Origin of the sequence: Variovorax sp. VaC1 (genome assembly GCF_043658315.1) — a bacterium.
In the GTDB taxonomy this organism is placed as follows: Bacteria; Pseudomonadota; Gammaproteobacteria; order Burkholderiales; family Burkholderiaceae_C; genus Variovorax.
Window position 1 is genome coordinate 506,045 of sequence record NZ_JBIGLT010000006.1, and the last position, 55,299, is coordinate 561,343.

Consider the following 55,299-nt stretch of genomic DNA (forward strand, 5'->3'; position numbering starts at 1 on the left):
GACTGGGTGCTGTGCGACCCCACGGGGCTGCACCTGAAGCTCACCACCAACGAGCGCGCCCTGCTGTCGTCGCTGATGGGCGCAGGCGGCCGGGTGCTGAGCCGCGACGACCTGCTGCTCGGCATGGGCGGCAACCCGCGCGATGCCGACCCGAAGCGGCTCGACGTGATCGTGAGCCGGCTGCGCCGCAAGGCACGGCAGGCCGGCATGCGCCTGCCCCTGCATGCGGTGCGCGGCACGGGGTATCAGTTCGCCCCCTGAGCCCGCGCCCGCGACAAGAGCCTCGGCGGTGCAACTTATTGCAACCCACTGAAAGAAAGTGGCGTTGACCCCGGCACGCCGATCTTTGACAGTCTCACCCGCGCGTCGAACTGCCACTTTTGTTTCTCGACGCAGCATCTTTTGAATGTTCCGAGGAGACGGATCAGTGAGCAGGTTCTATCGAACAACGTGGCGCGTCGCGCCCGATGTGCCCAGCGCGCCCGGTACGCGGGTGGCCCAGTGAAGCCCCCGCCCCATGACGACGATCTGCAGGTCGCGGATCGCCCCGCCATGGCCGACACCGATTTCCAGTCGAGGCAGCCGTACGTCGTGCGCCTCGAAGGCGAGGCGCTGACGCTGAGAGACCGCATGGTGGTGAGCCAGGCCTTTCTCGTTCTTCTGGAAGAAAGCCTCGGCGGCCCTGCGCGGGTGATCGCCTGTTTTCGCGCATGGTCGAGGCAACTCGAACCGGACTTCCAGTGGATGAACGAGACCGAACAGACGGATGCGCGCGCCTGGCAAAGGGCATTCGAGCGCGCGAGCGATGCGGCACAACGCATGCTGTCGCGGCCGGGGAGCGGGACTTTCTCTTTCGAGCTGGCCTGAAGGGCTGCGCGCAGCGCCCGAGCTCCACTCAGGACTTCAGCGCCCCGCCGTCGAAAGCATCGCTGTAGGCCTTCCAGTCTTTACCGACCTGCGCGGCGCATTGGTGCGCGGCGTCCAGCAGGTCGGCGCGCCACGACTTGGCCGAGCTTCCGAAATCGATCAGCGCATCGGCGATGGCCGAGCCCTGGCGCCCTGCGCTGCGCAGTTGCGCCCAGGCCATCAGCTGCCCCATCTCATCGATCACGCCGCGGATCTGGTCGAGCCCCGTGTGCTGCACGTCGAGCGTCACGCGGTCTTCGCTGGGCTGCAGGCCGCGCAGCACGTACGAGACCTTGGCCTCAGCAATGGGATGCAGGAACGCCATCGACACGGCCTGCATGCGGCGCTGCAGCCCCACCACGCGGTGCGCCTGCGAGGGCCAGTCGGGCTGCTTGAGCTTCAGGTGCGGCGCCAGGGACGACGGCAGCGCCTGCTTCAGGTCGAGCAGGTAGTTGCCGTCGGGCGAGCCCTTGCCTTCGACCAGCACGATGTAGCGCTCGACGCCGAGGCTGCCGGTGCCGGCGATGCGCCGCGCCACGTCGCGCACCTTGAAGAAGCCCGGCTTGTCCTGCGAGGCCGCGAAGGTGTCGACCAGCTTCGTCACCCGGTCGCGCGCGGCGTCGTCGACCTTCAGCGCGTGCTTGCCGTCGCAGCGAATGACGCGGCCGTGGCCCTTGCTGTCGGTGCGACGGTCGAGAAAGGCGGGCCGGGTGCGCGCCTTGAGCGTGTCCAGCAACTCGCCGATGAGCCCGTCGGCGGTGTCGCGCTCGACCCAGCGGGCCTTGCCCAGCGACAGCGCGCTGGCATAGGCATCGAGGAAGACCTTGCACAGCGCGGTCGCGTCGTCGGCGCTCGCGCACAGGCTGTCGCCGGCCACCAGGATGCTGGTGAGAAAGCGCACCAGCTCCCACGTCACCGGCGCCAGCGCGGCTTCGTCGAAATCGTTGAGGTCGAAGTACACGAGCCGGTTGTCGCCCTTGTAGCTGCCGAAGTTCTCAAGGTGCGCGTCGCCGCACAGCCAGCCCGCGGGCGCCTTCGCGAACAGCGGGTCGGCCGGCAGGCGGTCGTAGAACAGGTGGCAAGTGCCGCGCAGGAAGACGAAGGGGTTGGTGCGCAGGTTGGCGTACTTCATCGCCAGGCGCTCCGGATCGCGGCCCGCGTTGTAGTTGCGGATGGTTTCGACGACGTTGACGTTCACCATGGGTTTCCCTGTTTTTCATGCACGCCGCATGAGCACTGGATTCTCGGCCAACGCCCGATGGTGCGCACGCTTGCGGGGAGAAATCGGAGTGGACGTTTGCGCTCCACTTCCTCAGCCCGGGAGGCTGCGGGCTCGAATGCTCAGGCTCAGAGCAGACCGATCATCTTCCCCGCTGCGGCCTTCAACGCATCGATGCGCTTCAACGCGTCTTCCATCGACATCCGCGCCGTCGGCGCATGCACTGCCAGCGCCGCACGCACGGCGCCCGCGGCATCGCGCACCGGCACGGCCACCGCCACCAGCCCGGCGATGAACTCCTCGCGGTCGCACGAGTAGCCGCCCTTGGCGATGTCGTCGCACTCGGCGTGCAGCGCGGCGGCCGTGGTCAACGTGTTGGCGGTCATGCGCGCGAGCGGCAGCCGGTCGATCAGTGCGTCGCGCTCCTTCTTCGGCATCGAGGCCAGGAACAGCTTGCCGCTGGCGGTGCAATGCAGCGGCACGTGCGAGCCCACGTCGAGCGTCAGCCGCAGCGGCCATTGCGCTTCGACGCGATCCAGATAAAGCACCTGCGCGCCGTCGAGCGTGGTGAGGTTGCAGGTCTCGCCGACCTGGCGCACGAGTTCGGACAGCACCTCGTGCCGCAGCCCGCGCACCACGCCGTGGTTGAGCGTGTCGAAGGCCAGCTTGCGCAGCGCGGGGCCGACGCTGAATGAGCGCTCGTCCACGTCGCGCGCAAGGAACCCCGTCGCCAGCAGCTGCGTGCAGATGCGGTGCGCGGTGCCCTTGGGCAGGCCCAGTTGCGCGGCCAGCTCGGCAAGCGTGAGCGCGCGGCCCTCGTTGGCCAGCAACGCCAGCAGGCGCAGGCTGCGTTCGGCCGAGGAACCGGAGCCGGGTTCGTCGGCCACGGCCGGTGCTGGCGAAGGGGCTGCAATGGCGCCGGCAGGCGTGCGCGCGGAACGGGGCATGCGGGTAAACCTTAAAAATGGAACATTGCGTTCCGAAAATCAATGGCCTACGATGCGGCCGAGCCCAGCGATTGTTCCACTCCCGGACCCCTTGCATGCCTGACCCAGAGTTCGACTACATCGTCGTCGGTGCCGGTTCCGCCGGCTGCGTGCTGGCTGGCCGCTTGAGCGAAGACCCGGCCACGCGCGTGCTGCTGCTCGAGGCCGGCCCGCCCGACAGGTCGCTCTGGATTCACCTGCCCATCGGCTACGGCAAGACGATGTGGAGCCCCACCTACAACTGGCGCTTCGAGACCGCACCCGATCCGAACATGAACGGCCGGCGCATCTACTGGCCGCGCGGCAAGACGCTGGGCGGCTCGAGCGCGATCAACGGCCTGATCTACATCCGCGGCCAGCGCGAGGACTACGACCACTGGGCCGCGCTCGGCAACACAGGCTGGGGCTACGACGACGTGCTGCCCTACTTCATCAAGTCCGAGGGCAACCAGCGCGGCGCCGATACCTTCCATGGCAGCAATGGCCCGCTGAAGGTCTCGAACATCGCGGCCAGGCACGAGCTGATCGAAGCCTTCATCGACGGCGCGCAGCAGACCGGCGTGCCGCGCACCGAAGACTTCAACGGCGCCCTGCAGGAAGGCGCGGGCTACTACCAGCTGACCACGCACAAGGGCTGGCGCTGCAGCACGGCCAAGGCCTACCTGGCGCCGGCGAAGCACCGGCCCAACCTGCGCATCGAGACCGATGCCATGGCCAGCCAGTTGCTGTTCGAGGGGCGCCGCGCGGTCGGCATCGCCTACCGGCAAGGCGGCGAGCTGAAGACCGCGCGCTGCCGCGCCGAGGTGCTGCTGTCGGCGGGCTCGATCCAGTCGCCGCAGTTGCTGCAGCTCTCGGGCATCGGGCCGCGCGCACTGCTGGAGCGCTTCGGCATTCCGCTGGTGCACGAGTTGCCCGGCGTGGGCGAGAACCTGCAAGACCATCTGCAGATCCGCCTGGGCTACGAGTGCACGAAGCCCATCACCACCAACGACCAGCTCAACTCATGGACCGGCCAGATCGGCATGGGCCTCGAATGGCTGCTGCACCGCACCGGCCCGCTGGCGGTGGGCATCAACCAGGGCGGCTGCTTCATGCGCGCGCTGAAGGATGCGAGCGGCCGGCCGGTGGCAGCCACGCCCGACATCCAGTTCCACGTTGCCACGCTCTCGGCCGACATGGCGGGCGGCAAGGTGCATCCGTATTCGGGCTTCACGATGTCGGTGTGCCAGCTGCGGCCCGAATCGCGCGGGCACGTCCGCATCCGCTCGCGCGACGTGGCCGAGCCGCCCGAGATGCAGCCCAACTACCTGGCCACCGAACTCGACCGAGCCACCACCGTGGCCGGCGTGAAGGCGGCGCGCGCCATCGCCGATGCGCCCGCGATGCGGCCTTATGTGAAGCGCGAAGTGAAGCCCGGCCCCGACGCAGCGAGCGACGCCGAGCTGCTCGAGTTCTGCCGCAACAACGGCGCCACCATCTTTCACCCCACCGGCACCTGCCGCATGGGCACCGACACGCTGGCGGTGGTCGATGCGCGCCTGCGCGTGCACGGCATCGCGGGGCTGCGCGTCGTCGACTGCTCGGCCATGCCCACGCTGGTGTCGGGCAACACCAACGCACCCGCCGTGATGATGGCCGAGAAGGCCGTCGACCTGATCAGAGAGGACGCCGAAGCGGCCCGGGCCGCACGCTGAGTTTTTTCCGCAATGCCCAAAGGCCCGCAGAGGCCGCCACGACAAACCTCATTGGAGACAAACATGAGTGCAAGCGACGAGAAAGCGATTCGCAGGGTGGTGGCTTCGGCCCTGGTGGGCGCCACCATCGAGTGGTACGACTTCTTCCTGTACGGCGTGGTGGCCGGCATCGTGTTCAACAAGCTCTACTTCCCGGGCAGCGACCCGGTGGTGTCGACCTTGCTGGCGTACACGACCTTTGCCGTGGGCTTCGTCACACGGCCGCTGGGCGGCGTGATCTTCGGCCACTTCGGCGACAAGATCGGCCGCAAGAGCATGCTCATCATCACGCTGATGATCATGGGCGTGGCCACCTTCCTGATTGGCCTGGTGCCCACCTACGCGCAGATCGGCATCGCGGCGCCGCTGCTGTTGCTGCTGCTTCGCATCGCGCAGGGCATCGGCCTGGGCGGCGAATGGGGCGGCGCGGTGCTGATGGCGTATGAGTACGCACCGAAGGAAAAGCGCGGCTTCTACGCCTCGCTGCCGCAGATCGGGCTGGCCATCGGCCTGTGCCTGGCCTCGGGCGTGGTGGCGCTGCTGTCGTCGCTGCTCACCGACGAGCAGTTCCTGGCTTGGGGCTGGCGCATCGCCTTCCTGATCTCGGGCGCGATGGTGGCGGTGGGCATGTACATCCGCCTGCACGTGCAGGAAACACCCGAGTTCGCGGCCGTGAAGGCACGCAACGCCGAGCTGCGCATTCCCTTCATGGACATGCTGCGCCGCTACCCCGGCAACGTGCTCAAGGGCATGGGTGCGCGCTACATCGACGGCGTGTTCTTCAACATCTTCGGCGTGTTCTCGATCAACTACCTCACGGGAACGCTCAAGATCAGCCGCACCGAGGCGCTGCTCGGTGTGATGGCGGCGGCGGTGGTGATGATCTTCTTCATTCCCTTCTTCGGCCGCATGTCCGACCGGCTGGGGCGGCCCCGCGTCTACATGTGGGGCTCGCTCATCACGGCGGTGTCGGCCTTTCCGGGCTTCTGGCTGATGACGCACAGCGGCGGCAACGTGCTGCTGGTGTGGCTCGCGATCATCGTGCCCTTCGGCATTCTTTATGCGTCGGTGTACGGGCCCGAGGCCGCGCTGTTCTGCGACCTGTTCGATGCCAAGGTGCGCTACACGGGCATCAGTTTCGTCTACCAGTTCTCGGGCATCTTCGCCTCGGGCATCACGCCGATCATCGCGACCGCGCTGCTCAAGTCGGGCGGCGGCGAGCCGTGGCAGATCTGCCTGTACGTGCTGTTCGCGGGCGTGGTGTCGGCGGTATGCGCATGGATGATCGGGCGCAGCGCGTCGCCGGCCGATGCGCCGGTGGCGGTGCCCTCGCGCTGAGCCGGCCAGTCGCTTAGCGGCTGGCGGCGGCGTCGGGAACGAAGGTCACGTCGTACGCGCTGCATTCGAACTCGTCCGGCGCCTCCCACAGGGCGCTGGCCATGTCGAAGACGTGGTCGGGCACGACCATCGAGAACGTCGGGCCCTTTTCGGCATTGCGGCGCCGCACGCGTTCGCGGCGGACTTCAAGCGGCGCGTCCAGCACATGGACCGTGAACGCATGCCCCTCGGCCTGCATCCGCTCGCAGAACTCGGTCCGGCCCTGCCGCTGGATCAGGCCCAGCTCGAGGATGGCGTCCGTGCCCGACGCCAGCACACGGCCGGCATGGCGCCAGATAAGGTCGAGCAGCCGCGCCTTCCTGTCGATGTACCAGGGCACGAAGTCGCCGGCGGGCCGGTCGGGGCTGAACAGCGTGGCGAACCATTCATCGAGCGCGATGTGCACGCCCCCGGTCTGGCGCGCCAGGGCGGCCGCGTAGGTTGATTTGCCCGCACCGACGGGGCCTTCGATCAGATGGATTCTTGGCATGGAAGCTGAAGCGATTGATGCTGTCGCGATGTGACGATGGATGTGTGAATGTTCGATGGCGGCGACGTTCAGCGTTGCGGCACATCGGTGCGCACGCCGGCCAGCACGCTCACCCCGGGTTCGGAGAGCCGGTAGCTGAGCCTGTCGACAACGCGTGCCGCGCCAAGGCTTTCGTAAAAGGCAATGCCCCGCGTGTTCGACGCCTTGACCGGCCAGTCGATGCGGCGGCAGCCATTCTCGAAGGCGTACCGGGCCATCCAGGCCATGAGCGCCCGGCCGGCCCCGTGGCTTCTGTCGGACGACCGCACGTACAGCTCCTTAAGCTGGCAGTGCCTGCGGCTGTCGGGGTCGAATTCGACCAGCGAATAGACCAGCGAGAAGGCGGCCAGCCCGCGCACCGCGCCGTCATCGCCCACCGCCACGGCCAGGCGCTGCGCCGAACCGGGCGCCAGGAGATTCTGGAGAAGGTGTTCCCGCACCGCCTCCCGCGACGCCACGGCGCCTTCGTTGTAGAAGGCATGCAACTCGCACAGCAGGTCGATCAGCGATTCGTGGCGGGCTTCGGAAACCAGTTCGACGTGCATGCGGTGTCCTTGGGAATGAAGGTGTGGCACAGGAGCGGGCGCGGGCCGCAGCCGCGCGGCCATGAGCAGTCTCGACGCCCCTCAATGCGGGATATAGCCAAGCGGCAGCGTCGTCGTCTGCTTCAGCTCCTGCATGGCGAAGCTGGAGCTGACGTCATGCAGGTTCGTGCCTTCGGTCAGGCGCTTGTACACGGCGTCGTAGGCGGCAATGTCGGGCACCACCACGCGCAGGAGGTAATCGACGTCGCCGCTCATCCGGTAGAACTCGACCACTTCCGGAATGGCATGGACCGTGGCCGTGAAGCGCTCGAACCATTCGCGCGTGTGCGTGCTGGTGCGCACCGACACGAACACCGTCACCGCGACGTTGACCTTCTGCGGATCGAGCAGGACCACCGAGCCCTTGATGACACCCGCCTCTTTCAGGCGCTGGATGCGCCGCCAGCACGGCGTGGCCGAGAGCCCGACCTGCTCGGCGATATGGGCCACCTGCTGCTCGGCGTTCCGCTGCAGGATATCGAGAATCTTGATATCGACGGAATCCAGTTTCATGAATCATCCAAAAATTAGCATGCCATTCTAATTTCAGAGAATCAAGGCATTCAAAAAGCACACGGCTGCCAGGCCTCGATCGGCAGACTCGTTCAGATGCGCGGCGCCCGCACGGGCCCGCCCCTTCTTTCGCGGAAAACACCTGAATGGACATCTACCTCGACACCAACGCCACGACACCCGTGCTGCCTTGCGCGCGTTCCGCCGCGCTTGCGGCCATGGCCGACGATTTCGGCAACCCCAGCAGCATCCACAGCACCGGCCTGCGGGCGCGCGCGCTGATGGACGCGGTGCGGGCCCGTGCCCGCCGCCTGCTGGGCGCGCCCACGGGGCAGCTGCTCTTTCTCAGCGGCGCCACCGAAGGCATCCAGACGGCGGTGCTCTCGGCACTGCGTTCGCTGCGCGGCCGGCAGGATGTGGACTGCCTGCTGTACGGCGCAACGGAGCACAAGGCGGTGCCCGAGGCGATCCGGCACTGGAACGAATTGCTGGGCCTGAACCTGCGCGTGCTGGCGATCCCCGTTGGCCCCGATGGCCGCCATGACCTGCAATGGCTGCGCGCGCACGCGGGCCGCGCCGGGCTGGTCTGCACCATGGCCGCGAACAACGAAACCGGCGTTGTCAGCGATCTCGACGGCATTGCGCAAGCGCTGGATGCCAGCCCCGCGCTGTGGATGGTCGACAGCGTGCAGGCGCTGGGCAAGCTCGCGCTGCAACTGGAGACGCAACGCATCGACTACGCGCCCTTCTCCGGGCACAAGCTCTATGCGCCCAAGGGCATCGGCCTGCTGTACGTTCGCGAAGGCGCCCCGTTCACGCCGCTGATGGCGGGCGGCGGCCAGGAGGGCGCGCTGCGCTCGGGCACCGAGAACATGTCGGGCATCGCCGCCCTCGGCGCGGTGCTGGAGGCGCTCGAAGACGGCCACACCTTCAGGGACGCGCGGACGCTGGCAGGCTACCGCGACCGCATCGCCGCCGCGCTGAAGAGCGCGTTCCCCGGCATCGTGTTCAACGCGCCGTTCGCGTCGTGCCTGCCGACCACCCTCAACTTCTCCGTGCCCGGCCTGAGTTCGAGGCTCCTGCAAGACCTGTTCGATGCAGCCGACGTGCGGGTGAGCGGCGGTTCGGCCTGCAGCGCATCGAAGGCGATGCCGAGCCACGTGCTGGAAGCCATGAAGCTGCCCGCATGGCAGGCGGCCTCGGCCGTGCGGCTGTCGTTCGGTCCGGCCAGCGACGCGGTCTTCATCGACGAGGCCTGCACGCGGATCGAAGCCTGCGGTGCCTCGCTGCGCGCCAGTTGCCTCAACACGCCCGCCGACGCAATGCCTTCGGGCGACGTGCTCGACGGCCTGAAGCGCTTCGTGGTGAACGGCGCGTGTTGCTACCTGCTGGCCGACGCGGGCAGCCGGCGGTGCGTGGTCATCGATCCGTTGCCCGGGTTGACCGGGCGCATCGCGGAACTCCTGCGCTGCCAGGACTACGCGCTGGCCGCGGTGCTCCAGACGCACGGTCACGGCGATCACGTGGCTTCGGGCGCCGAACTGCGCGCCGCCCTGCCAGCGCGGCTGCAGCCATCGGAAGAAGTCGATGCGCTCGGCTGGCCTGCGGATGCCGATGCAATCCGCCTCGGTACGCAGACGATGACCCGGCGGCCGATTCCCGGCCACACCATGGATTTGACCGCCTACCTGCTGCACGACGCGCAGATGAACGTCCGACTGGCGTTCGTCGGCGATACCTTGATGCCCGACGCATGCGAGCAAAACGATCTTGCGCAAGCTGCATCGCAGACGCCTAGTTCATCGATGAATGAACCTCGCACGCTGCTGCTTCCCGCGCACGATCACGACAACCGTTTCGCAAGCACCCTGGCCGCACAGCCACTGCTGGCGCAGGTTCTGCTCGGCCGCATGGACGCCGAGCGGCTCGCCGCAACGAAGGCCGAGCTTGAAAAGGATCTCACGCTCACCGAGTACCAGTCGCTGGCATCCAGGACGCCTCTCGACAGCGGCGACGACGGCCCGGGCCACGAGATGAGCGCCATCGAAGCGCGCCGTCTGCTGCGCGAGCATCCCGACCTGGTGCTGGTGGACGTGCGCGAGCCGTACGAGCAGCGGCTGAGCGAAGCGCCGCCGCTGGGTGCCGCCGCGCACCGCAAGGCGGTGCCGCTGTCGGGGCTGCTCGATGCGCTGCCCGCCTGGCTCGCCTTGCCGGCCACGACCCCGATACTGTTCTATTGCCGAAGCGGCAACCGCAGCGCCCAGGCGGCCAAGGTCTTGCGTCGCCTCGGGCACGTGCAGGCGTGGAGCCTGACGGGCGGCCTCGCGCTCTGGCCCGCCGCGAGCGCAGCCGCAAAATCGAACGCCCCCGCGACCGCGATGGCAACTGCAACCGAACACCTCGCCCATTCATCTTGATCGACACCGCCATGACATTCGCCCGCCGCCCCTTTCTTCTCGCCGGTTGCGCGCTCGCCATGTTCGCGTCCGCAGGCGCTTCGCACGCCCAGGCCGGCAACAAGAATCCGCTCGAAGGGCGCTTCCAGAAAATCGAGGGCTTCGCCTTCGACAAGCTGCCCCTGAACGACGCGATCAAGACCGTCCATGGCAACGGCAAGTACAGGCTGGCGGTTTTCTCCGACCCGAACTGCGGCCACTGCAAGCGCATCGACAAGGACCTGAAGGCGATCGGCAACGTCACGGTCTATGTGTTTCTCTACCCGGTGCTGGGTGCGGACTCGCTCGCCAAGGCGCGTGCCATCTGGTGCAGCGGCAACCGGCAGAAGGCCTGGTCCGACTGGATCGACACCGGCACAGCGCCCGCTGACGCGGCAACGACCTGCAGCACGGACGGATTGCAGCGCGGCATCGACCTGGGCCGCCAGTACAAGGTCGAAGGCACGCCGACGCTGGTCTTCAGCGACGGCACACGCGTGCCCGGCGCGATCCCGCCGCCATGGATATCGACGCTGCTCGAGGCCTCCGTGAAATGACGGCCCGCTGCCGCTGCCCTCACACCGCAAGCGACGCGGCCGCACGGCCACGGGGGAGACGATGACCATTGCCCAACGCATGAACATCGAAGGCTTCCTCGACGCGTCCACGAGCACGATGAGCTATCTGCTCATCGACAGCCCGACGGGCCACTGCGCCATCATCGACAGCGTGCTCGAGTTCGACATGCGGTCGGGGCGCACCCACACCGCAGGCGCGGACCGCCTGATTGCGCGCGTGCGCGAACTGCGCCTGACGGTGGACTGGCTCCTCGAGAGCCACGTGCACGCCGACCACCTCTCCGCGGCGCCCTACCTCCAGCAGCACCTCGGGGGCAAGGTGGCCATCGGCGCCGGCATCCGCAAGGTGCAGGGCGTGTTCGGCGCGCTCTTCAACGCAGGCGCCGAATTTGCGCCCGACGGCAGCCAGTTCGACAAGCTGCTCGCCGATGGCGAAGCATTCAGCATCGGCGGCCTGTCGGCGCGGGCCATTCACACGCCGGGCCACACGCCGGCCTGCATGACCTACCTCGTCACCGATGGCACCGAAGCAGCCGCCTTCGTGGGCGACACGCTGTTCATGCCCGACTACGGAACCGCGCGATGCGACTTTCCGGGCGGCGATGCGCGCACGCTGTTCCGCTCGATCGCGAAGCTCCTGGCCCTGCCGCCGAACACCCGCCTCTACATGTGCCACGACTACCAGCCGGGTGGCCGCGAGTTCCAGTACATCAGCACCGTCGCCGAGCAGCGCGCAACGAACATCCACGTGCGGGACGGCATCGGCGAAGACGAGTTCGTCGCGATGCGCACGGCGCGCGATGCCACCCTGCCGATGCCCGCGCTGATGCTGCCCTCGGTGCAGGTCAACATGCGCGCCGGCCACCTGCCCGAGCCCGAAGACAACGGCATCCGCTATCTGAAGATTCCGCTGAACGCGATCTGAGCGCCTGCGCCAGGGACGCAGGCGAGACAGAGGGAGAATCGACGCCCTGAAGCGGCGAACCGGATCGGTGCCGCTTCAGGGCGCGCAAGCGCGCAGAAACCAATCAGAAAACCAACAGGGCATCTCGCCCTGAGAGCCGGACAGCGCCCGGCGGGCCCAAAACCCGCAGCGCCTCATCCGGCCAGTGCATAGGGAACATCCAATGGCTCGAACCATCCGCATCCCGGCAGAAGTCACGCTACCGGAACTCACGTTCCGTGGCGTGCTGCTGGGCGCCTTGATCACCGTCATCTTCACGGCCTCCAACGTCTTCCTCGGGCTGAAAGTAGGACTGACGTTCTCATCGGCCATTCCGGCGGCGGTGATCTCCATGTCCGTGCTGCGCCTCTTCAAGAGCGCCAACATCCTCGAAAACAACATGGTGCAGACGCAGGCCTCTGCGGCGGGCACGCTGTCTTCGATCATCTTCGTGCTGCCCGCCCTGGTCGTGATGGGGCATTGGCAGGGCTTTCCGTTCTGGCAGACCTTCGGCATATGCGCCGCCGGCGGCATGCTCGGCGTGCTGTTCACGATCCCGTTGCGCAACGTGATGGTGGTGCAGAGCGACCTGCCCTACCCCGAAGGCGTGGCCGCGGCCGAGATCCTTCGGGTGGGCAGCGCCGAGCGCACCCAGGACGCGGGCGACAAGGCCACGTCGGCACCGGCCGCGGCCAGCGGCATGGGCGACATCGTGAGCGGCGGCCTCATCGCGGCCGTGGTGAGCTTCTCTGCCAGCGGCCTGCGCGTGCTCGGCGAGGGCGTCAGCGGCTGGTTCAGCGTGGGCAGCGCGGTGTTCCGCCTGCCGATGGGCTTCTCGCTGGCGCTCCTGGGCGCGGGCTACCTGATCGGCATCGTGGCCGGGCTGGCCATGCTGACGGGGCTGGTCATTTCATGGGGCATCGCCGTGCCCATCCTCACATCGATGGGCCAGATGCCCGCCGGCCAATCGCTGGCGCAGTACGCCTCGGGCCTGTGGTCTTCGCAGGTGCGCTTCATTGGCGCGGGCGTGATCGCGGTGGGCGCGATCTGGACCCTGGCCACGCTGCTCGGGCCCCTGGCCAGCGGCCTCAAGGCTTCTTTTTCCGCGCTGACCCAATCGGGCGCAGCCCGCAACGGCAACATTCCACGCACGGAACGCGACCTGTCGGCGGCGTGGATCTCGATCGTGACGCTGGTGCTCGTGGCGATCCTGGTGTTCACGTTCCAGACCTTCCTGTCCGGCGCCGCATTGTCCGCACCCGCCATCTGGAAGCTGGTGGCCTATGCGGTGCTGTTCGCCTTCATCTTCGGCTTTCTGGTGGCTGCGGCTTGCGGCTACATGGCGGGCCTGGTGGGCTCTTCGACCAGCCCGATCTCGGGCGTGGGCATCGTGGCCATCGTGCTGGTCTCGCTGCTGATGCTGGTGCTGGGCGAGGAACTGCTGGAAGCGCAGAACGGCGTGCAGATGACGATCGCGCTGGCGATCTTCACCACTTCGGCGGTGGTGGCCGTGGCCTCGATCTCGAACGACAACCTGCAGGACCTGAAGACCGGCTGGCTGGTCGGTGCAACGCCCTGGCGCCAGCAGGTGGCGCTGCTCATCGGCTGCGTGGTGGGCGCCGCCGTGATCTCGCCGGTGCTGGAGCTGCTGTACAACGCCTACGGCTTCGGCGACGCGATGCCCCGCGCGGGCATGGACCCAGCCCAGACCCTGTCGGCGCCCCAGGCCACGCTGATGCTGGCCATCTCCCGCGGCATCTTCACCCATCAGTTGAACTGGACCATGATCCTGATCGGCATGGCGACGGGCATCGGCCTGATCGTGGTCGATGCCATCATGAAGCGCACCTGCCGCGTGGCCCGCATCCCGGTGCTGGCCGTGGGCATCGGCATCTACCTGCCGCCGACCGTGGCCGCGCCCATCGTGGTGGGCGCGCTGCTGGCCTGGGTGCTCGAGCGCGCGCTGCGCCGCCGCGCCGCGGCCGTCGGCCAGCCCTACGAAGCGTTCTCGGACGTGCCCAACCGCCGCGGCGTGCTGATCGCATCGGGCTTGATCGTGGGCGAAAGCCTCGTGGGCGTCCTGATGGCGGCGATCATCGGCGCCGCCGGTTCCGACGCCCCGCTGGCGCTCGTGAGCGAAGGCTTCACGCGCACGGCATCGTTCCTGGGCCTTGCGGTCTTCGTGATGGTGGCGGTGTTCTTCTGGCGCCGCGTGATGCGCCTGGCCGATCCTCTTTCAGAGTCCAACCAGGCAAGTCGGTAAGGAGCGTTGCTGTTGCGGGCAACGCGGCCAACGCCCTGTCCGTCATGACGCCTAGCGCTTGCGCACCGGCCCCGGCAGGAAGGCGTTGGTGCGTGCGATGTATTCACGGTAGGCGGGTCGGCGCTCGCCGATGTCGCCTTCGAGCATCGCGACGCCCGAGACCTTCAGCAGCAGCCATGTCATGAGCAGCGGCGACACCACGCTCCACGCACCGCCCCGGCCCGCACCGCTCATGGCGACAAGCCACAGCCCCCACCAGACACAGGCTTCGCCGAAGTAGTTGGGGTGCCGCGTGTAGCGCCAGAGGCCACGGTCCATCACCTGCCCCTTGTTCGCGGGGTCGGCCCTGAAGCGGGCCATCTGCGCATCGCCGATCGCCTCGAAGAAGATGCCGAACAGCGCCAGCACCGCGCCGAGCGCATCGAGTGCGCCCAACGGCCGCGCCGCCGCCATCCCCGCAAGGAACGGCGCAGAGACGACCCACGCCAGCACCGCCTGCAATGCGAACACGAGGTACAGGCTCCTGAAGCCGAAGTTCGGCTGGTTGCGCGCGCGGATCGCCTGGTAGCGGCGGTCTTCGCCGTGCCCCCAGTTGCGCCAGGTGATGTACAGGCACAGCCGTACCGCCCACGCGGTGCCGAGCACAGCCATCCACAGGCCGCGCACCGTCTGCACCGGCAACAGCACGAAATAGACGAGGCCGGCACCCACAATGCAGACGGGCCACATGCGATCGATCAGGCTGGCGTCGTGGCGCACGAGGCTGGCGATCCAGGTCAGGAACGCCAGCGATGCGGTCAATGCCAGGCCTGCCAATGCCACATCCATCAAGCCACTCATGCGCGACGCTCGAAAAGGTAATGGCTGACCCACCAGCGTTGCCCGCCATCGAAACCGAACAGCTCCGCCACCGACATGAAGAACAGGCGCCAACGCGTCCACCACACCTGGGCCTCGGCACCGTAGGTGGCCTGGAACAGCGGGCGCAACGCGGCGCGGCGTTCGTCCATGTTGCGCAGCCAGGCCTCGGCCGTGCGCTGGTAGTGGCGGCCTTCCCAACGCCAGCGACGCAGCAGGCGCAGGTCGTCCTGGCAGTACAGCGCGAGATCGTCGCTGGGCATCATCCCGCCCGAGAAGAAATACTTGCTCATCCAGTCGCTCGCATCGCGCACCTCGAAGGGGTACGGCGCCTCGCGATGCGCGAACACGTGCATGAAGAAGCGCCCGCCGGGCTCGAGCCAGCGCGCCACGTTCGCAAAGGCCTGCGGCCAGTTGCGCAGGTGCTCGAACATTTCGACGGACACGACGCGGTCGAAGCGTCCGTCGGTGTCGAACACGTTGATGTCGCGGGTCAGCACCCGCACATTGCCCAGCCCGCGCTGTGCCGCCTGTGCCTCGATGTACGCGCGCTGCGAATTCGAGTTGGACAGCGCGGTGATGCGGCTGCCCGGGTACTTCTCGGCCATCCAGAGCGTCAGCGAGCCCCAGCCGCAACCCAGCTCCAGCACGTCCTGCCCGTTGGACAGGCCGGCGCGCTCGCAGGTGGCGGCCAGCGCGGCGGCCTCGGCCTCTTCGAGCGTCCGCGTGCCTTCGGGCCAGTAGCAACTGCTGTACTTGCGGTGGTTGCCCAGCACCTCGCCGAAGAAGTCGGCAGGAACCTCGTAGTGCTGCTCGTTGGCCTTCTCCGGCAGCGGCGCCACGTGGGCCGCGCCCATGCTGGCGACGAAGTCCTGCGTCAGCTCGGCCACTGCCAGGGCGTTACCGGCGTGCAATTCGGCGAGCCGCTCCTTGAGCAACCGGCGGATGCCCTGGCGGACCACGGCGTCCGGCACCAGCCCTTTCTCGACCCAGCGAATGGCGAATGCGATGTCCTGCGGCATGACTGTTCCTCGGGCAAGGGCACGCCGGAGTGCGTGCCGTAGGCACTTGTACGCAGCGGGACGGGCTTTGGATGCGCCCGCCTGTCGATTTCCATGCCGGCCAGCCCGCTCGGACGGTGCGCCCGGCAGCCTGTGGGCAGCAGCGCCCCGCCGGCGCACGGCCGCAGCTTACTTGCGCGCAACCACTTCAGGCATGGCCGACGAGTGATGGTGCGCGATCAGCCATTGGCCGTTCACCCACTCGTAGATGTACGTGTAGCGGGCATGCACGCTCTTGCCATCCTTGAATTTGAAGGTGTACGTACCGACGTCCTGTGCCACGTTGCAACCGATCTTGATGATGCGCTGGTCGATCGTGCCCTGCGGCGCGCCCTTCAGGAACTTGACGAAGTAGTCGTGGATTTCCGTCGGGTTCGTGCGCGGCTTGTTCGACACGGTCGGCAGCAGCACGCCGTCCACCGCGTAGTTGGCAACGACCTTGTCGGGGTCCAGCGTGCGCAGCGAATCGTTCCAGCGGTCGAACAGCGCCGCGATCTGCGGTTCGGTGGCGGGTGCGCAGATCCCTGCGGCCGGTGCCTGGGCGAAGGCGGACGTGGAGATGGCGAGGGCCGCCGCCGTCGTGGCGGACAGGGAAAGCGTACGGAGCACGTTCATGGAGTTTTCCTTTTGCAATGAGAGGTCGATCACCGGCTTTTTTCCGGTGCTGCGCCCGTTGAAGAGGCAGGACTTCATTGTTCGATTGCGCCATGAACACCACCGGTTGCCCGCCATGAAGCGGGCATGACGCGGGCATGAACAACAGATGAACCGCGGCGCCTCAGGCGGGCGCCGCGTCCAGCCGATAGCCCAGGCCGCGCACCGTCTTGAGCAATGGCACCGGATGGCCGTCGTCGATCTTGGCGCGCAGCCGGCGCACGTAGACATCGACGATGTTCGTCAGCGGGTCTTCGTTGGTGCCCCAGACGTTCGACAGGATGCGCTCGCGGCTGTAGACGCGGCCCGGTGCGGCCATCAACAGTTCAAGGAACGCCAGCTCCTTGGCCGTGAGCGGCACGGGCTTGCCGGCGCGCGTGACCTCCATCCGCTCCCGGTCGAGAACGAGGTCCGCCACCTGCAGCGAGGCGGCCCTGGGCCGCTGCTCCCGGCCACGGCGAAGCAAGGCCTCGATGCGCGCCAGCAATTCCTCGAATGCGAAAGGCTTGGTGAGGTAGTCGTCGGCGCCCAGGCGCAGGCCGCTGACCTTGTCCTCGGTGTTGCTCAGCGCGGTGAGCATCAGCACAGGCACCTGCCGGCCCTCGGCGCGCAGTGTCTGGCAAAGCTCCAGGCCGCTGAGGCCGGGGAGCATCAGGTCGAGCAGCAGCAATGACAGATCACTGTCGCGGGCAAGGGCCAGGCCCTCGGGCCCGGTGCGCGCAAGTTGGACGCGGTAGCCCTCGGCGCTCAGGCCGCGCAGCAGAAAGTCGGCGACACGGGCATCGTCTTCCACCACCAGGATGTTCATGTTTTCAATTCAGGATGCGAGGGTTGGACCATGGCTGCAAGGCAGTTCGATGCGAACCGTGGTGCCTTGCAACGGGATGCTGTCGATGTCGATGCGGCCGTTGTGGGCCCGCACGATGGCCTGCGCGATCGACAGCCCGATGCCTGTGCCGTCGGCCCGATGCACACGTGCGCGGCGGCCGCGAACGAAGCGCTCGAACACCTTCGGCAGCTCATCCGCATCGATACCGATGCCCTCGTCGGCCACGATCACCTGCACGCGATGGTCTTGCAGATGCCAACTCATCCGCACCGTCGTGTCGTTGCGCGAATAGCGCACCGCGTTGTCGAGCACGATCACCAAGGCTTGCCGCAAACGATCGGCATCGGCTTCGAGCATGACCGTGGGCAAGCCGACGCCCGGGCTTTCGAGCCGGACACGAACGTTCTGCCGCGCCCCCAGCGTATCGGCCATTTCGGCGGCTTCGCCCAGCAGCTCCGACAGATCGACCGCGCCGAACCGCATCGCAAGTTGATCGGCCTCGGCCTTGGCGACCAGAAGAAGGTCGTCGATCACGCCGGCGAGTTGCTTCACGCCGCCCACGATGCGCGTCAGCGTCTCCCGGTATTCGGCCGGCGGCCTGTCGGCACCGCGCAGGGCGATCTCTGCCTCTCCGCGAATCGCGGTGGCGGGCGTGCGGAGTTCGTGGCTGAGATCGGCGAGAAGCTGTCGGCGGCGCAGGTCGACCTGCTGCAGCGTCTCGTGCGCGGCACTCAGTTCGCTGGTGCGCTCCAGGACGGCATCTTCGAGCCGCCGGCGCGCGGCATCGGCGTCGAGCCGGTGCCGCTGCAGTTCGGCGGCCATGGCATTGAAGTGCTCGGCAACGCGGTCGAACTCGTCGCGCGAACCCAGCGCGATCCGGTGGCCAAGTGCGCCGGCACGCAGCGCCTGCGTGCCTTCGAGCAGGCGGTCCAATGGCCGCTGCAGCCGCCGGTTCAGGTACAGCGCCAGCACGACGGCAGCAGCCAGCGTCAGCACGGCCAGGCCGATGGTCTGCAGGCGCAACTGGTCCAGGCCGCGTTCGGTCGCGGCACGGGCCACCGGCATCGCATTGCGCTGCCGTTCGATGGCGCCGTTGATCAGCTCACGCAGATCGCGGCCGCGCGCCTTGTCGAACACCCCGTTCAGCTCCTGCCAGACGCTGGCGAATTCGGCGCCGCGCTCCAGCGGGACCAGCTTCAGCAAGCGCGCGCGAACCGCAGCGATGTTGTCGTTGAGCAGGTCGCTGACGGCCACGAGCTGATCGACCTCTGGCGGTATCGGAACGCCTTCGCGGTGGGCAATGCTTTCCCACAAGGAACGATCGCGGCGCGCGAGCTGCCTGAGCGTCTCCGTGCTCGCCTGCATGCGCGCCAGTTGGCTGTCGCGCACATCGGACGAGGCGTTGGCGTCCATCAGCTGCTGCGATGCCCAGACACGCAGCCTTTGCTTGCTGGCGGAAAGCTCCAGCAGCTCCGCCAGGATGTCGCTGGCCAGCCGGCTGTGCTGGGCGTAGTCGTTGACCCGGTTCGACCCCCAATAGACAAAGCCGGCCTGCATGCAAACGAGTGCGACAAGGACGGCGAATGCGAGTGACAGGCGCAGGCGGAACATGAGAAGGCACTGTAGCGGGGCAACGCGGGCCGACGCATGAACAACAGATTAAAAGCGGACCAAGGATCAGGCCCCGCCCCAGCCCGGCATCAGACCGGCGCGTAAGTGCCCGTGCCTCCCGGCCAACGCGTCAGCACCTCGTACCCCTCGGGCGTGACGGCCACCATGTGCTCCCACTGGGCAGACAGCGACCTGTCCTTCGTCACGACCGTCCACCCGTCGGCCAACTGTCTCGTTTCGCGTGAACCTGCATTGAGCATCGGCTCGATGGTGAAGACCATTCCCGCCTCCAGCGTGAGCCCTTCCCCGCGCCGCCCGTAGTGCAGGACATTCGGCTCATCGTGGTAGATCTGGCCGATGCCATGGCCGCAGTATTCGCGCACCACGCTGAAACGCTCGCGCTGCGCCACCGACTGGATCGCATGGCCGATATCGCCCAGGGTCGCTCCAGGCTTGACCTGGTGGATGCCGGCCAGCAGCGCCTCGTACGTCGTCTCCACCAGCCGCCGGGCCAGCACACTGGGGGCGCCGACGAAGTACATGCGACTGGTGTCGCCGAACCAGCCGTCCTTGATGACGGCGACATCGATGTTGACGATGTCGCCCTTCTTCAGGATCTTGTCGGGCGAAGGAATGCCGTGGCACACCACCTGGTTGACCGACGTGAGGATGGTCTTCGGATACCCCTGGTACCCCACGTTCGCAGGAATGGCGCCCTGCACATTCACGATGTGGTCGTGGCAGATGCGGTCGAGCATCTCCGTGCTCGCCCCCGGCACGACGTAGGGCGCGACCATGTCGAGAACCTCCGCGGCAAGCCCGCCGGCACGCCGCGCCATCTCGATGTCTTCCGCGGACTTGATGGAGACGCTGCGAGCCATCAGCTTTTTCCGGCTGAAGATGCGCGGGCCCTGCCGGAAGGTTGGGCCGTGGCGGCCGCCGCGATGTCCAGCCCTCCCGACAGTTCAGCCTGTATCAGCAGCTGGCAGATTTCCCGGTGATCCAGCTCTGGATGCATTTCGGTCAGCATGCCGACCCGCATCCAGTGCTCTGCCTGTGCATTGATCGACCTGCTGAGCGCATTCCCCGCCACGCGCAGGTTCTCGTGCATCAGGTCTGAAATTTTGACGATACCCATCGGGGCGACTCCACATGAAACATATACGAATTATATGTATATCGTATGGCGTTGCAATGTGGGGTGGATGGGCTCACAAAGCACTGAAGATCGCCTTGCAGACAGTGCGCCTCTCACTCAACCGGCTGCAGCAGGCCCTTTCTCAGGCATCAACGCCTCCAACACGAAACGTGTCGGACCACTGGCGCCCCGGTCGCTGACCGCAAGACCCAGCTGTCGCCACAGCGCAGGACTGAGCGGGCGGACGGCGATGCGCGGATCGCGCGCGGGCTCGTGCGACTCCTCCGGCAGCAAGGCCGCTCCGTAGCCGGCGGCAACCAGCGTCCTGATCGCGTCGTTGTAGTTCAGCTCCATGCGCGGCCGGCAATGGACGCCCGCCGCCGAGAACCATTCCGCGGTCAACCGGTAAAGGCGAGTCGAAGCGTCGTTCATGATCAGCGGCTGCTGGGCCAGCCATTGCGGCGTCAATCGCTTGGGCGTCTTCCAGGCGGCCGGCAGGAAGGCGACGACGGCCTCGCGCCGCAAGGGCGTGACATGCACGCCGCGCACGGGTGCTTGCGGCAGCGCCACGATCGCCAGGTCCAGGCTGCCTGCGGCGAGCCGGGCCATGCTGTCGTTGGAGGTCAGCACCTGCGCGTTCACGTCGATGCCCGGGTGGTTTCGCGCCAGGCGTTCGAGCGCGGGCGGCAGCAGGTGCGCGATGACGCCCGTCGAGGCACCCACGCGCACGCGGCCCGTTTGGCCGGCGAGTTGGCGTCGAACGTCTTCCACCGCGTCGTCCGCATCTGCCAGCAGCCTGCGGGCACGCGCGATGAAGCGCTCTCCCAAGGCCGTCGCTTGCGCAGGCCCTCGCCCACGCACGAGCAACTGGCCACCCAAGCGCGACTCCAGTTCCGCGATCTGGACGGTGACGGTGGGTGCCGCCAGGTGAAGGGCGCGCGCGGCATTGGCCAGGGAGCCGAGGTCGGCGATGGCGACGAGGGTGCGCAGATGGTCAAGGCTCAGTTCTCGCATGCGGCTAATTTAACTTTTCTTAATCCGATGTTCCATATATTTAGCTGGAGCTATCGAGGCCACATCCCTACGATCGCGCCCCATGGACCTCAACATCTTCATCGACGGCGACCAAGGCACCACGGGCCTTGATCTGCAGAACCGGCTCCGGGGCGGCGAATTTCGCATCCGCACATTGCCCGCCAACCTGCGCAAGGACGCGGCGGCACGCCGGGCCGCGCTCAACGAAAGCGACATCGCCATCCTCTGCCTGCCCGATGCCGCGGCGCGCGATGCAGTGGCGATGATCGAGAACCCTTCGGTGCGCGTCATCGATGCCAGCTCGGCGCACCGCACCAGCCCCGGTTGGGTCTACGGCCTGCCGGAGCTCGATGCACGGCAAGGCGAACGCATCGCCTCGGCATCGCGTGTCACGAATCCGGGCTGCTATCCCACGGCAGCGGTCGCCCTGCTGCGGCCGCTGACGGATGCGGGCCTGCTGCCCGCCGACTATCCGCTGGCCATCCACGCCGTCTCGGGCTATTCGGGTCAGGGCCGAGCGGGGGCGGAAGCGCACGAGGCCGGGGCGGGTGCGCATTCGTTGACGGTCTATGGCCTTGCGCTCGAGCACAAGCACGTGCCGGAGATCGAGGCCTACGCCGGCTTGGCGCAACGCCCCATCTTCGTGCCGGCCTACGGCAGCTACCGGCAAGGCATCGTGCTCACCATCGGGCTGCACACGCGGCTGCTTCCCGCCGATGTTTCCGGTGCGCGCATCCACGAATGCCTTGTGGAGCGATACCGCGATGCGGCGCATGTGCGTGTGACGCCGATGTCTTCCACCGCACCGATGACCGAACTGGACCCGCAAGCCCACAACGGCTCCAACGACATGAGCCTGACCGTTGCATCCAATGACCGCACGGGCCAGATCGTCTTGAGCGCGGTTCTCGACAATCTGGGCAAGGGCGCCGCAGGTGCGGCCGTGCAGAACCTGCGCCTGATGGTGGCCGCCTCGGTCCGGTAGGCGACTCCCGCGGCTCAGCCGATCCGGGAAAATTTGAAAGGTTTCGATCGGCGCCGCCCGGTGCGGCCCACCCCATTCGACGAGGAGCCCCCGTGCCTGCTTACATCATTGCCCAGCTCGCATTCACGGATGTCGATGCCTACAGGCGATACCAGCGTGCATTCCCCGCAGTGTTCAGCCGCTTCGGCGCCAAGTTGCTCGTGGCAGACGAGTCGCCTGAAGTTCTCGAAGGAGAGTGGTCTCGCAACAAGGTCGTAGTCATGGAATTCGAGAACAAGGAAGCTGCGCAGGCATTCCAGACGAGCCCCGATTACAACGCCATCGCCGAAGACAGAAAGGCCGGGGCCGACGCCGTGGTGCTGCTGGTCGATGGCCTCCGTCCACGGCATTGACGGTTCGCGGGCTTTGCCCGCATCGCGACGGCGTTGCGATGCCCTGCTGACTGGCGTCGTCAAGGCCTGAATTCGCAACGACCTCACGCCATGGGTCGATTGCATCGGCGGGGCTCGGCGCGCCGGCTTTACAGCACACAAGACAGCAACTAAGCTCCCGCGCACAACCAGAACGATGCTGCGGCTCGCAGCGATTTTTTCGCGGACACCTCGGTGAGGCCTGCGAAATACCGCTGAGAGACGCGGCTTCCGGGATTGCGCAGCGAACCTGCGGAGCCTGGGCCTGTGGGGACCGAATTCGCCGTCATCAACGGCCTCATCCACCCAAGACTGACACCAGATGGCCGCGCCTTGGCCTTTGCACAAGGTCGCGGGTGGACAAGGGGCAAGTGGCGTGGCGCCGCTTGGCCACATGACGCACGAGGTTCCTTCCATGATGAAAGCGCCCAGCGCCGCGCCGCAGCTGACGACTCTTGTCTTTCTTTCGGCACTGGCCGTGTTGCCGGTGAACATGTTCGCTCCGTCGCTGCCTCATATCGCAGCGACCTTTAGCGCCGACTTCGCGCTCGTCAATCTCTCCATCGCAGGCTTTGCGATCTTCGCGGCCCTTACCCAGCTTGTGGCAGGGCCGCTGTCGGACCGGTTCGGCCGCCGCCCTGTCGTGCTGTGCGCCGTCGCGGTCTTTACCGTTGCGTCCATCGGCTGCGCGCTCGCACCCAGCATCGGCGTGTTTCTCGTCTGCCGCTTCATGCAGGCGGTGATTGCCACGGGCTATTCGGTTTCGCTCGCGATCATCAGGGAGACATCCACCGAGCGCGAGGCCGCGAGCAAGATCGGGCTCGTCGCTTCCGCGTGGGCCGTTGCGCCGATGGTGGGCCCGGCGTTCGGCGGCCTGCTTGACCAAGCCTTCGGATGGCGTGCGAATTTCGTCGCTTTCGCGGTCATGGGCGCTGGCGTGCTGGCCCTGGTCGCCGTCGATTTGAAGCCACGCGCGAGGACCACCGCGCGGCCATTGGCGAGCTACCTGCGCGGCTATGCCGACCTGCTGCGCTCGACGAGGTTCGCGGGCTACGTGCTCTGCATGGCGTTTTCGAGTGGCACGCTGTATGTCTTTCTGGGCGGCGCGGCATCGGCGAGCGCACACCTTCTCGACGGATCGAGCGCCAGGCTCGGGCTTCTCATGGGCCTCGTGCCGGCGGGCTTCATGATCGGCAGCCGCCTGGCCGGCCGGTATGCCTCGCGGTATCCGTTGAGCACCACAGTGCTTGTCGGCAGGCTGCTGGCATGCGCCGGCTTGCTGGTCGGCCTGCTGCTGTCGGCATTCGATGTCGGTGGCGTGCTGGCATTCTTCGGCCCGTGCATGTTCATCGGCCTCGGCAACGGCCTGACCATGCCCGGCGCGAATGCAGGCGCGATGTCGGTGCGGCCGGACCTGGCCGGCACGGCTGCGGGGTTGGCTGCATCGCTCACTGTGGGCGGTGGTGCGCTGATCGCTTCGATCTCCGGGCTCTTCCTGACCGAAGCCAGCGGCTCGCATGCGCTCTTTGTCGCCATGTTCGCATCGGCATCGACGGCATTGCTTTGGGCGCTTCTCGTGGCGTGGCGCGATCGGTCTTCTGCCTGAGGCCGTGCGTTCCGGCGCAGCCCCAACTACAGTGCGGTTGCTCTGGCTCCAACGAAGCCCTTGCGCATGATGTCTGGCGATGCCAAGGGCAAAATTTCCAGCGACCGCACTTGGAAAGGACCACGCGACATGACAGTCAAGCGAATGGACAACGTCCTGATCGTTGTCGACGATCTCGACGCGGTGAAGGCGTTCTTTGTCGAGCTGGGCCTCACGCTCGAGGGTCAGACCACGGTTGAAGGGCCCGCAATCGGGAGCCTCATCGGGCTTGGAGACGTCCGCGCCACGCTCGCGATGCTGCGTACTCCCGATGGGCAAGGCATTGAACTGGACAAGTTCCACACGCCGGACGCCGTCCGGTTCGGGCCCGTGAACACGCCGGTGAATGCGCTGGGTCTTCGCCGCGTCATGTTTGCGGTCGATGGCATCGATGCCGTCGTTGCGCGAATGCAGGCCCATGGCGCGGAACTCATCGGGCAGATGCAATACGGAGAGTCGTACCGGCTCGCCTACATCCGTGGGCCCGAAGGCCTCATCGTCGGGCTTGCCGAGCAGCTTGGCCAAGAGCAGCAACCCAAGCATTCGCAGGATTGAGCCGGCTAAAAAAAGCCCCCGTCGCCTGACAAGCAGACGACAGGGGCCAATGGCGCATCAGCCTTTCAGCCGAGCACCTCGGTCACGATGCCGGCGCCGACGGTCTTGCCGCCTTCGCGCATGGCGAAGCGCATGCCGTTCTCGATGGCCACGGGCTTGTTCAGCTCGAAGCTGATCTGCGCCCGTGCGCCCGGCTCGATCACGCCGGTCTCGGTGTCGACGCGGATGACACCCGTCACGTCGGTCGTGCCGAAGAAGAACTGCGGCTGGTAGCCGGAGCCGAACGGCGTGTGGCGACCGCCTTCGTCCTTGCTGAGAACGAAGATCTGCGCACGCCCCGTCCGGTACGGCTTCAGCGCACCGGGCTTCACCACGACCTGGCCTCGCACGACATCGTCGCGCTTGACCCCGCGCAGCAGCAGCCCGACGTTCATGCCGGCACGCGCCTCGGCGACGTCCTTGTGGAAGGACTGCACGCCGGTGACGACCACCTTCTCGTCGCCGGCCGCGCTGAGCCCGACGATCTCCAGGTTGTCGCCAACGCGGATCACGCCGCGCTCGACACGGCCGCTGATCACGGTGCCTCGGCCCGTGATGGTGTGCACGCCTTCGACGGGCATCATGAACGGCGCGTCGTAGTCGCGCACCGGATCAGGAATGCGCGAGTCCAACGCGTTCACGAGCTCGACGATGCATTGCACGTCGGCACCTTCGAGGTCGCCGCGCTCGGCGGCGGCCAGTGCCTTCAGCGCGCTGCCGAAGACGAAGCAGGCGTCGTCGTAGCCGTGCGCAGCCAGCAGCGCGCCGATCTCCATCTCGATCAGCTGCTCGATCTCCGCACGGTCGCTGTCGGCGACGAGGTCCATCTTGTTCACGAACACCACCATGTGGCCGACGTTCACCTGGCGCGCCAGCAGCACATGCTCGATGGTCTGCCGTGCCGCGCCTTCGGTGCCGTCCACCAGCAGGATCGCGCCATCCATCTGCGAGGCGCCGGTGATCATGTTCTTGATGTAGTCGGCATGCCCGGGGCAGTCGATGTGTGCGTAGTGACGGCAGTCCGACTCGTACTCGACGTGCGAGGTATTGATCGTGATGCCGCGCTCGCGCTCTTCCTTCGCGTTGTCGATCTGTCCATAGGACAGCGCGTTGCCGCCAAAGCGTGCGGCCTGCACGAAGGTCAGGGCAGCCGTCAGCGTCGTCTTGCCATGGTCGACGTGACCGATGGTTCCGACATTCACATGAACCTTGTTGTTCATCATTTCTTTCTCCGGTTTGAGAGTAAAAACCGATCCGATTCGCTGGCCAGGAGAAACGGTCGGCGGGTTGTCGGTGCGCGCGCACCAAACTCGCGATGCCCGCCATGCGGGCGAAAAAAAAGCCTGCCGAGGTGGACCACCCGACAGGCTTTTTTTCTTGCCTGAAGGATGGACCTCCAGGCGCACGAGGGCCTGGAGGCTCTACACGAACCACTCCACGGAGTCGACGCGCAGCACTGCGCCGGCAGCGCGTGCTGCGGAAAAAAGAAGAAGGTCTCGTTCGGGGCTCATGTCCAAATCTCCAACGGGGCAGGCGAAAAACAAAAAACCCGGTGGCTTGAGGCCTACCGGGTTTTTGTGAAACGAGGAGGCCAAGCCTCCGGATGCAAAGGCTCTATGAAAGCAATTCGGCAAAAAACGCGCGCAGCGAAATCGCCGCGGCTGTGCGGGTCATCGATGCGTCTTGCGTGGTCAGGAACTGCTTCATGGGTCTCTCGCGCGGTCAGGTGTTGAACCGCAGTGCGATGGTTGATCTTTGAGGGGGTCGGAGGCTAACACCGCAATGGCGATCCGGCAACAGGCGCGTTGCACGCACGCAGCAAAAGCAACTGAGTTGCCTGGCGCCAGGAGGCGCCATGCCCATGGCCGGCATCAAGCCGCGTTGCGGCGCAGGAACATGTGCGTGGCGCGCTCGCCAGCCACTTGCCGTTCGCAGCTGTAGCCCAGCGCCGGCAAGTCCAGGCCCGCGAACAGCGCTTCGCCCTTCCCCAGCAGCACCGGCCGCACGGCCAGGTGCAGTTCATCGATCAGCCCGGCCTTCAGGTATTCGCGCACGGTGGCCACGCCGCCGCCTATGCGAATGTCGCGCGCGCCCGCGGCGGCCCGCGCCTGCGTCAGCGCATCGTGAATGCCGCCGGTGACGAAGTGAAAGGTGGTGCCGCCCTGCATCGTCAGTGGCGCGCGGGCATGGTGGGTCAGCACGAAGACCGGCACGTGGTACGGCGGCTCGTCGCCCCACCAGCCTTTCCAGCTCTCATCGGGCCAGGGACCGCGCACCGGGCCGAACATGTTGCGCCCGAGAATCCAGGCACCGACATCGACAAAGCCCTGTTCGGCGATCCCGTTGTCGATGCCGGTCTCGCCGTTGGCCTCGCCCGTCGCGTGCATCTGCTGCCAGACGCGCGTGGGAAAGAACCAGTCCATGAGCTCAGGGCCGCGAACGCCCAGCGGATGCTCAAGGCTCTGGTCAGGGCCGGCAGAAAAGCCGTCGAGCGAAACACCGAAGCTGCGCACCAGTACTCGGGTCATGAGGCCATCTCCTGCAATAAGGAAGCCGCAGTTTAGCGAGGGTGCCGCCCGCGTCCACGTGGCCGCCACGCCTGTCACGTCGACATCGTGGTGATTGCATTCGCTGGCGTTCATACCGGCTCGCGCCTGGATGAGAGGCGGGGTCGTAACATTTTTGATACTTCTCGGCGGTGACTGGCACCCCAAAGCGTCGAGGAAAATGGCGGGAAGGCCCGTTCTGTCATCTGAACCTTCTCACCTCATTTCGATCGCATTGCGCGACCTGCACACGATTCACCACAATGTTCCCTATGCCCCTGACCAACGTACAAGCCAAGCGTCTTTCCACGCTCTCCATCGCTTTCGCCATCGCCGCAGGGGGCCTCGTGCCGTACTCGGCCTCGTATGCGGCCTCCCACCATGCCGCCAAGCCCGCTGCCCAGAACAAGAAGCCTGCTGCCAGCGCGCCTGCTTCGGCGCCGGCAGCAGCACCGGCCGCTACTGCTGGCGGCCAGCCAGCGTTGGCCGCCAAGGCATGGCTGCTGATGGACTTCGACTCCGGCGAAGTGCTCGGCTCGGACAACGCCGATGAGCCATTGCCGCCGGCGTCGCTGACCAAGATGATGACCAGCTTCCTGGTCGAACAGGCGCTTCGCTCGGGCAAGCTCAAGAAGGAAGACCTCGTTTCGGTCAGCCAGAACGCCTGGTGCCGCGGCTCGAGCACCGAGTCGTGCATGTACCTGCCGCTCAACAGCCAGGCCACGGTGATCGACATCCTGCGCGGCATCATCATCCAGTCCGGCAACGACGCGTCCAAGGCGATCGCCGAGCACATGGCCGGCTCCGAAGAGAACTTCGCCAAGCTCATGAACGCCGAAGCCCAGCGCCTCGGAATGACGCACACGCATTTCGTCAACGCGACGGGGCTGCCCGACCCGCAACACAGGTCGTCCGCGCGCGACCTCGCGATCCTGGCGCGCGCCATCATCCACGACAGCGCCGACTTCTATCCGATCTACGCCGAGCGTGAATTCAAATACAACAACATCAAGCAGGGCAACCGCAACGCCCTGCTCTACACCGACCCGACGGTCGATGGCCTGAAGACCGGCCATACGCAGGAAGCGGGCTTCTGCCTCGTCACTTCGTCCAAGCGCAACGGCATGCGCCTCATCACGGTGATTCTCAACACCAACAGCGCGCAGGCGCGGGCCGACCAGACGCGCACGCTGCTCGGCTGGGGCTTCAGCAATTTCGAGAAGGCCACGCCGATTCAACCGAACACGGTGGTGACGGCGGCCAAGGTCAGCTTCGGCAAGGCCGACACGGTCCCCGCGGTTCTGGAGTCGTCATGGGCCGTGACCGTGCCGCGCGGCCAGCAAGTGCAGACCGCGGTGCAGATCAAGCCGGACCTGGAAGCGCCAGTGGCCAAGGGCGCGGTGATCGGCAAGGTCGTCGCAACTTCGAATGGCAAGCAAGTGGGAGAAACGCCGCTGGTCGCGCAAGCCGATGTGGAGCGCGCGGGCTTCTTGCTGCGCATGTGGCAGCACGTGATGAAGTGGTTTGGCAAGTGACGGCTGCCCGACTGTCGAGCAGAACCGTCTGTTGATTCCAGAGCCTCTTGCCACGGTACCTGGCATTGCTTGCGCGGCCAGTCTTGGCTCTGGAGCGCGGCGATGCCGGGTCGTGTAGTGCGCCGATGATCAGCATCACATTGAACGAGCAGTCGCTGCCTGCCTCCACGCGAGCGCAGCTTGACGCAAGTCTTGCTGTTGTCAGAGCCCGGGAGAAGTTCGAGCTTTGGATCTCGACCGAAGCGGGGCCCATGATGTGCATGCTGCGCAATGGCGAGAGTGCCTGGCTCATGTACCTGAACGAGCCCGGGGACAGCGGCTTCAGTTCCCGTGGCGAAGTGGCCCGAGCGGGTGTCACGACGTACACGCTGGCGAACGGGCAAGTCGATGAGTACCCGCTCTCGTGGTGCGTGAGTTTGCCGAGTTGCTTGCAGGCGATCGAGGAGTTCTGGGTCAGCGCGGGTGGTCTGCCTTCGAGAATTTCGTGGAACAGGGACTGAGCCTGCAAGCCGACTAGTCTTGCGTCACTCAGGAATCTTCTGCGGCCAATCACTGTCGTGAGTCCTGCAAAACTCTTAGCGCAAACGAGGACTGCCAATGAGCTTTGAAATCAGCCTGTACATCGGGTTGCTGGCGATCATGGGCTTGGTCGTCTACCTCTTTTTTCTTGCTGGGCGAGCACTTCCCTCCGCCGGCTACTGGCTGGCTTTCACCGCCTTTGTACTCGTGCTCGGTCTCTGGACTTTGCTTGCACTCGACGATGCGGATGGGCCCGGCGGAGCGCTTGGCATGGCCATCGTCGCTGCAGGCTCGCTTGCCTGCTTGAGCGCAGGTACAGGCCTTTCTGCTGGCGCAGGAAATAGCGCCGCGCCCATACTCGGCCTCGGGCTTGGTGTTGCAAGCTCAAGTGCTGTGCATCTTTGGCTCGTACCGCATGCGAGTCCGTATGTCGGCGCGGCGCTGCTGCTGTTCTTCTGCGTTGGCAGCATCGCGCACCAGGCATTGCGGAAGAGGAAAGTGCAGCGGACCTGAGACCCCATGCTGAAATCACTCACACTGGCGTTTGTTCGTTCACGCCGTCGTGCTGTCGCACCGCTCGCTTAACCTGCCTTCAACGCCCCGACAACCTTGTACGCATTGACAACGATCCCCGACGGCATTGCCTTCGTCGTGACGAGCTCGAACGCACGCGGTGGGGTTCCCTCTGCGAAGAAGCGCTTCCCGGCCCCCAGAAGAACCGGATAGACGATCAGCAGGACGTCATCCACAAGCCCATGCGCAAGCAGCGTCGATGTCAGCGTCGAGCTGCCCCAGAGGATCAGGTTCGGCCCCGCCTGCGACTTGATGCGGCGAACGCTCTCGACGACGTCCGGCCCCAGGCCTTCGTACGGGCCCCATTCAAGACTCTCCGGACGATGGGTCACGACAAACTTGGTCGCCGCATTCAAACCATCCGCCATCGGGCTGCCCGGCGCCTTGGGCCAATACCCCGACCACAGGTCGTAGGTGCGGCGGCCGAGCAGCAGGTCGAACTGCCCGCCCTGCGCGGCGAGCACTTCGTCCCGGCCGGCAGGGGTCCGGTAGGGCATGGTCCAGTCGGCGTGGGGAAAGTCGTCTTCGCCGGTGGTCTGGATCACGCCGTCCAGCGAGATGTGCGCCATGACTTTGAGCGTTCTCATGCGGGTCTCCATGCTTGGGTTTGGAGGTTGCAATGCCGCGGCCTTGGGTGGGGCTGCTGCGGCTCGAGCGGCACGGCGCGCGTCGGGGGAACCACGCGACCGGCGCAGTATAGCCACGCGGCTATCGCTGCAGCCCGTGAAATGGAAGCGGGGATTCCCCTACACCGCATACCCCCAACCCCGATGCTGGAACAATGCGCCCATCCATGGACGGCCTCGATCTCATCAAAACATTTCGCGAAGTCGCGTTCCGGCGCAGCTTCTCCCGCGCAGCGATTTCGCTGGGCATGTCGAAAGCCACGGTCAGCCGCTATGTGGCCGAGCTGGAAACCCGCAGCGGCGTGCGCCTGCTGAACCGATCCACCCGCTCCCTGAGCCTGACGGACGCCGGCCAGATCCTGCTCGACCGCAGCACCGAGCTGGTGACGATGGCCGAGAACACGCTGAACGACCTGCAGGGCCACGGCGCCCACCCGCGCGGGCGCCTGCGCATGAGCGCGCCCAACGGCCTGATCGCGGGCTGGATGTCGGACGTGATCGCGGAGTTCATCAAGCTCTACCCTGACGTGTACGTGAGCCTTGTCTTCACCAACGGCGAGGTTGACCTGATCGGCGAAGGCATCGACATCCACCTGACCGGCGGACGCATCGACGACATGAACCTGATCGTGCGCCGGCTGGTGCAGTTCGACATGGTGGTCTGCGCCTCGCCCGCCTACTGGGCGCAGCGCGGCATTCCCCAGGTGCCGGAAGACATGAGCCGGCACGACGTGCTGAGCTATTCGGCCAAGCCCACCACGCACCTGCCCTTCGAGACCAAGGGCAAGCCGCACGACGTGTCGGTGCACAGCCGCATGGAGGCCAACGACGCGGTGGCGCTGATCGAACTCGCGCTGCGCGGCGTGGGCGTGGCCTATGTGCCGGAGCCGCTGGCGCAGTCGCACCTGGAGCGCGGCGCGCTGGTGCCGGTGCTGCGCGACCACATGCCGCGCGACCACTGGCTGTATGCCGCCTATTCGCAGCGCCGCCACAACAGCGCCGCGATGCGCGCGATGCTCGACTTCCTGGAACAGTCGATGGGCGCCAACGGCGAGAACCCGTTGCTGCCGCCCATGCCCGCACCGTTGCCGGTGTCGCCGCCTGCACCTACATGCGCCCTTTCCAGGGCACAAGACGTCGCTCGAGCCACCGCATCAGCAGGTCGAACAGGTACGCCACCACGCCGATGACGATGATGCCCATGATGACGATGTCGGTACGCAGGAAGTTCGACGCGTTCAGCACCATCTGACCCAGCCCCATGTTGGCCGCCACCATCTCGGCGGCCACCAGCGTGGTCCAGCCGAAGCCGATGGCGATGCGCATGCCCACGAGGATGTCGGGCAACGCCGACGGCAATATGACGTGGCGGATCACCTGCATGTAGCTGGCACCCATCGAGTACGCGGCGTTGATCTGCTCCTGCGAAGCGCTGCGCATGCCCGAGCGCGCGGCCAGTGCCAGCGGCGCGAAGCAGCTCAGGAAGATCAGCAGCACCTTGGGCAGTTCGTCGATGCCGAACCAGATGATGATGAGCGGCAGGTACGCGAGCGGCGGCAGCGGCCGGTAGAACTCCAGCGGCGGATCGAAGATGCCGCGCCAGAAGCGGCTCATGCCCATCGCGATGCCCACCGGGATCGCCGTGGCGCAGGCCAGGAAGAAGGCCGAGAACACGCGGAACATGCTCGCCAGGAAGTGCTGCCACAGCGGCTTGTCGTTGGCCTGGCCGGTCAGGTATTCGTAGAACTGCTGGAACACCGCCTGCGGCGTCGGCAAGAAGAGCGGCTTGACCCAGCCCATGTTGGTGACGATGAACCACAGCGCGATCAGCGTGACCACGGTCACCACGCTGATGGTCACGCTCGAGCCCTCGCCCGGCACCTTGAAGGCGCTGGTCTTGAGCTTGGCGCCGGCCGGGGGAGCGGGCGACGCGGCAGGCTTGGACGGCGGCGGTTGCGTCATGACGGCAGCAGGCGATGCAATGGTGACCTCAGGCATGGGCAGCCTCGCGATGATGAATGATCGACAACACCTCTTCGCGCATGCGGATGAATTCGGGCTCCGACTTCACCTTGCGCGAATCGCCGTGTGCCAGGAACTGGCGCGAGAACGGCACGGTGTCGTACACATGCGAGATGCGCCCCGGGCTGGGGCTCATCACGATCAGCCGCGTGGCCAGAAACAGCGCCTCTTCGACCGAATGGGTGATGAAGAACACCATCTTGTTCGACTTGGACCAGGCCTTGAGCAGGATCTCCTGCACCTGCTCGCGCGTGAACGCATCGAGCGCGCCCATGGGCTCGTCCATCAGCAGCACGGCCGGGTCGCTGGCGAGTGCGCGCGCAATGCCCACGCGCTGCTGCATGCCGCCCGACAGTTCGTACACGGCGCGGTCGGCGTATTGTTGCAGGCCGACGAGCGCGAGCTTTTCTTCGGCGATGCGGTCGCGCTCGGCCTTGCCAGTGCCGGCCAGTCGCAGGCCCAGTGCCACGTTGTCGCGCACGTTGAGCCAGGGCATCAGCGCGTGCTTCTGGAACACCACGCCACGGTCGGCACCGGGGCCGACCACGGGTTTGCCGTCGAGCAGGATCTCGCCAGTCGAAGGCGGCAGAAAGCCCGCGATGCTGTTGAGCAGCGTCGTCTTGCCGCAGCCCGAGGCGCCGAGCGCAACGACGAAGTCGCCGTCGTGCATCGTGAGGTTGACGGGCGCCAGCGCCTGCAGCGTGCCGCCCTTGACGGCGTAGTTGACCGTGAGGTCGCGGATGTCCAGCGTGGGCATCTCGGTTCTCCGCCGCGCCTACTTACCCATCGCCTTGTCGACGTACACGGTGGTCACGAAGGCGCCGTAGTCGGGCTTCACTTCCTGCACCCGGCCCTGCTCCTTCAGAAAGGCGGCGGTGCCCGCCATCGCCTTGGCCGCGCCACCGCCCAGCCATGTCGGCGAGACCTGCTCGGCCATGGTCGGGAAGGTGTAGAGCGCCATCGCGGCCGACACGTCCTTCGGGTCGGCCTTGGTCCACTTGGCCATGGCCTTGATCTGCGGCGAATCGGGCGTCCAGCTCTTGCCGCTGGCCTTGTATTCCTCGTTGGCGCGGTTCAGCGCCTTCACGAAGGCGACCATGAAGGGCTCGTTGGCCGCCGCCCACTTGGCGTTGACCACGATGCCCTCGAAGGTCGGCGCGCCGCGCTGGCCGATGCTGCCCGAGGTGGCGATGGTCTTGCCGGTGGCCTTGATCTTTGACAGCACCGGGTCCCAGATGAAGGTGGCGTCGATGTCGCCGCGCTCCCATGCGGCCGCGATCTCGGGCGGGCGCATGTTCATCACGTTCACGCTCTTCGGATCGATGCCGTCCATCTTCATGCCGGCCATGAGCTGGTAGTGCGCGGTCGACACGAAGGGCGTGGCCACCTTCTTGCCGACCAGGTCCTTCATGCTGTTGATGCCCGACGCATTGCGTGCAATGAGTGCTTCGGCATTCGCGATGTCGGCCGAGATCCAGAACAGCTTGATGTCCTGCCCCTGGCTGGCCGCGGCCGTCAGCGGGCTGGAGCCGGTTTCACCCATCTGCACGTCGCCTGAAGCCATCGCGCGGATCACGTCGCCGCCGCCCGAAAACATGCGCCAGTTGATCTTGTAGCCCGTGGCCTTCTCGACCTCGCCCGACTCCATGACCAGGCGCAGCGGCACCAGCATGTCCTGGTGGGCGAAAGTGAGTTCCTTGGCTTGCTGGGCGAAGGCGCTGCCGCAAAGCGTGGCGAGCGTGGCGGCCAGCACGGCGAACTGGAGGGGGAGACGGCGGGACATGGTCATCGGGTTTCTCCTGTGGGTGAATCAGGGCGACTTTGCGCCTATCGGGTCCAGCCAGGAAGTGCCAGTGCTCTTGATGGTGTAGAGCCAGCTTGTTGGGAGATACCCTTGTTCTGGTGCATGCAGCACTTGGACGGGGCATTTTCTTCCCAGCGCGGGGGCACACCCCACTTAAACAAAGAACCGGACTCAGTGCGTGCGCAACCCGGCGGCCCGCTTCTCTCCGCGTGCCAGAGCCAGTTCTTCCACCGCCATCCCCAGGGCCCGGATGCCCGCCGGAATCTGCGAAGCGGCAATGGACGACAGCCGCAACCGGAAGAAGGGGCACGGGTACGGCGGCTTCGCAAAGAAGACATCGCCCGCCTCGATCAGCACGCCGTGGTTACGCGCCATCAGGGCCAGCTCGGTCGCATCCACCCACGTGGGCGCCTGCACCCAGATCGACGCGCCGCCCGATGGCAGCCGGAACTCGAAATCGGGCAAGTGGTCGCGCAGCGCCTGCGCCGCCAGGGCCAGCCGCTCCTGCATGGCATGGTTCACCCGCCGCGCATGCGACTCGTGATGCCCCAGCGACAGGAACAACGCATACGCATGCTGAAGAAACGCGCTCGGGTGCCGCACCATCGCATGCCGGATCACCCGCAGTTCCTTGATGAGCGCGCGCGGCGCCACGATGAAGCCGAGCCGCAATGCCGGTGACAGGCTCTTCGACACCGAGCCCACGTAGATCACCCGCCCCGTCTTGTCCAGGCTCTTGAGCGCGGGCATCGGCGTGCCTTCATACAGGTTCTCGGCCTCGTAGTCGTCTTCGATGATCACGAAGTCCTGCAGCTCTGCCTTGCGCAGCAGCCACTGCCGCCGCTCCAGGCTCAAGGTTGCGGTGGTCGGGCTCTGGTGTGAAGGCGTGACGAAGAGGTAGTCGGCGGCCGGCAGTGCATCGACCACCAGCCCGTCTTCGTCGACATCGACCTCGACCCACTTCGGCTGCCGCAACGAAAAGCTGTTGCGCGCATGCGGATGCCCCGGCTCTTCGAGCCCCACGCGCGTCTGCTCGTCGAACAGCGCCTCGGCCAGCAGGTAGTAGGCGTGCTGCGCGCCCATAGTGACGAGGATCTCTTCCTTCAGCGCGAACACGCCGCGCTTGGGCAGCAGCCGCGTGCGGATCTGCTCGATCAGGTCGGGCACGTCGTCGGTCTCGAAGTCGGGCGTCCAGTGCGGCAGTTGCGAGCGCGCCAGGCTGCGGGCGCAGCACTCGCGGAAATCTTCGGTCGGAAAAAGCTGCGGGTCGTAGTTGCCGTAGACAAAGGGGTACGGGTAGTCGCGCCACCGGTCGGGCTTCGACAGCGTGGGCTTGTCGACCAGCGAGCGCAGCACGCGCCCCGACCAGTCCGGCGGCTGGCTGGCCTGCCCGCTGCGCCCGACCAGCGGCTCGGCATGCGCGGCCGACTGCGGCCGCGCATTGCGCGCCACGAACACGCCACTGCGCGGACGGGCTTCCAGAAAGCCTTCGTCGATGAGTTGCAGGTAAGCCGAGGTGACGGTGTTGCGGCTCAGGCCGAGCAGCGCCGCCAGTTCACGCGACGACGGCAGCGGCGCGCCGGGGCTCAGGTGCTCTTCGAGGATCGCCTGGACCACGGCGGTGCGCAGGCGGGCCTGCAACGGCAGTGCCGGTTGATCGGGCAGCGCGAAGAGCTGCGCCCATTGGGTGGCTCGCGGGTTCGGGGGCATGGTGCGCCGCAGTTTAGGACAGCCACGCCAATTTGTGCGTGCGCTCTGGCTCGGTCGAATCTCCGCAACTGGCCCTATCGCGGCGGCAACCGGCTGCCTACGCTTGCCCCATTCATTTCCGGAGTCTTCGCGTGACCGCACAGCAGCCCTCTTCTTCTTCCGTGACCACCGCCACCCTGGCCGCCTTCAGCGACGCCTGGAACCGCCACGACATCGACGCGCTGATGAGCTTCATGACGCCCGACTGCATCTTCCAGACCGCCGCCGGCCCCGACGCCTGCGGCACGCGCCACGTGGGCACCGAGGCCGTGCGCAAGGCCTTCGCCGCCGCATGGCAGGCCGTGCCCGATGCGCAGTGGATCAACGGCCAGCATTTCGTGCAGGGCGACTTCGGCACCTCGCAGTGGACCTTCACCGGCACCGCTGCCGACGGCAGCCGCATCGAGACCGACGGCATCGACGTCTTCACCTTCAAGGGCGGAAAGATCCACCTGAAGAACGTGTTCCGCAAGGCGCGCCCAAACCTGCCCGCGGCCAAGTAGCAGGCGGCGCGGATTGTCCTTTTCACCTGGAGCCCTCATGACCATCGCAGCAGGGACCGCCAACCGATTCAACCTCACCACCGCCAGCGCCGCCGTCATCGACGGCGCAGCCCCCATGCAGCCGCCGCAAGCACCCTTTCGCCCCTACGACCCGCAATACGACCCGCTGCACGCGCCCGATCCCGGCGCCGGCCGCGCCTACGCGCCCACGTGGTGGGTGGCCAGCGCCGGCGCGCCGCCCGAAGACGACGGCCCGCTGGTGCGCGACATCGATGTCGACGTGGCCATCATCGGCTCGGGTGCGACGGGCATGTCGACCGCGCTGTACCTTGCGCAGGAACACGGCATTCGCGCGACGGTGCTCGAAGCCAACCAGGCCGCCTGGGGCTGCTCCAGCCGCAGCGGCGGCCAGGGCCAGAACGCCAGCGGCCGACTGAAGCGTTCGCAGTGGATCGAACGCTGGGGCCTGGACACCGCGAAGAAGCTCGACGCCGAGATCCGCAGCGGCTTCGAGAACTTCCGCCACCTCACCACGCAGATCGATTGCGACGCCTACGACGGCGGCCACCTCTACCTGGCGCACCGGGCCGAGAAGCTCGCGGGCCTGGACACCGAGGCGCGGCTGATGCGCGAGAAGTTCGGCTACGCCACCCGCATGATGAGCGCCGAGGAAGTGCGCCGCGACTACTGCGACGAGCGCGAAACCGTGGGCGCGATGTTCGAGCCCGAAGGCGTGGGCATCCACCCGCTCAAGTTCACCTTCGGCCTGATGCGCCGGGCGCGCGCGCTCGGCGTGACGGTGCACACCTCGAGCCCGGTGCAGGGCTGGCACACCATCGACGGTGTGCACCACCTGCAGACGCCCGCCGGCGTGGTGCGCGCGCGCCGCGTGGCGGTGTGCACCGGCGGCTACACGGGGCAGGCGCTCAACCCGCTGCTGAAGAACCGGATCATGCCGATCCTGTCGAACTCGGTGGTCACGCGCCCGCTCACCGATGCCGAGCTGAAGGCCACCAACTTCAAGTCGCTCACCTTCCTGACCGACACGCGCACGCTGCGCTTCTATTACCGGCTGCTCAAGGGCAACCGGCTGCAGATCGGCAGCCGCAGCGCGGTGACCGGCGCCGACGCCGAAGACCCGGTGCACCTGAAGCTGCTCACCGACGCCATCGCGCGCAAGTTCCCGCCGCTGGCGGGCATCCGCATCGACTACTCCTGGTGGGGCTGGGTCGACATGAGCCACGACATGATGCCGCGCATCACCCAGCCCGATGCGGGCAAGAAGATCTGGTACGCGGTGGGCTACGGCGGCAACGGCGTGTCGTTCTCGACCTGGGCCGGCAAGCGGCTGGCCGAGCGCGTGGCGGGCAAGGACACGGGCAAGGACGTGTTCGAGCTGCCCATCTACCACTCGCCGCTGCCCTTCCCCAACGTGATGGGCATGGTCGAGTCGCAGGCCTTCGCGCCCTTTCGCCGCATGGGCCAGCGCATGCTCTACAAGTGGTATTGGCTGCGCGACGAAAAGTAACCCGGGCACAGGCAGGGCCGCGCACCGGCGGTGCGCGTTCACCGAAGTGGCGCATCGCCCCGTTGCACAACGGGGCAAACCCGTGCCCTCTGGCCCTGCGGGTCGCCCGTGGTTGGCTCTTCGCTGGCGCGCGGCCAGCGCCTATCTTCGACACCAAGGCTCTTGCGAGCCGATCCGGATTGCCTGTGTCGAACTCCCCGAGGTCTTGTCATGCCCCTTCCCCGTTTCACGCGCCGCACCACCCTGCTCTCTGCTGCCTTTCTCGGTGGGAACACCCTGCTGCCGCTGCCCGTCTTCGCAGCCGATGAACCCAAGCGCGGCGGCACGCTGGTGATCGGCAGCACGCAGACGCCGCGGCACCTGAACGGCGCGGTGCAATCGGGCATTGCCACCGCGATGCCTTCGACGCAGATCTTCGCGAGTCCGCTGCGCTTCGACGACAAGTGGAACCCGCAGCCCTACCTGGCCGAATCGTGGAAGCTGGCCGACGACGGCAAGTCGCTCACGCTCAAGCTGCGCAAGGACGCGTTGTTCCATGACGGCAAGCCCGTCACCTCGGCCGACGTGGCGTTCTCGGTCATGGCGATCAAGGCCAACCACCCGTTCACCACCATGCTCGGCCCCGTCGAGAAGGTCGAGACTCCCGACGCGACCACAGCCATCATCCGCATGAGCGTGCCGCACCCGGCCATCGTGCTGGCGATGTCGCCCGCGCTGTGCCCCATTCTTCCCAAGCACATCTACGGCGACGGGCAAGACCTGAAGAACCACCCGCGCAACACCACCGACGTGATCGGCTCGGGTCCGTTCCGCGTGACCGACTTCAAGCCGGCGCAGCGCGTGGTGCTGGAGCGCTTCGACAAGTTCTTCCTGCCGAACAGGCCCTACCTCGACAAGATCATCATCAACATCACGCCCGACTCGGCGAGCCTCACGCTCGGGCTGGAGCGCGGCGACATCCAGATGGTGCCCTTCGCCACGCTGCCCACCGACCTGAAGCGGCTGGCCAACGATCCGAAGGTGTCGCTCACGCCCAAGGGCTACGACGGCATCGGCGCGCTCAACTGGCTGGCCTTCAATACCGCGAAGAAGCCGCTGTCGGACGTGCAGGTGCGCAAGGCCATCGCCACGGCCATCGACAAGAACTTCATCACCAAGGCACTGATGGGCGGCTTTGCCACCGTGTCCGACGGCCCGCTGGTGGCCAGCAGCCCCTTCGCGGTGACCGACCTCGTGCGCTACCCGCTCGACCTGAAGAAGGCCGGCGAGATGCTCGACGCCGCGGGCTACAAGGCCGGTGCCGGTGGCGAGCGCTTCAAGCTCACCATCGACTACCTGCCCGGCGCCGACGACCAGCAGAAGAACGTGGCCGAGTACATCCGCGGCCAGCTCAAGAAGGTGGGCATCACGGTCGAGGTGCGCGCCTCGGCCGACTTCCCGGCATGGGCCAAGCGCCTGGCCTCGCACGACTTCGACATGTCGATGGACACCGTCTTCAACTGGGGCGACCCGATCATCGGCGTGCACCGCACCTACCTGTCGACCAACATCAAGCCGATCGTCTGGACCAACACGCAGTCGTATGCCAACCCGAAGGTGGACGAGCTGCTCAACACCGCCGGCGGCCTGATCGATGCGACGCAGCGCAAGGCCTACTACGCGACCTTCCAGAAGATCGTGACCGACGAGCTGCCCATCGAGTTCATCAACCAGGTGCCCTACCACACCATCACCAGCAAGAAGCTGGCGAACGTGCCGACGACCATCTGGGGGCCGCTGTCGCCGATGGACGAGGTGTACTTCAGGTAAGGGCGCGGCGAGCACATCATGGGCATGCTGCGCTACGCCGCCTCGCGACTGCTCCAGGCCATCGGCCTCGTGCTCGCGGTGGTGGTCCTGAACTTCGTGCTGGTGCACGCCGCGCCGGGCGATCCGGTGGAAACCATTGCCGGCGCCAGCGGCGGCATGTCGCCCGAGCTGATGGCGCAACTGCGCACGCAGTACGGGCTCGACAAGCCGCTGCCTGTGCAGCTGTTCGTGTACCTGGGCAAGGTGGCGAGCGGCGACCTGGGCTACTCGTACTTCTTCAACCTGCCGGTGACGCAGATGATTGCCGAGCGCGTGCCCGCCACGCTGCTGCTGGTGCTCAGCGCAGTGCTGCTGGCCTTCCTGGTGGGCACGGCGCTGGGCGTGCTGTCGTCGCGCAAGCCGAACGGCTGGCTGTCGCAGTTCATCAACGTGCTGTCGCTGGTGGGCTTCGCGGCGCCGGTGTTCTGGCTGGGCATCATGCTGGTGATCTTGCTGGCGTCGGTGTTCCCCATCCTGCCGGTGGCGGGCATGCGCGCCATCGACTCGACAGGCACCGGCGGGTTCGCCGACATGCTCGACGTGGCCTACCACCTCGTGCTGCCCACGCTCACGCTGAGCCTGGTGTACCTGGCGCAGTACAGCCGGCTCGCGCGTTCGTCGATGCTCGACGTGCTGGGCTCGGACTTCATCCGCACCGCGCGCGCCAAGGGCCTGGCCGACCGCGTGGTGCTCTACAAGCACGCGCTGCGCAATGCGTTGCTGCCGGTGGTCACGGTGCTGGGGCTGCAGTTCGGCAACGTGCTGGCGGGCGCCATTCTGGTCGAGACCGTCTTCAACTGGCCGGGCCTGGGCCGGCTGGCCTTCGAGTCAGTGCTGCGGCGCGACTACCCGACCATCCTGGGCGTGCTGCTGTTCTCTTCCATCGCGGTGGTGGTGATGAACCAGCTCACCGATCTTTGCTACCGCTTCATCGATCCACGGATCAAGGCTTCATGAACAAGGTCGTCGCGATGCCCTCCGTTTCCGCTGCTTCCTCCAAAACCGACGCGGGAGCCAGAGCCGCGCCCCGGCCCGCCGTGCGCGTGGAGCACCCCGGCGTGGAGGCGATGCGCATGTTCCTGCGCAACCCGTCGGCCATCGTCGGCATGGCGATGCTGTTCCTGGTGCTGCTGGTGGCCATCGCCGGGCCGTGGGTGCTGCCGGCCGACCCGTTCGAGATCAAGGCCGCGCCGCTCACGCCGCCCTTCAGCGAAGAAGCCTGGCTCGGCACCGACTACCTGGGCCGCGACGTGCTCACCGCACTCGTCTACGGCGGGCGCGCCACGCTGCTGGTGGGTGCGGTGGCCGCGCTGCTGTCGGTGGCGATCGGCATCACGCTCGGCGCCTTCGCGGGCTACTACGGCGGCAAGATCGACGCCGCGCTGATGAAGCTCACCGAGTTCTTCCAGGTGCTGCCCGCGCTGCTGTTCGCGATGGTGGTGGTCACGCTCTTCTCGCCCACGCTGGTGACGGTGACGCTGGCCATCGGCATCGTGAGCTGGACCGGCACCGCGCGCCTCACACGCGCCGAGTTCATGAAGTTCCGGGGGCTGGAGTTCGTGCGCGCCGAGCGCGCCATCGGCGCGCGCGACGCCCGCATCATCTGGAAGGTGATCCTGCCCAATGCGCTGCCGCCGCTGGTGGTGTCGGCCACGCTGGCGGTGGGCGCGGCTATCTTGTTCGAGGCCGGCCTGTCGTTCCTCGGCCTGGGCGATCCGAACCAGATGAGCTGGGGGCTGATGATCGGCTCCAGCCGGCAGTACGTGCTGTCGTGCTGGTGGGCCGTGGCCTTTCCGGGCGCGGCGATCTTCGTCACCGTGCTGGCCGTGAGCCTGATCGGCGACGGGCTGAACGATGCCCTCAACCCCAAGCTGAGGGAACGCTGATGCCAACCCCCAACGACCCGCTCCTGCGCGTGCAGGACCTGCACGTCGAGTTCAAGACCCGGCGCGGCCAGGCGCTGGTGCTCAACGGTGTCGACTTCGAGATTCGCGCCGGCGAAACGCTGTGCGTGGTCGGCGAGTCGGGCTGCGGCAAGAGCATGACGGCGCTGGCACTGCTGCGGCTCATTCCCTCGCCGCCGGGGCGCATCCGCAATGGGCGCGTGCTGTTCCAGGGCGAAGACCTGGTGCAGGCCAGCGACGCCCGCATGCGCGAGGTGCGCGGCAACCGCATCTCGATGATCTTCCAGGAGCCGATGACGTCGCTGAACCCGGTGTTCACCGTGGGCGACCAGATCGGCGAATCGCTGCAGCTGCATGCGGGCATGAACGCGCACGCGGCACGCCAGCGCGCCATCGAGATGCTGCAGCAGGTGGGCATTCCGGCGCCCGAGCGGCGCGTGGACGAGTATCCGCACCAGCTCTCGGGCGGCATGCGCCAGCGCGTGATGATCGCGATGGCGCTGGCCTGCCGGCCCGACATCCTGATTGCCGACGAGCCCACCACCGCGCTCGACGTGACGGTGCAGGCGCAGATCTTCGACCTGCTGCGCGACCTGCAGCGCGAGAAGGGCACGGCCATCCTGCTCATCACCCACGACATGGGCGCCGTCGCCGAAATGGCCGACCGCGTGATGGTGATGTATGCCGGGCGCGTGATCGAACAGGGCACCACCGAGCAGGTGCTGTCCGAGCCCGGCCACCCGTACACGCGCGGGCTGATCGACTGCCTGCCCGAGCTGGGCAGCAGCGCGGCCTTCGAGGACGGCGCGCGCGATGAATTGGCCGAGATCGCGGGCGTGGTGCCGTCCATCTGGGAGCTGGGCACGGGCTGCGCCTTTCGCGAACGCTGCCCGCGTGCGCTCGCGCGTTGCGCCGTCGAGGTGCCGCCGATGTTCGCGGTGCATGGGCATGTGGCGCCGGGTGTGCCGCATGGCGCGGCCTGCTGGCTGCACGCCGAAGCGCTGGCGCCGCGCGACCTGCACGAGAAGGAAGCCGCATGACATTCATCGGCAAGACCGACACGCTGCTCGCGGTCGACGACCTGAAGGTGCACTTCCCGCGCAGCAAGGCCGGCTGGGGCCGCACGCCCGAGGTGGTGAAGGCGGTGGACGGCGTCTCTTTCGAGATCCGCCGCGGCAGCACGCTTGCGGTGGTGGGCGAATCGGGCTCGGGCAAGACCACGACCGCGCTCGCGGTGATGCGGCTGTCGCCCATCACCTCGGGCCGCATGCGGCTGGGCGATACCGACCTCGCCGCGCTGCAGGGCGAAAAACTGCGGCAGGCGCGCACGCGCATGCAGATCATTTTTCAGGACCCGTTCTCTTCGCTGAACCCGCGTGAGCGCGCCGGCGCGGCCGTGCGCGCGCCGCTGGACCTGATGAACGTGGGAACGCCCGACGAACGCACGCGCCGCGTGGCCGAGTTGTTCGAGGCGGTGGGCCTGCGGCCCGAGCAGCAGCATCTGTTTCCGCACCAGTTCTCGGGCGGGCAGCGCCAGCGCATCAACATCGCGCGGGCGCTGGCCACCAACCCCGAGCTGGTGGTGTGCGACGAGCCGGTGTCGGCCCTCGACATCGCCATTCGCGCACAGATACTGAACCTGCTGGCCCGCCTGCAGCGCGAGCTGGGCCTGACCTACCTCTTCATCTCGCACGACATGGCGGTGGTGGAGCACATCTGCGACGACATCGCCGTGATGTACCTCGGCCAGATCGTCGAGCGCGCGCCACGGCGCAGCTTTTTCGCGCGGCCGCTGCATCCGTACAGCGTGGCGCTGATGTCGGCGGTGCCGACCGTGAGCGGCGGGCGCAGGCGCGCCGCCAACCGCATCAAGCTCACGGGCGATCCGCCGAGCCCCATCAACCCGCCCAAGGGCTGCCGCTTCGCCGGGCGCTGCCCGGTTGCCGAAGCAGCCTGCGCGGCCGAACTTCCACCGCTGCGCGAAGTCGCACCCGATCACTGGGTACGCTGCAGGCGCGTCGACGTTGTCGACAGCCTGCCGCGCCCTCCTCTTTCGATTCCCACATCGCCATGAGCACGCACCACACCACCGTCTACCTCGCCCGCAAGATCATCACCATGAACCCGATGCAGCCGCACGCCACCCACGTGGCGGTGCGCGACGGCCGCGTGCTGTCCGTGGGCTCGCTCGCCGACATGCAGGCCTGGGGCGACTTCGCGCTCGACGAGCGCTTTGCCGGCAAGGTGCTGATGCCGGGCCTCGTCGAAGGCCACTGCCACCTGAAGGAAGGCAGCATGTGGGACTGGACGTACCTGGGCTGGTTCGACCGCCGCGATCCCGCAGGAAAGGTGTGGAGCGGCCTGCGCTCGATGGACGAAGTCGTGGCGCGGCTGTCGGAAGTCGCCGCGAAGATGACGGCCGACGGCGTGCCCGACACCGAGCCGCTGGTGGCCTGGGGGTTCGACCCGATCTACTTCGGCGGCGAGCGCATGACGGTGCAGCACGTCGACCGCGCGAGCGCCACGCGCCCCATCGTCATCGGCCATGCCAACGGCCACCTGATGAACGTCAACAGCGCCATGCTGCGCATTGCCGAGATCACGCGCGACAACGAGGTCGAAGGCGTGGTCAAGTTCGCGAGCGGCGAGACGGAGGGCGAACCCACCGGCGAGCTGCAGGAGCCGGCCGCGATGTTCCTCGTGCTGCGCAAGGTCGGCAATGCCGGCCTGCTGGCGCCGATGACCGAGGCGGGCATCCGCTCCTTCGGCCGACTGGCCTGCCTGCAGGGCGTGACCACCGCGACCGACCTCGTGAACAAGCTCACGCCGGAAGACTGCGGCGTTCTGGAGAAGGTGACGCAGGACGACGGCTTTTCCGTGCGCATCCTGCCCGCGTTCCAGGCCTTCCACGGCACGCACGGCGCCGCACAGGGCGCGGAGCATGTGAAAGGCCTGCTGCCGCGCAACACCGACCGCCTGCGCTACGGCCTGGTGAAGATGATGCTCGACGGTTCGATCCAGGGCTTTTCGGCGCGGCTGCGCTGGCCCGGCCACTTCAACGGCGCGCCCAACGGCATCTGGGTGACTGCACCCGCGCAGTACGAGGCCGACTTCGAGACCTACCACCGCGCGGGCCTCACGATCCACACGCACACCAATGGCGACGAAGCCAGCGAAGTGGCCATCGACGCCATCGACCGCGTGCTGACGCGCGCGCCGCGCCCCGACCACCGCCACACGCTGCAGCACGGCCAGATGATCGACGCGCCGCTGTTCCGCCGCATGGCGTCGCTGGGCCTGTGCGCCAACCTGTTCGCCAACCACATCTGGTACTGGGGTGACCAGCACTACGAGATGACGATGGGCCCCGACCGCGCCAACCGGCTCGACGCCTGCGGCAGCGCGCTCGCGGCGGGCGTGCCGCTGGCCATTCATTCCGATGCGCCGGTCACGCCGCTCGGGCCGCTGTTCACCGCATGGTGCGCGGTGAACCGCGTCACGCCCAAGGGCCGGCTGCTGGGCGAGGCGGAACGCATCACCGTGGCGCAGGCGCTGCGCGCGATCACGCTCGGCGCGGCCTGGACGCTGAAGCTCGACGGCGAGATCGGCAGCATCGAATGCGGCAAGCGCGCCGACTTCTGCGTGCTCGAAGACGACCCGCTCGAGATGGACCCAATGCTGCTGAAAGACGCGCGCGTGTGGGGCACGGTGCTGTCGGGCCGCGTGTTCGAGGCACAACGAGGCTGAGGCCCGCGTGACGACGCCAATAACAACAATGCAGAAGAGGCGCCTGCCGCTCACCGTCATTGGCGGCTTTCTCGGCGCGGGCAAGACCACGCTGCTCAACCGCTGGCTGCGCGAGGCGAAGGGCCTGCGCATGGCGGTGCTGGTCAACGACTTCGGCGCGCTCAACATCGACGCCGGCCTGATCGCCGCCACGCACGGCGACACGGTGGCGCTGACCAACGGCTGCGTGTGCTGCCAGATCGGCGACGACCTGGGGCGCGCGCTGGTGCAGGTGATCGAGGCGGCCACGCCTTTCGACGCGGTGGTGATCGAGGCGAGCGGCGTGTCCGACCCCTGGCGCATCGCGCAGATCGGCATGGCGGCGCCGGAGCTGAGCCTGGAAGGCGTGATCGTGCTGGTCGATGCCAGCGCCGCGGCACGGCAGTCGCGCGACCCGTTGCTCTCGGACACGCTGGCGCGGCAGGTGAAATCGGCCGACCTCGTGGTGGTCAACAAGATCGACCTGGCCTCGGGCGAGGCACTGGCCGAGGCCCGCGCCTGGGTCGAGGCCACCGCGCCCGGCACGCCGTGCATCCAGACCGCGCAGTCGACGGTGCCGCTGGCGCTGCTGTCCGGCCTGCCGCAGCCGGAGGCGGTGCGAAACGCCGCGTGCCATGCCTGCGCGCACGGCGACGAACACGGCCACAGCCACCATCACGACCACGACCATTCACCGGACCATGGCGCCCTGTTCCAGACCTGGAGCGCGCAGCCCGACGCGGTGATTCCCCCGGCCACCCTGCGCGCCTGGCTGCGCGACGTGCCGCCAGGCATCCTGCGGCTCAAGGGGCTGCTGCGCACCGGCCGGGGCGCGCAGGGCGACGAGTGGTCCGAGATCCAGTTCGCCGGCCGCCACGGTTCGCTGCGCAAGGCCGCCGCGCCGGCAGGCGATGCAGGAGCCGCCCGCGCCGCCGTGGTCGCCATCGGGCTGCGCCACCAATTGCCTGAAGAAACCCTTAATTTTTTCTTCAACGGCTGAACCGAGTCATGTTGCAATCGCGCGTTTTTTCAACACGCGCAGATCGCAGACACATGACTTCTACCCTCCTGATTCGCCCCCCGACGCCTGAAGACTACGCGGCATGGAAGCCGCTCTGGGACGGCTACAACGCCTTCTACGAGCGCGAGGGCCCCACCGCCCTTCCCGACGCGATCACCCAGGCCACCTGGCAGCGCTTCTTCGACGCCTACGAGCCGGTACATGCGCTGGTCGCCGAGCGGGACGGCAAGCTGGTGGGCCTGACCCACTACCTCTTTCACCGCAGCACCACGCGCATCGAGCCGACCTGCTACCTGCAGGATCTGTTCACATTGCAGTCAGAACGTGGTCAGGGCGTGGGCCGCAAACTCATCGAGGGTGTGTACCAGCATGTGCAGCGCGTCGGCGGGCACCGCGTGTACTGGCAGACCCATGTGACCAACACAGCAGGCCGGACGCTCTACGACAAGGTTGCCGAGCATTCGGGATTCATCATCTACGCCACCACTGTCTGACGCCACGCCAGGGCGTGCCCGACCATGCAACGCTTCACCATCTCGCTGGACGACGAACTCGCGCTCGAGTTCGATCAGCTGATTGCCGACAAAGGCTATGTCAACCGCTCGGAAGCCGTGCGCGACCTGCTGCGCTCGGCCCTGGGCAGCGAGACGCTCGCGACGACCTCGCGCAAGGGCAAGGCGGTGTGGTGCGTGGCGAACGCCAGCTATGTGTACGACCACCACGACCGGACGGTGACCTCCCGCGTGCTCGACCTGCAGCACAACCACCACGACATCGTGATCACCTGCGTGCACACGCACCTGGACCACGACCATTGCCTGGAAACCGTGGTGCTGCGCGGCCCCACTGCGGCCGTGCAGGCCTGCGCCGCGCAACTGGTGGCGCTGCGCGGCGTGCGCCACGGCAACGTGCACGTGGTGCCGCTGGACGCCGATGGCGAACGCCACACGCATGGCACGGCCGGCACGCACACGCACCACCGGCCGCGCAACTGAGGCTCATCGCTGCGCTTTCCGCTTCGAATGTCAAAGAGTATTCTTTGATAAAAACGTGAAACGCGCGGGACCCGAGAGGTCCGCGAGATCCGCGAACCCGAAGCCCAGAGAGCGCATGCCATGACCACACCTACGCCCCCTTCCGTGCCCGGCCCTTCGCCCGAGGCGCTCGAACGCATGCTGGCCTCGGGCCGCGATGGCGCCCTGCTGCGCATGAGCCTCGCACTGGCCTACCACCGGCGAGAAGAAGAACAGACGGCGCTGATGCACGTCGAAAAGGCGCTGGCGCTCGACCCGGAGTTCACCGCCGCCGGCCGCCTGCACGGCCTGATCGCGCTGGCCCTGGGCGACAACGCAATGGCCGAAGCGGCATTTGCAAAGGCGCTCGAGGTGGCGCAGCGCCATGGCGAGCTTCAACTGGTCAAGGAACTGACCGTGCGGCTGAAGCGGCTGCGCCCCACGCCCGGCCCGGCCAAATAAAGCTCCCTTGGCAACGCCCTAGCGCGCCGATTGCGCAAGGCGCCCCACGTGATCGAAGTCGAGGCGTTCGAGCGCTTCGCGCAGCAGCGCGGCCAGCGTCGCATGCTTCTGGTCGCCGGCGAGGCGTTCGATCCGGTCGTGCAGGTCGGACCATCGGCCGTCGCGCGCCAGTTCCGCCAGCTCATCACGGATCGCCGCGGGCAGCGGCTCCAGGCGCTGGCCTTCCAATGCTGGGGCCGCCGCCTGCTCGGATGCGGGCACCGACGATGAAACCGGGCGCGCCCGCGGCACGACTTCGTCGATCGATGCCGCCTCGACCTGCAGCGCGAACTTCAATTGCGTGCCGCGATGGGCGCGGCTGTGCAGTTCGAGCTTTCCGCCCATGCTCTCGACGATGCGCCGCGCAATGAACAGGCCCAGCCCGTGCCCGTCGAACTGCACGTCGGCACGCTGGAACATCTCGAAGATGCGCGCCTGATCGGCCTCGTCGATGCCGATGCCCGTGTCGGCCACCTCGATCTCCAGGGACCAGCCCTTCTCGCATCCCTTGGCCGCCACGATCAGCTCGATGCTTCCGTCGCGCGTGAACTTGGCCGCGTTCGACAGCAGGTTCAGCACCAGCTGCTGGAAGCGCTTGCTGTCCAGCCGCACGGCCGGCGGCAGCGTGTCGTGGCAGCGCAGCGTGAAGCGGTTGTTCTGGCGCAGCGCCAGCGTGGCGGCGTACTGGGCGATGTCGTCAATCAGCGCGGGCAGGTCGACGGGCTGCGGCGCCGGCACGATCGGCTGGAGTTCGCCCTTGGCGTATTCGAGCAGGTCGTCGATGAGCGACAGCTGGTAGCCGGCGTTGCGCTCGATGGCCTGCAGCAAGGTCGGCGAGCCGGCGTTCAGCTCTTCACGCAGCAGCCGCACGTGGCCCAGGATGGTGGCGAGCGGCGCGCGCAGGTCGTGGCTCACGATGGCCATCAGCCGGGTCTGGTCGTGCATCTGCGCTTCGGACTGCAGCAGGGCCGAATTGAGTGCGCGGGTTTTTCGCTGGACTTCGTCCTGCAGCTTTCGCTGCGACTCGGCCTGCCAGCGCAGCAGCGTGTCGCGCGCTTCCTCGTGCTGGCGCGCGAGCCTGTGCCCCCACCAGGACAGCGTGACGAGGCCCAGCAGCATGCCCGGAAAACCGAGCGCATAGGGGTCGAAGCTGGTGGCAAAGCGCTCCTGGAATGCGATCTCCGACAGCCGCAAGCCGATGCCGGCGGCAATGAGCAGCGTGATGCCGAACACGAGCTTGCCGCGCACGCCGCCCCGGCGCATGTAGACGAAGCCGCTGATATTGAGCGCGACCACCAGCGCCAGCACGGTCACCAATGCGGCCTGCGCGAAGAAGCCATAGGGCCCGAGCAGGCCGCCGGCCACGATGACGGCCTGCAGCGCCGTGAGGGCGCCGATCACCTTCAGCCCCGGCGGACGAATGCCCGAGTGCCGCGTGATCTCGTGCAGCTGGAGCACCAGCAATATGGCGCACAGCGGGCCGAGCGAGCCGGCCGCGCGGTAGCTCCAGAGCGGCGAGTCGGGCCAGAGGAAGATGCGCGCATAGCCACGGTACGAGGCTTCGTACAACGCCACGAGGATGAACCCCGCCCCCTGCCAGCCCATGGCCGGCGCGCGCGACAGCGCCCACGTGGTCAGCGAATAGACGCCCAGCACCAGCAGCCCGCCGATGAGCAGGCCGTCGAACAGCGCATGCCACTGCTCCGACGCGAGCAGCATCTCGGTGGTGTAGAGCACCGGCGCAAAGCGCAGGTTGGACGCGGTCTGCGCACGCACCAGCACCAGCGCGCGTTCGCCCGGTTGCAGGTCGATCGCCACGAAAGGCTGGCGCCCCGGCGCATAAGGCTGCGCCACGCCCCGCTTGCGCACGGTCCAGCGCGCGTCTGGGGCGTCGCCCTTTCTCAGATGGAAGTCGGCATGCTGCAGCCACGTGCTGTTGAGCATGAGCTGCAGCGACTGGGGCGCGCTGCCGTCGTTGACCAGTTCCAGGCGCAACCAGAAAGCGGCATCGGTGAAGCCGGGCCGCATGCCCGTGGGCGTGCCGGGGCGAAAGCCCTCGGGTGCGTCATCGGAGATGGCGAGCACGTCGTCTCGCGTGAGCGCGCCGGTGGCGTCTTTCAGCACCTCGACCTGGCGGTCCAGCGAGAGCGGCCAGCGCTCCTCGCCTGTCAGGTGCAATGTCGATGCCCGGGCCGGGAGCCACAAGCTCAGGGACAAGCACAGTGCCAGGAGCGGCACGAGCAGCGCACGCGTCCAGTGCTTCACGGCCGTTGTGCTTCGCTCGAAGGGTCCACGGCCGCACCCGAGCGCCGGAACGCGCTCGGCGTTGCGCCAAAGCGCTGGCGGAAGGCCGTGGCAAGGTTGGCGCCGCTGGAAAAGCCGGTCTCCGCCGCGATGTCTTCCATGCCCAGCAACGACTGCGCGAGCAGGCGACGGGCCTTCGCGAGCCGCGCTTCGCGCAGGAAGCCGAACACCGTCTCGCCCCGCTGTTCGCGGAAAACCCGGGACAGCCGCTTTTCGTGCGTGCCCAGGCGGGCAGCGATGGCCGCGAGGCTCGCCGGGTTGGCCAGGTCCGACATCAGCAGGTCGACGGCCGCCTGCGCCAGCACCTGGTCGGCCCGTTGCGCGGGGTCGGTTGTGCCTTGGGCGGGCACGTCCGCATCCGGCGGCGGTGTTTTCCTGGCGGCGCGATCCGGCCGGAGCGCCAGATGGATCGCCACGCGGGCCAGCACTTCGGGCGGATCGAAGGGCTTGGTGACGTAGTCCACCGCACCGCCGTGCAGGCCGGTCAGGCGCTCTTCGAGCGAGGCGGCCGCGGTCACGAAGATCACCGGAATGCCGGCGGTGGCGGCATCGGCCTTGAGCAGCCTGCAAAGTGCGTAGCCGTCTATGCTGTTCATCTGCACGTCCAGCAGGATCAGGTCGGGCTGCAGCGCCGCGGCGCGCCGCAGGCCCTGCATCGGATCGAAGGCGATGCTCAGGCGATAGCCCGCGTCCCGCAACGCACTCACCAGCAGCCGGAGTTCGTCGATGTTGTCGTCGATGAGGAGAAGGTGCGCGCTCGAACCGGAAATCTGCGGGAACGACATGCCAACGACGGGAGAAAAACAGGCGCCGCCTGTGCGTGGCGAGCGCCGAAATTATTGTTTCTGATTGTGTGAATACTTTAACACTCCGTCACCTTTGGCAAAGGTCCCATCCCCGCTGGCAAAGGTGCCGCCGCGCCCGTTTTCAAACAATCCCGTCTTCATCCGGTGCACGCCGCCTTTCATCCGCCATCGCGGACGAGCGCGTGCCCGTCCAGTGGAAGCACGGTGAAGGTCGAATGAAGAATTCATCAAGTTTGTTGCTTGCGCGCGCTGCGATCGAACGGGTCTCGGCCATGGAGCCGTGCGCGTTCCAGCACCGGGGAATTTCCGTCGAAGAGGCCATGAAGGCGCGCGACGTGCAGCTTCAGGAGGCGCTCGCCGCGCTTCGCTCCGCGGCCGACGACGCCTCGGCCGCGGTGGTCGCGCTGCTGCATGTCGTCAAGCCGAAGATCCGGCTCCAGCCTGCCCCACCCGCAGGCGGAGACGCATGCAGGAAGACCGGGTTCATCACGCTCGCGCAGGAGCTGCGCGACGTCACGTTCCAGTTGCGCGTGCTCGAAACGTCGGTGGGCGCCGTCGCGCACCTGTCCCGGGAAGGCATTGCCTGAGGCGTTCCGCGAGGCAAGTGCCAGGCACGGCCGGGGCGGCGCCCTGGAAGGCGCCTGTGTTCAGAGCCTTTCCCAGACCTGGACCAACCCCAGCAGGTGAACGACGCCGAAGCCCAGGCAGATCACCGAACTCCAAAGCAGGAAGGCCGAGCGACGGCGGCGGTCGAAGGCGGACAGGACCAGCGGCACAAGCCCGCGCACGAGGTAGACGGCCGTGATCGCCGGCAGCACGAACACAAGCAACGGCAACGGCTGCAGCACGCCGGCACCCGAGAGCGCATAGGCGGCCCACACGCTCAGCACGCAGGCGATCAGCAAGGTCACGACGGGCGGATACCAGTGGCCGGCCGCCGCGCCCGAGGCCATCCGCTCGCCGGCGCCGAAGAAGCGATACCACGCAGGGCCGCCGAAGATGATGCACAGATGCAGCAGCGCGGCCACGGCACTGAGGAAGGCCGCAAGGATCAGGGGAAGGTTGTAGGTCTCGGGCACAAGGTCTTTCAAGAAATGGAGGCGGTGCGCATGGTGCGCACCGTGTCGCGTGTCGGGCCGAAGGCGCCGTAGCGCACGGGCAGCCCGCTCAGGGCTTCGACGCGCTCGATCCACGCCTGCGGGCTGGCGATGACGCCGGGTTCGTAGACGGGTCGCGCGCTGTGCAGCAGCTGCGTCAGCGCGTGTTGATGGTCGAGGTCGTGCACGGCGTTGCTGCGCGGCAGCGAGCTGAGGATCGAACCGTCCGGCAGGCGATGGCTGCCGCACCAGCGCAGGCCCGTGCCATCGATGGCGTCGAGATGGCTCGCCACCAATCCGTCGAGCGGACCGACGGCATCGAGCGCATGCCGCAGCAGCACCGCGTCGGGATGGCCGCGCCGGAAGATGCCCTGCCAGCCTTCGTCGGCGTTGTGCGGCTCGGCCAGCCGCGTGTCGAGTGCGCGGTCGTGCGTGGGCAGCGGGCCGGCGCCATGGCGCGTGAGGTAACTGCGCAGCACGCCGAGGTGCTGCACGGGCGATGCGATGCCGACCTCGTGCAGCACGGCCTCGACGGCTGCGGTGGAAATGGTGCTCCACGTGGTGTGCGGATGAAAGCCGCGCCACTCGTCGAGCAGCACGCCCTGCGCACCCTCGAACAACACGGTGCCGGGGCGCGCGAGCCGCTGGCCGATTTCGTCCGCGCTCGCGGGTGGCGATTGCCGCAGGCATGGCGCCACGGCATCGAGCCAGCGCGTAGCGAGCGAATCGTCGTCGAGCATCGCCAGCTCCTGCGCCGCCTCAACATGCGATGGCAACGCATCGATGGCAGCGAACTCGCGGCGCAGCGAGGTGCGCGAAGCCTCCAGCTTTTCGAGCGCGCGTGCGGGGTTCAGCAGGTCGCCGTAGTGCAATGCGGCATCGGGCGCGGCGAGTGCCTGCCGCACCGTTTCGCCCACGCCCACGCCACAGCTGCCGTGCGCCTTCGCGCCCCGCGCCCATTCACGCAGACGGCCCGCCGCCTGATGAAACGGCGTCGTCACGCGGCAGCGCGCATCGACCAGCAGCCGAGAGAAGGCGTCGTGCACGCCCACGCGCCGCAATGCTTCTTCTTCGACGCGCAGCGCGGTCGGATGCACCACCACCGGGCTCGCAAGCACCGTCGCCACGCCCGCATGAAAGCTGCCGGCGCCGAATTGGGAAAAGGTGTGGTGGCGCCCATCGGCCAGCACCACGTTGTGGCCGGCTTGCGCGCCACCGTTGAAACGCACCACGGTGTGGGCCCGCCACGCGCCGCACAGGTGGTCGGTGTACAGGCCCTTGCCGCAGTCCCCGAAGCCGAGGCCGAGCAGCGAGACGTAGCGCGTGGCCGCGGCGTTCGTCGTCGTCACACGGCGTCGATCAGCCGAACAGCCGCTTCCACCACGAAGAGCGCGTGCCCGATGCCGCGGCGGTGGCCACGGCCGGCGGCGCGCGGCGCGGTGCCGTGGGGTCGAGCAGCGCGGCATAGCTGTCGAGCGCATGCAGCACGCCGCCCACGCGCTCCTTCGCCATGCCGGTGGCGCTCATCACCTTGGCGAGGCCATCGAGGTTGGGCACGGCCTTCTCGGTCAGCGCGACGATGCCGGCGGCCACCGCGCAGGCGTCGTCGGGCGAATCCATGCAGATGACGTGATCGCCCAGCAGCTCGCGCCAGCGCGGCTCGCAGCGGCGACGGCGTTGCGCGTCGGGGATCAGGAAGAACAGGTTGGTGGTCTCGGCCGCTGCGGCGATGACTTCCTCGATGGGAATGTCTTCGTCGAGCTTCTCGCCGATCAGGCCTTCGATCTGGTGGCGCGAAACGGCCGGGTACGGCAGCTCGTCGCCGGTCACGAACAGGTAGCCGCGCTTCTTGCGTTTGACCCAGCAGTCCATGTCGGTGTGCTGCGCCATCACGTAGAAGGCCAGCTCGTAGCTTTCTTCGCCGGTGCCGCCACCGCCGCCTTCGAGATAGCTCCAGGTGAGCCACTGGTCCATGAGGTTGGCGGTCGATTCGAACTGCCCGACCTGCAGCGGCGCGTGGTCGGAGGTGGCGTCGCCGATGGCCATGAACATCAGCTGCGGGTCTGCCACGCCGCAGTCGGTCAGCAGCTTCATGAAGGTGGGCAGCTCGCGGCGCGCCAGGGTCTGCGGGATGTCGCCCATCGAGCCGGTGACGTCGAGCGCGAACACGATGCCCAGCGAGTTCGGGTGGTCGGCGTTGTCGCGCGACTCACGCACCTTGAGCCCCTTGGGATTCATCAGCGCATGCGTGGAACGTTGGGTGAAGACTTCGGCGCCCGGCTTGGCGGCGCGATCGGCAATCAGCGCCGTGTGGGCGGCATGCGAGTAGTTTCCGTAGCCCATGGAGTTGCTCCTTGAGGATGAGTTCTTCAGGCGCCGGCGCGCGGCGCGGGATCGAAATGAACGAACTGCGGCGCGCCGAAGGCTTCGCGCGACGCGGTGGAAAGCGATTGCTCGATGCCCTGCGCGCCCAGGCGCGTGCAGGTGGCGGCGTCTTCGCTGCACTGGCGCAGCAAGGTTGCCAGCGGCGCGGGCGTGTGTGCGCCCAAGCTTGGCTCGCCGGCCGCAGCGCCGTGCAGCAGCGCACGCACGGTCCATGCGGCTTGCATCAGGTCGCGTGCTGCAGCAGCGGCATGCGCCGATGCGGAGGCGTGCTGCGCGCGCGACCAACCGATGAGCAGCACACCATGGTCGCGCGGATGCACGAGCGCATGTGCGGGCGACAGGTCGCGGTGCGTCCAGCCGGCGC

The 55,299-nt window shown here is 67.2% G+C and carries 55 protein-coding genes (2 of these 55 only partly in view); 29 read left to right on the top strand and 26 right to left on the bottom strand.

What is annotated here, in order from left to right; genetic code table 11:
• Both ACGLHS_RS25295 and ACGLHS_RS25300 read left to right on the top strand, forming a co-directional pair.
• Positions 1-261, top strand: the 3' end of a protein-coding gene (locus ACGLHS_RS25295; protein WP_394484238.1) for a response regulator transcription factor. It extends 474 nt beyond the left edge of the window; only the last 261 of its 735 coding nucleotides appear in the window; its start codon lies beyond the left edge, outside the window; the stop codon is at positions 259-261.
• Between the two features lie 291 nt (positions 262-552).
• Positions 553-867 (top strand): hypothetical protein, encoded by a 315-nt coding sequence (locus ACGLHS_RS25300; protein ID WP_394484240.1) that lies wholly within the window; start codon positions 553-555, stop codon positions 865-867.
• Between the two features lie 28 nt (positions 868-895).
• On the opposite strand, the gene ACGLHS_RS25305 is transcribed toward ACGLHS_RS25300, so the two are convergent.
• Positions 896-2,107: a DUF2252 domain-containing protein gene (locus ACGLHS_RS25305; RefSeq protein ID WP_394484242.1), complete on the bottom strand. Its 1,212-nt coding sequence runs from the start codon at positions 2,105-2,107 to the stop codon at positions 896-898.
• 146 nt (positions 2,108-2,253) lie between these two features.
• On the bottom strand, positions 2,254-3,072 hold the full coding sequence (locus ACGLHS_RS25310; RefSeq protein ID WP_394484244.1) for an IclR family transcriptional regulator: 819 nt from the start codon (positions 3,070-3,072) through the stop codon (positions 2,254-2,256).
• Between the two features lie 95 nt (positions 3,073-3,167).
• On the opposite strand from ACGLHS_RS25310, the gene ACGLHS_RS25315 reads away from it, so the two are divergent.
• Positions 3,168-4,805, top strand: coding sequence for a GMC family oxidoreductase (locus ACGLHS_RS25315; RefSeq protein WP_394484246.1), 1,638 nt, complete (start codon positions 3,168-3,170; stop codon positions 4,803-4,805).
• 63 nt (positions 4,806-4,868) lie between these two features.
• A complete protein-coding gene (locus ACGLHS_RS25320) occupies positions 4,869-6,182 on the top strand; it encodes an MFS transporter (protein WP_093238713.1) in 1,314 nt (437 codons plus the stop codon).
• Positions 6,183-6,195: 13 nt separating this feature from the next.
• Here the strand turns inward: ACGLHS_RS25320 and ACGLHS_RS25325 are convergent, their stop codons facing one another.
• The 3 genes from ACGLHS_RS25325 to ACGLHS_RS25335 form a co-directional block, all read right to left on the bottom strand.
• Entirely contained in the window at positions 6,196-6,711 is a 516-nt protein-coding gene (locus tag ACGLHS_RS25325; protein WP_394484248.1) for an AAA family ATPase, read from the bottom strand.
• 68 nt (positions 6,712-6,779) lie between these two features.
• The gene (locus tag ACGLHS_RS25330; RefSeq protein WP_394484250.1) at positions 6,780-7,295 is read right to left on the bottom strand and encodes a GNAT family N-acetyltransferase; all 516 of its coding nucleotides are present in this window, start codon (positions 7,293-7,295) and stop codon (positions 6,780-6,782) included.
• An 81-nt stretch (positions 7,296-7,376) separates the two neighbouring features.
• Complete coding sequence (locus tag ACGLHS_RS25335; RefSeq protein WP_394484355.1) at positions 7,377-7,841, bottom strand: Lrp/AsnC family transcriptional regulator; 465 nt, start codon at positions 7,839-7,841, stop codon at positions 7,377-7,379.
• A 152-nt stretch (positions 7,842-7,993) separates the two neighbouring features.
• Between ACGLHS_RS25335 and ACGLHS_RS25340 the strand changes: the two genes are divergently transcribed.
• The 4 genes from ACGLHS_RS25340 (at position 7,994) to ACGLHS_RS25355 (ending at position 14,066) form a co-directional block, all read left to right on the top strand.
• Positions 7,994-10,264: an aminotransferase class V-fold PLP-dependent enzyme gene (locus tag ACGLHS_RS25340; RefSeq protein ID WP_394484252.1), complete on the top strand. Its 2,271-nt coding sequence runs from the start codon at positions 7,994-7,996 to the stop codon at positions 10,262-10,264.
• Positions 10,265-10,275: 11 nt separating this feature from the next.
• Entirely contained in the window at positions 10,276-10,839 is a 564-nt protein-coding gene (locus tag ACGLHS_RS25345) for a DsbC family protein (protein ID WP_394484254.1), read from the top strand.
• 61 nt (positions 10,840-10,900) lie between these two features.
• The gene (locus tag ACGLHS_RS25350; protein WP_394484256.1) at positions 10,901-11,785 is read left to right on the top strand and encodes an MBL fold metallo-hydrolase; all 885 of its coding nucleotides are present in this window, start codon (positions 10,901-10,903) and stop codon (positions 11,783-11,785) included.
• A gap of 202 nt (positions 11,786-11,987) precedes the next feature.
• Complete coding sequence (locus ACGLHS_RS25355) at positions 11,988-14,066, top strand: OPT family oligopeptide transporter (RefSeq protein WP_394484258.1); 2,079 nt, start codon at positions 11,988-11,990, stop codon at positions 14,064-14,066.
• Between the two features lie 51 nt (positions 14,067-14,117).
• Here ACGLHS_RS25355 and ACGLHS_RS25360 read toward each other — a convergent pair whose 3' ends face one another.
• The 8 genes from ACGLHS_RS25360 to ACGLHS_RS25395 form a co-directional block, all read right to left on the bottom strand.
• On the bottom strand, positions 14,118-14,906 hold the full coding sequence (locus ACGLHS_RS25360; protein WP_394484260.1) for a DUF1295 domain-containing protein: 789 nt from the start codon (positions 14,904-14,906) through the stop codon (positions 14,118-14,120).
• Complete coding sequence (locus tag ACGLHS_RS25365) at positions 14,903-15,946, bottom strand: SAM-dependent methyltransferase (protein WP_394484262.1); 1,044 nt, start codon at positions 15,944-15,946, stop codon at positions 14,903-14,905. The genes ACGLHS_RS25360 and ACGLHS_RS25365 overlap by 4 nt, the downstream gene beginning before the upstream one ends.
• A gap of 168 nt (positions 15,947-16,114) precedes the next feature.
• Entirely contained in the window at positions 16,115-16,600 is a 486-nt protein-coding gene (locus ACGLHS_RS25370) for an SgcJ/EcaC family oxidoreductase (RefSeq protein ID WP_394484264.1), read from the bottom strand.
• A gap of 163 nt (positions 16,601-16,763) precedes the next feature.
• The gene (locus ACGLHS_RS25375) at positions 16,764-17,447 is read right to left on the bottom strand and encodes a response regulator transcription factor (protein ID WP_093238700.1); all 684 of its coding nucleotides are present in this window, start codon (positions 17,445-17,447) and stop codon (positions 16,764-16,766) included.
• Positions 17,448-17,456: 9 nt separating this feature from the next.
• Positions 17,457-19,079, bottom strand: a complete 1,623-nt coding sequence (locus ACGLHS_RS25380; RefSeq protein ID WP_394484266.1) for an ATP-binding protein — start codon at positions 19,077-19,079, stop codon at positions 17,457-17,459.
• An 89-nt stretch (positions 19,080-19,168) separates the two neighbouring features.
• A complete protein-coding gene (gene map / locus ACGLHS_RS25385) occupies positions 19,169-19,960 on the bottom strand; it encodes a type I methionyl aminopeptidase (RefSeq protein ID WP_394484268.1) in 792 nt (263 codons plus the stop codon).
• The gene (locus tag ACGLHS_RS25390; RefSeq protein WP_093238695.1) at positions 19,960-20,217 is read right to left on the bottom strand and encodes a ParD-like family protein; all 258 of its coding nucleotides are present in this window, start codon (positions 20,215-20,217) and stop codon (positions 19,960-19,962) included. Before ACGLHS_RS25390 ends, map begins: the two co-directional genes overlap by 1 nt.
• A 117-nt stretch (positions 20,218-20,334) precedes the next feature.
• Positions 20,335-21,231: a LysR family transcriptional regulator gene (locus ACGLHS_RS25395; RefSeq protein WP_394484270.1), complete on the bottom strand. Its 897-nt coding sequence runs from the start codon at positions 21,229-21,231 to the stop codon at positions 20,335-20,337.
• A gap of 82 nt (positions 21,232-21,313) precedes the next feature.
• Here ACGLHS_RS25395 and argC point away from each other — a divergent pair, with 82 nt between their 5' ends.
• The 4 genes from argC (at position 21,314) to ACGLHS_RS25415 (ending at position 24,847) form a co-directional block, all read left to right on the top strand.
• Positions 21,314-22,237, top strand: a complete 924-nt coding sequence (gene argC / locus ACGLHS_RS25400) for an N-acetyl-gamma-glutamyl-phosphate reductase (RefSeq protein ID WP_394484272.1) — start codon at positions 21,314-21,316, stop codon at positions 22,235-22,237.
• A 92-nt stretch (positions 22,238-22,329) separates the two neighbouring features.
• Positions 22,330-22,629: a DUF1330 domain-containing protein gene (locus ACGLHS_RS25405; protein ID WP_093238691.1), complete on the top strand. Its 300-nt coding sequence runs from the start codon at positions 22,330-22,332 to the stop codon at positions 22,627-22,629.
• Between the two features lie 340 nt (positions 22,630-22,969).
• Complete coding sequence (locus tag ACGLHS_RS25410; RefSeq protein ID WP_394484274.1) at positions 22,970-24,253, top strand: MFS transporter; 1,284 nt, start codon at positions 22,970-22,972, stop codon at positions 24,251-24,253.
• A 129-nt stretch (positions 24,254-24,382) separates the two neighbouring features.
• On the top strand, positions 24,383-24,847 hold the full coding sequence (locus tag ACGLHS_RS25415) for a VOC family protein (RefSeq protein WP_394484276.1): 465 nt from the start codon (positions 24,383-24,385) through the stop codon (positions 24,845-24,847).
• 65 nt (positions 24,848-24,912) lie between these two features.
• Here the strand turns inward: ACGLHS_RS25415 and tuf are convergent, their stop codons facing one another.
• Entirely contained in the window at positions 24,913-26,109 is a 1,197-nt protein-coding gene (gene tuf, locus ACGLHS_RS25420) for an elongation factor Tu (protein ID WP_394484278.1), read from the bottom strand.
• Positions 26,110-26,757: 648 nt separating this feature from the next.
• The gene (locus tag ACGLHS_RS25425) at positions 26,758-27,414 is read right to left on the bottom strand and encodes a dihydrofolate reductase family protein (protein WP_394484280.1); all 657 of its coding nucleotides are present in this window, start codon (positions 27,412-27,414) and stop codon (positions 26,758-26,760) included.
• A gap of 290 nt (positions 27,415-27,704) precedes the next feature.
• Between ACGLHS_RS25425 and ACGLHS_RS25430 the strand changes: the two genes are divergently transcribed.
• The 3 genes from ACGLHS_RS25430 to ACGLHS_RS25440 all read left to right on the top strand — a co-directional run bounded on the left by ACGLHS_RS25430 (position 27,705) and on the right by ACGLHS_RS25440 (position 29,999).
• Complete coding sequence (locus tag ACGLHS_RS25430; RefSeq protein WP_394484282.1) at positions 27,705-28,967, top strand: D-alanyl-D-alanine carboxypeptidase family protein; 1,263 nt, start codon at positions 27,705-27,707, stop codon at positions 28,965-28,967.
• A gap of 125 nt (positions 28,968-29,092) precedes the next feature.
• Positions 29,093-29,467, top strand: a complete 375-nt coding sequence (locus ACGLHS_RS25435; protein ID WP_394484284.1) for an Imm1 family immunity protein — start codon at positions 29,093-29,095, stop codon at positions 29,465-29,467.
• A 97-nt stretch (positions 29,468-29,564) separates the two neighbouring features.
• Entirely contained in the window at positions 29,565-29,999 is a 435-nt protein-coding gene (locus ACGLHS_RS25440) for a hypothetical protein (protein WP_394484286.1), read from the top strand.
• Positions 30,000-30,067: 68 nt separating this feature from the next.
• Here the strand turns inward: ACGLHS_RS25440 and ACGLHS_RS25445 are convergent, their stop codons facing one another.
• On the bottom strand, positions 30,068-30,646 hold the full coding sequence (locus tag ACGLHS_RS25445; protein ID WP_394484288.1) for a dihydrofolate reductase family protein: 579 nt from the start codon (positions 30,644-30,646) through the stop codon (positions 30,068-30,070).
• Between the two features lie 206 nt (positions 30,647-30,852).
• Here ACGLHS_RS25445 and ACGLHS_RS25450 point away from each other — a divergent pair, with 206 nt between their 5' ends.
• Positions 30,853-31,875 (top strand): LysR family transcriptional regulator, encoded by a 1,023-nt coding sequence (locus tag ACGLHS_RS25450; RefSeq protein WP_394484290.1) that lies wholly within the window; start codon positions 30,853-30,855, stop codon positions 31,873-31,875.
• Here the strand turns inward: ACGLHS_RS25450 and ACGLHS_RS25455 are convergent.
• The 4 genes from ACGLHS_RS25455 to ACGLHS_RS25470 form a co-directional block, all read right to left on the bottom strand.
• A complete protein-coding gene (locus ACGLHS_RS25455) occupies positions 31,793-32,683 on the bottom strand; it encodes an ABC transporter permease subunit (protein ID WP_093238678.1) in 891 nt (296 codons plus the stop codon). The genes ACGLHS_RS25450 and ACGLHS_RS25455 overlap by 83 nt on opposite strands.
• A complete protein-coding gene (locus ACGLHS_RS25460) occupies positions 32,676-33,464 on the bottom strand; it encodes a taurine ABC transporter ATP-binding protein (protein ID WP_093238677.1) in 789 nt (262 codons plus the stop codon). Before ACGLHS_RS25460 ends, ACGLHS_RS25455 begins: the two co-directional genes overlap by 8 nt.
• A gap of 18 nt (positions 33,465-33,482) precedes the next feature.
• Entirely contained in the window at positions 33,483-34,496 is a 1,014-nt protein-coding gene (tauA, locus tag ACGLHS_RS25465) for a taurine ABC transporter substrate-binding protein (RefSeq protein WP_093238675.1), read from the bottom strand.
• Between the two features lie 186 nt (positions 34,497-34,682).
• On the bottom strand, positions 34,683-36,221 hold the full coding sequence (locus ACGLHS_RS25470) for a PLP-dependent aminotransferase family protein (protein WP_093238674.1): 1,539 nt from the start codon (positions 36,219-36,221) through the stop codon (positions 34,683-34,685).
• 131 nt (positions 36,222-36,352) lie between these two features.
• On the opposite strand from ACGLHS_RS25470, the gene ACGLHS_RS25475 reads away from it, so the two are divergent.
• The 12 genes from ACGLHS_RS25475 (at position 36,353) to ACGLHS_RS25530 (ending at position 48,304) form a co-directional block, all read left to right on the top strand.
• A complete protein-coding gene (locus ACGLHS_RS25475) occupies positions 36,353-36,763 on the top strand; it encodes a nuclear transport factor 2 family protein (protein ID WP_394484293.1) in 411 nt (136 codons plus the stop codon).
• Positions 36,764-36,878: 115 nt separating this feature from the next.
• On the top strand, positions 36,879-38,291 hold the full coding sequence (locus ACGLHS_RS25480) for an FAD-binding oxidoreductase (protein WP_093239425.1): 1,413 nt from the start codon (positions 36,879-36,881) through the stop codon (positions 38,289-38,291).
• Between the two features lie 210 nt (positions 38,292-38,501).
• Positions 38,502-40,100, top strand: a complete 1,599-nt coding sequence (locus ACGLHS_RS25485) for an ABC transporter substrate-binding protein (RefSeq protein ID WP_394484295.1) — start codon at positions 38,502-38,504, stop codon at positions 40,098-40,100.
• Positions 40,101-40,118: 18 nt separating this feature from the next.
• The gene (locus tag ACGLHS_RS25490) at positions 40,119-41,096 is read left to right on the top strand and encodes an ABC transporter permease (RefSeq protein ID WP_394484297.1); all 978 of its coding nucleotides are present in this window, start codon (positions 40,119-40,121) and stop codon (positions 41,094-41,096) included.
• A 14-nt stretch (positions 41,097-41,110) separates the two neighbouring features.
• Complete coding sequence (locus tag ACGLHS_RS25495) at positions 41,111-42,025, top strand: ABC transporter permease (protein WP_371126632.1); 915 nt, start codon at positions 41,111-41,113, stop codon at positions 42,023-42,025.
• Positions 42,025-43,083 carry an ABC transporter ATP-binding protein gene (locus tag ACGLHS_RS25500; RefSeq protein ID WP_394484299.1) on the top strand — a complete coding sequence of 353 codons (1,059 nt, stop codon included), beginning with the start codon at positions 42,025-42,027 and terminating at the stop codon, positions 43,081-43,083. Before ACGLHS_RS25495 ends, ACGLHS_RS25500 begins: the two co-directional genes overlap by 1 nt.
• Entirely contained in the window at positions 43,080-44,117 is a 1,038-nt protein-coding gene (locus ACGLHS_RS25505) for an ABC transporter ATP-binding protein (protein WP_394484301.1), read from the top strand. Before ACGLHS_RS25500 ends, ACGLHS_RS25505 begins: the two co-directional genes overlap by 4 nt.
• Positions 44,114-45,790: an amidohydrolase gene (locus tag ACGLHS_RS25510; RefSeq protein WP_394484303.1), complete on the top strand. Its 1,677-nt coding sequence runs from the start codon at positions 44,114-44,116 to the stop codon at positions 45,788-45,790. The genes ACGLHS_RS25505 and ACGLHS_RS25510 overlap by 4 nt, the downstream gene beginning before the upstream one ends.
• A gap of 28 nt (positions 45,791-45,818) precedes the next feature.
• Positions 45,819-46,808, top strand: coding sequence for a CobW family GTP-binding protein (locus ACGLHS_RS25515; RefSeq protein WP_394484305.1), 990 nt, complete (start codon positions 45,819-45,821; stop codon positions 46,806-46,808).
• A gap of 53 nt (positions 46,809-46,861) precedes the next feature.
• Positions 46,862-47,323, top strand: coding sequence for a GNAT family N-acetyltransferase (locus ACGLHS_RS25520; RefSeq protein WP_093238660.1), 462 nt, complete (start codon positions 46,862-46,864; stop codon positions 47,321-47,323).
• Between the two features lie 24 nt (positions 47,324-47,347).
• Positions 47,348-47,824 (top strand): nickel-responsive transcriptional regulator NikR, encoded by a 477-nt coding sequence (gene nikR, locus ACGLHS_RS25525; protein WP_093238659.1) that lies wholly within the window; start codon positions 47,348-47,350, stop codon positions 47,822-47,824.
• A gap of 120 nt (positions 47,825-47,944) precedes the next feature.
• Entirely contained in the window at positions 47,945-48,304 is a 360-nt protein-coding gene (locus ACGLHS_RS25530; protein WP_394484308.1) for a tetratricopeptide repeat protein, read from the top strand.
• An 18-nt stretch (positions 48,305-48,322) separates the two neighbouring features.
• On the opposite strand, the gene ACGLHS_RS25535 is transcribed toward ACGLHS_RS25530, so the two are convergent.
• Both ACGLHS_RS25535 and ACGLHS_RS25540 read right to left on the bottom strand, forming a co-directional pair.
• Positions 48,323-50,608, bottom strand: a complete 2,286-nt coding sequence (locus ACGLHS_RS25535) for an ATP-binding protein (RefSeq protein ID WP_394484310.1) — start codon at positions 50,606-50,608, stop codon at positions 48,323-48,325.
• A complete protein-coding gene (locus tag ACGLHS_RS25540; RefSeq protein WP_394484312.1) occupies positions 50,605-51,432 on the bottom strand; it encodes a response regulator in 828 nt (275 codons plus the stop codon). Before ACGLHS_RS25540 ends, ACGLHS_RS25535 begins: the two co-directional genes overlap by 4 nt.
• Before the next feature lie 236 nt (positions 51,433-51,668).
• On the opposite strand from ACGLHS_RS25540, the gene ACGLHS_RS25545 reads away from it, so the two are divergent.
• Positions 51,669-52,040 (top strand): hypothetical protein, encoded by a 372-nt coding sequence (locus ACGLHS_RS25545; RefSeq protein ID WP_394484314.1) that lies wholly within the window; start codon positions 51,669-51,671, stop codon positions 52,038-52,040.
• A gap of 60 nt (positions 52,041-52,100) precedes the next feature.
• On the opposite strand, the gene ACGLHS_RS25550 is transcribed toward ACGLHS_RS25545, so the two are convergent.
• The 4 genes in view from ACGLHS_RS25550 to ACGLHS_RS25565 are tightly spaced (at most 26 nt apart) and all read right to left on the bottom strand, a layout consistent with a single transcriptional unit that may run on beyond the window.
• Positions 52,101-52,544: a hypothetical protein gene (locus tag ACGLHS_RS25550; RefSeq protein WP_394484316.1), complete on the bottom strand. Its 444-nt coding sequence runs from the start codon at positions 52,542-52,544 to the stop codon at positions 52,101-52,103.
• On the bottom strand, positions 52,541-53,899 hold the full coding sequence (locus tag ACGLHS_RS25555; RefSeq protein WP_394484318.1) for an adenylosuccinate synthetase: 1,359 nt from the start codon (positions 53,897-53,899) through the stop codon (positions 52,541-52,543). The genes ACGLHS_RS25550 and ACGLHS_RS25555 overlap by 4 nt, the downstream gene beginning before the upstream one ends.
• A gap of 10 nt (positions 53,900-53,909) precedes the next feature.
• A complete protein-coding gene (locus ACGLHS_RS25560; protein WP_093238648.1) occupies positions 53,910-54,893 on the bottom strand; it encodes a hypothetical protein in 984 nt (327 codons plus the stop codon).
• Between the two features lie 26 nt (positions 54,894-54,919).
• Positions 54,920-55,299 carry the 3' end of a lipopolysaccharide kinase InaA family protein gene (locus tag ACGLHS_RS25565; protein WP_394484320.1) on the bottom strand. 598 nt of this gene lie beyond the right edge of the window, so only the last 380 of its 978 coding nucleotides appear in the window; its start codon lies off the right edge, out of view; it ends in the stop codon at positions 54,920-54,922.

Bases quoted from the DNA above. Each gene is read 5' to 3' on its own strand.
- ACGLHS_RS25355 (WP_394484258.1), top strand. From the start codon at position 11,988: ATGGCTCGAACCATCCGCATCCCGGCAGAAGTCACGCTACCGGAACTC.
- ACGLHS_RS25305 (WP_394484242.1), bottom strand. From the start codon at position 2,107: ATGGTGAACGTCAACGTCGTCGAAACCATCCGCAACTACAACGCGGGC.
- ACGLHS_RS25340 (WP_394484252.1), top strand. From the start codon at position 7,994: ATGGACATCTACCTCGACACCAACGCCACGACACCCGTGCTGCCTTGC.
- ACGLHS_RS25410 (WP_394484274.1), top strand. From the start codon at position 22,970: ATGGCCGCGCCTTGGCCTTTGCACAAGGTCGCGGGTGGACAAGGGGCA.
- ACGLHS_RS25345 (WP_394484254.1), top strand. From the start codon at position 10,276: ATGACATTCGCCCGCCGCCCCTTTCTTCTCGCCGGTTGCGCGCTCGCC.
- ACGLHS_RS25370 (WP_394484264.1), bottom strand. From the start codon at position 16,600: ATGAACGTGCTCCGTACGCTTTCCCTGTCCGCCACGACGGCGGCGGCC.
- ACGLHS_RS25500 (WP_394484299.1), top strand. From the start codon at position 42,025: ATGCCAACCCCCAACGACCCGCTCCTGCGCGTGCAGGACCTGCACGTC.
- ACGLHS_RS25480 (WP_093239425.1), top strand. From the start codon at position 36,879: ATGCAGCCGCCGCAAGCACCCTTTCGCCCCTACGACCCGCAATACGAC.
- ACGLHS_RS25515 (WP_394484305.1), top strand. From the start codon at position 45,819: ATGCAGAAGAGGCGCCTGCCGCTCACCGTCATTGGCGGCTTTCTCGGC.
- ACGLHS_RS25510 (WP_394484303.1), top strand. From the start codon at position 44,114: ATGAGCACGCACCACACCACCGTCTACCTCGCCCGCAAGATCATCACC.
- ACGLHS_RS25325 (WP_394484248.1), bottom strand. From the start codon at position 6,711: ATGCCAAGAATCCATCTGATCGAAGGCCCCGTCGGTGCGGGCAAATCA.
- ACGLHS_RS25485 (WP_394484295.1), top strand. From the start codon at position 38,502: ATGCCCCTTCCCCGTTTCACGCGCCGCACCACCCTGCTCTCTGCTGCC.
- ACGLHS_RS25470 (WP_093238674.1), bottom strand. From the start codon at position 36,221: ATGCCCCCGAACCCGCGAGCCACCCAATGGGCGCAGCTCTTCGCGCTG.
- ACGLHS_RS25450 (WP_394484290.1), top strand. From the start codon at position 30,853: ATGGACGGCCTCGATCTCATCAAAACATTTCGCGAAGTCGCGTTCCGG.
- ACGLHS_RS25440 (WP_394484286.1), top strand. From the start codon at position 29,565: ATGAGCTTTGAAATCAGCCTGTACATCGGGTTGCTGGCGATCATGGGC.
- ACGLHS_RS25435 (WP_394484284.1), top strand. From the start codon at position 29,093: ATGATCAGCATCACATTGAACGAGCAGTCGCTGCCTGCCTCCACGCGA.
- argC (WP_394484272.1), top strand. From the start codon at position 21,314: ATGGACCTCAACATCTTCATCGACGGCGACCAAGGCACCACGGGCCTT.
- ACGLHS_RS25560 (WP_093238648.1), bottom strand. From the start codon at position 54,893: ATGGGCTACGGAAACTACTCGCATGCCGCCCACACGGCGCTGATTGCC.
- ACGLHS_RS25495 (WP_371126632.1), top strand. From the start codon at position 41,111: ATGCCCTCCGTTTCCGCTGCTTCCTCCAAAACCGACGCGGGAGCCAGA.
- ACGLHS_RS25390 (WP_093238695.1), bottom strand. From the start codon at position 20,217: ATGGGTATCGTCAAAATTTCAGACCTGATGCACGAGAACCTGCGCGTG.
- ACGLHS_RS25430 (WP_394484282.1), top strand. From the start codon at position 27,705: ATGCCCCTGACCAACGTACAAGCCAAGCGTCTTTCCACGCTCTCCATC.
- ACGLHS_RS25490 (WP_394484297.1), top strand. From the start codon at position 40,119: ATGGGCATGCTGCGCTACGCCGCCTCGCGACTGCTCCAGGCCATCGGC.
- ACGLHS_RS25310 (WP_394484244.1), bottom strand. From the start codon at position 3,072: ATGCCCCGTTCCGCGCGCACGCCTGCCGGCGCCATTGCAGCCCCTTCG.
- ACGLHS_RS25545 (WP_394484314.1), top strand. From the start codon at position 51,669: ATGAAGAATTCATCAAGTTTGTTGCTTGCGCGCGCTGCGATCGAACGG.
- ACGLHS_RS25460 (WP_093238677.1), bottom strand. From the start codon at position 33,464: ATGCCCACGCTGGACATCCGCGACCTCACGGTCAACTACGCCGTCAAG.
- ACGLHS_RS25380 (WP_394484266.1), bottom strand. From the start codon at position 19,079: ATGTTCCGCCTGCGCCTGTCACTCGCATTCGCCGTCCTTGTCGCACTC.
- ACGLHS_RS25395 (WP_394484270.1), bottom strand. From the start codon at position 21,231: ATGCGAGAACTGAGCCTTGACCATCTGCGCACCCTCGTCGCCATCGCC.
- nikR (WP_093238659.1), top strand. From the start codon at position 47,348: ATGCAACGCTTCACCATCTCGCTGGACGACGAACTCGCGCTCGAGTTC.
- ACGLHS_RS25445 (WP_394484288.1), bottom strand. From the start codon at position 30,646: ATGAGAACGCTCAAAGTCATGGCGCACATCTCGCTGGACGGCGTGATC.
- ACGLHS_RS25375 (WP_093238700.1), bottom strand. From the start codon at position 17,447: ATGAACATCCTGGTGGTGGAAGACGATGCCCGTGTCGCCGACTTTCTG.
- ACGLHS_RS25315 (WP_394484246.1), top strand. From the start codon at position 3,168: ATGCCTGACCCAGAGTTCGACTACATCGTCGTCGGTGCCGGTTCCGCC.
- ACGLHS_RS25540 (WP_394484312.1), bottom strand. From the start codon at position 51,432: ATGTCGTTCCCGCAGATTTCCGGTTCGAGCGCGCACCTTCTCCTCATC.
- ACGLHS_RS25300 (WP_394484240.1), top strand. From the start codon at position 553: ATGGCCGACACCGATTTCCAGTCGAGGCAGCCGTACGTCGTGCGCCTC.
- ACGLHS_RS25320 (WP_093238713.1), top strand. From the start codon at position 4,869: ATGAGTGCAAGCGACGAGAAAGCGATTCGCAGGGTGGTGGCTTCGGCC.
- ACGLHS_RS25530 (WP_394484308.1), top strand. From the start codon at position 47,945: ATGACCACACCTACGCCCCCTTCCGTGCCCGGCCCTTCGCCCGAGGCG.
- tauA (WP_093238675.1), bottom strand. From the start codon at position 34,496: ATGACCATGTCCCGCCGTCTCCCCCTCCAGTTCGCCGTGCTGGCCGCC.
- ACGLHS_RS25330 (WP_394484250.1), bottom strand. From the start codon at position 7,295: ATGCACGTCGAACTGGTTTCCGAAGCCCGCCACGAATCGCTGATCGAC.
- ACGLHS_RS25520 (WP_093238660.1), top strand. From the start codon at position 46,862: ATGACTTCTACCCTCCTGATTCGCCCCCCGACGCCTGAAGACTACGCG.
- map (WP_394484268.1), bottom strand. From the start codon at position 19,960: ATGGCTCGCAGCGTCTCCATCAAGTCCGCGGAAGACATCGAGATGGCG.
- ACGLHS_RS25360 (WP_394484260.1), bottom strand. From the start codon at position 14,906: ATGAGTGGCTTGATGGATGTGGCATTGGCAGGCCTGGCATTGACCGCA.
- tuf (WP_394484278.1), bottom strand. From the start codon at position 26,109: ATGATGAACAACAAGGTTCATGTGAATGTCGGAACCATCGGTCACGTC.
- ACGLHS_RS25505 (WP_394484301.1), top strand. From the start codon at position 43,080: ATGACATTCATCGGCAAGACCGACACGCTGCTCGCGGTCGACGACCTG.
- ACGLHS_RS25425 (WP_394484280.1), bottom strand. From the start codon at position 27,414: ATGACCCGAGTACTGGTGCGCAGCTTCGGTGTTTCGCTCGACGGCTTT.
- ACGLHS_RS25365 (WP_394484262.1), bottom strand. From the start codon at position 15,946: ATGCCGCAGGACATCGCATTCGCCATTCGCTGGGTCGAGAAAGGGCTG.
- ACGLHS_RS25415 (WP_394484276.1), top strand. From the start codon at position 24,383: ATGACAGTCAAGCGAATGGACAACGTCCTGATCGTTGTCGACGATCTC.
- ACGLHS_RS25350 (WP_394484256.1), top strand. From the start codon at position 10,901: ATGACCATTGCCCAACGCATGAACATCGAAGGCTTCCTCGACGCGTCC.
- ACGLHS_RS25455 (WP_093238678.1), bottom strand. From the start codon at position 32,683: ATGCCTGAGGTCACCATTGCATCGCCTGCTGCCGTCATGACGCAACCG.